Source organism: Bradyrhizobium sp. 1, assembly GCF_023073315.1.
Classification (GTDB): domain Bacteria; phylum Pseudomonadota; class Alphaproteobacteria; order Rhizobiales; family Xanthobacteraceae; genus Bradyrhizobium.
In genome coordinates this window covers 112,293-167,536 of the sequence record NZ_JADPJH010000034.1, presented here as the reverse complement: position 1 = coordinate 167,536, position 55,244 = coordinate 112,293, and the positions used below count along the sequence as shown (strand labels likewise).

Here is a 55,244-nt window from a genome sequence, read left to right as displayed (position 1 = left end):
AGCTCGTCTCGGCCGAGATGGTCAAGTCGATGAAGCCGGGTTCGGTACTGGTCGATCTCGCCGTCGAGCGCGGCGGCAACGTCGAGGGCGCAAGGCCGGGCGAGGTCGCCGAGGTCGATGGCATCAAGATCGTCGGCTACACCAATGTCGCCGGCCGCGTCGCGGCGTCGGCCTCCAGCCTCTACGCGCGCAATTTGTTCAACTTCATCGAAACGATGGTCGACAAGGCCAACAAATCGCTGGCGGTGAACTGGGACGATGAGCTCGTCAAGGCGACCGCGCTGACGAAAGACGGCGCCGTCATCCACCCGAACTTCCAGCCCAAGGTTTAAGGAGAGCCGCCATGGAGCATGTTGCACAGGTCGTCGATCCCTTCGTCTTCCGGCTGTCGATTTTCGTTCTCGCCGTTTTCGTCGGTTATTTCGTGGTGTGGTCGGTGACCCCTGCGCTGCATACGCCGCTGATGAGCGTGACCAACGCGATCTCCTCGGTGATCGTGGTCGGTGCGCTGCTCGCGGTCGGCGTCGGCATGGTTTCGAGCGGCTCTGGCTGGGCGCGGGGCTTCGGCTTCATCGCGCTCATCTTTGCCTGCGTGAACATCTTCGGCGGCTTCCTTGTCACCCAGCGCATGCTGGCGATGTACAAGAAGAAGTCGAAGTAAGCGGCCACCTCGGGCTGAAGGGATCAATGGGGACCTGAGATGAGCGCCAACCTCTCTGCATTTTTGTATCTCGTGGCGGGAGTGCTGTTCATCCTGTCGCTGCGCGGGCTGTCGAGCCCGGCTTCGTCGCGCCAGGGTAATTTGTTCGGCATGATCGGCATGGGGATCGCGGTCGCGACCACGCTCGCCAGTCATCCGCCGGCGGACGGCGTCGCCTGGATCCTCGTGATTCTCGGTATCGCCATCGGCGGCAGCATCGGCGCGGTGATCGCCCGCCGCGTGCCGATGACGTCGATGCCGGAGCTGGTCGCCGCCTTCCACTCGCTGGTCGGCATGGCCGCGGTGCTGGTCGCCGCCGGCGCGTTCTACGCGCCCGAGGCCTTCGACATCGGCACCCCCGGCAACATCCATCCGCAGAGCCTGGTCGAGATGTCGCTCGGCGTCGCCATCGGTGCGCTGACCTTCACCGGCTCGGTGATCGCGTTCCTGAAGCTGTCCGCGCGCATGAGCGGATCGCCGATCATCCTGCCGTTCCGTCACATCATCAATATCGTGCTTGCCGTTCTGCTCGTCGTCTTCATCGTCGGTCTCGTGATGTCGGGCAGCGCGCTGGACTTCTGGCTGATCGTCATCATCGCGCTGGCGCTCGGCGTGCTCATGATCATCCCGATCGGCGGCGCCGACATGCCGGTCGTGATCTCGATGCTGAATTCTTACTCCGGCTGGGCGGCCGCGGGCATCGGCTTCACGCTCGGCAATTCCGCGCTGATCATCACCGGCGCGCTGGTGGGCTCGTCCGGCGCGATCCTGTCCTACATCATGTGCCACGCGATGAACCGGTCCTTCATCTCGGTCATCCTCGGCGGCTTCGGCGGCGAGACCGCGGCGGCCGGCGGCGGCAGTGCCGAGCAGAAGCCCGTCAAGCTCGGCTCGGCCGACGATGCCGCCTTCATCATGAAGAACGCCCAGAAGGTCATCATCGTGCCCGGCTACGGCATGGCGGTGGCGCAAGCCCAGCATGCGCTGCGCGAAATGGGCGACATCCTGAAGAAGGAAGGCGTCGAGGTGAAGTACGCCATTCATCCGGTCGCGGGCCGCATGCCCGGCCACATGAACGTGCTGCTTGCCGAAGCCAACGTGCCCTATGACGAGGTGTTCGAGCTCGAGGACATCAACTCCGAGTTCGCGCAGGCCGACATCGCCTTCGTGATCGGCGCCAACGACGTCACCAATCCGGCCGCCGAAGACGACAAGACCTCGCCGATCTACGGCATGCCGGTGCTCCAGGTCTGGAAGGCCGGCACCGTGATGTTCATCAAGCGCTCGCTCGCTTCGGGCTATGCGGGCATCGACAATCCGCTGTTTTATCGCGACAACACCATGATGCTGCTCGGCGACGCCAAGAAGGTCACCGAGAGCATCGTCAAGGCGATGTAGCGCCGGAGAGCCGGCGATAGCGATGACATTCCTGAAATGGATCGCCATCGTCGTTGCCGCCGGCTATTGCGCGGGTCTCGTCCTGCTTTTCGTGAAGCAGCGTGCCATGCTGTTTCCGATCCCGACCACCGAGCGCACCGCGCCCGCCGCCGCGGGATTTCCGCAGGCTGAAGAGCACGTCCTCACCACATCCGACGGCGAGAAGGTCATCGTCTGGCACGTGGCGCCAAAGCCTGGGCGTTCTGTTGTCCTGTTCTTTCCGGGCAATGGCGACTTCCTTGCAGGGCGCGTCAGCCGCTTCAAAGGTATCACGGCCGACGGCACGGGCCTCGTCGCGCTGTCCTATCGCGGCTACGCCGGCTCGACCGGCGCGCCGAGCGAGCAGGGCCTGTTGCAGGACGCGGCAGCCGCCTACGCCTTTGCGACAGAACGCTACGACGCACAGCGCATCGTCGCCTGGGGATTCTCGCTCGGCACCGGCGTTGCTGTTGCGGTCGCATCCGAGCATCCGGTCGGAAAATTGATTCTGGAAGCTCCCTACACGTCGACGGTCGACGTTGCCGCTTCGCTCTTTCGCTTCATTCCGATTCGCCTCCTGATGCGCGACCAGTTTCACTCCGACGAGCGAATCGCCCGCGTCACGGTGCCGTTGCTGATCATGCACGGCACGAATGATCCGGCTATTCCCATCACGTTCGGCGAACGCCTGTTTGCTCTTGCGCACGAACCGAAGAAGCTGGTGCGGTTTCCCGGGGGAGGCCACGAAAATCTCGATGATTTCGGGGCTTTGGAGACCGCGCGAAACTTCATCAATGGGTCCTGAGGGCTGACGGGCGCGATCTTCTCGCGCATAATCGATCCCCCATTTGAAGGAATCGTCTGCATGAGCGCGCACGGACCGATGCCGAGGTCGTCCTGGATCTTCCCCGCTCTGGCGGTGCTGCTGTTCCTGATCGTCACCGCGACCGGCTACGGCTTTACACTGACGGCCGGCGGCGGCTTGTTTGCGATCGTCCTGCTGGTGATCCTGTTCGGGACTGTGTTCGCGGCCGTTCATCATTCCGAGGTGATCGCGGAGCGGATCGGCGAGCCCTACGGCACGCTGCTGCTGACGCTGGCGGTCACCATCATCGAGGTCGCGCTGATCACCACGATCATGCTGGGCGACAAGCCGGCGCCGGAACTCGCGCGCGACACCGTGTTCGCGGTCGTGATGATCGTCTGCAACGGCCTGGTCGGCCTCTGCGTCTTCATCGGCGGGCTTCGTTACCGCGAGCAGGGCTTTCAGGTCTCGGGCGCCAACGTCTATCTCAGCGGGCTGATCGCGCTGGCGACCATCACACTGATCATGCCCAATTACACGCTGACAACACCCGGCCCGGTCTATTCGACGATCCAGCTCGGCTTTGTCGATGTCGTCACGATCGTGCTGTATGGCGTGTTTCTCTATACCCAGACCGTCCTGCACAAGGATTACTTCGTCCACGAGAGGGCGGAGGGCGAGGGCGGGGAGGCACACCTGTCGGGCAAGATGCTGGTGCTCAGCATCGCGCTGCTGCTGATCTCGCTGCTGGCCGTCGTTCTCCTCGCCAAGAAGTTCTCGCTGGTCGTCGACGCCGTCGCCGACAGGATCGGTGCCCCGCCGGCGTTTGCCGGCCTCCTGGTCGCGCTTCTGATCCTGATGCCGGAAGGCGTCGCCGCGGTTGCGGCGGCCCGCAAGAACGATCTCCAGAAGAGCATCAATCTGGCGCTCGGGTCATCCCTCGCAACCATCGGCTTGACCATCCCGGCGGTCGGGCTCGCCACCTATGTGCTGGACCAGCCGCTGGTGCTGGGCTTGAACCCGGCGAACACCGCGTTGCTGTTCCTGACATTCTTGCTGAGCATGCTGACCTTCGGCACGGGCAGGACCAATGTCCTGTTCGGACTGGTCCATATGGTGGTATTTGCAGTCTACGTGTTCATGGTGTTCGTGCCCTGAAGCGACACGTCCCAGGGGAGTTCCGATGCTTGCCGCCAAGTCCGAGGTCCAGATCGACAACGAAGAGGTCCGGGTGACCGAATGGCGGCTACCGCCGGGCAGCGCGACCGGGCATCACACCCACGGGATGGACTACGTGATCGTTCCCGTCGTGGCCGGCGAGATGACCATCGTGGCGCCGAATGGGGAGCGTTCGAAGGCGCAGCTCGCGGCCGGAAAATCCTACTTTCGCAAGACCGGCGTCCAACATGACGTACTTAACGAAACCTCAACCGAGATCGTGTTCCTTGAGATCGAGCTGAAGCCGTAAGGCACCCGTAACCTTTGCCATCGATCCGTCGCAGTTGATCCCTTACAATGCCCCAAAGTTCCCGCATCTGATCGCGCGGGGAGTGGCCGAGAAATGCTGAAATACCTCGCTAAAATCTCGATGGATATCTTACCCTCGGTGCTCGCAACGATCATCGGGGCTTACATCGTTAACCACTACATCAACGCCAAGCCGGCGGCTGATACCCCTGCGGCCATCACTGCACCTGCCGAGGCCGGCAAGGATGGCAAGCCTGCCGACACCGCCAGCCTCCCCGCTCCCGGCGTCAAGGCCAAGGGCGTCTCAGAGAAGAACGTGACCGAGAAGGCGGCGGTCGAGAAGCCTGCCGACAAGTCCGAGACCAAAACTGCAGACACCAAGGCTGCGGACGTTGCTCCCTCCGACACCTCCCACGGCCGCTCCCCGGCGCGTGAGAAGGCGGCCGCGAAGTCTGCTCCGGCGGCCACCGCTCCAGTGGTGGAGGCCAATTCGGCGCCGGCTGCTGCATCCCCGATCGCGACCCCCGACGCCAACGATCTGGCGCGTGCCGCCATCGAGCGCCTGCGCAAATCGCCTGAGGGCAAATCTGCTGAGACCAAGGCGGCTGAAAAGGCTGCTGAGGCCAAAGCGGCCGAAAAGGCTGCTGAAGCAAAGGCAGCCGAAGCCAAATCCGCCGAGACCAAGCCGGCCGAGCGGACCCCCGAGCCCGCGATGCGCGAAGCCGCCCGCATCCCGGAGGCCCCGCGCGTCGTCACGACCGAGCCGTCCATGGTCCGTCCGCTGCCGCCGCCGATCACGGTGTCCACGCCCTCACCCGAGGCCTACGGCAATAGCGGTTCGTCGCCGCCCTACACGGCCTCGGTCGGCAACGACGACCCGAATCGGATCACGCCTCCGGCTGACATTCCCGTGCCGATGATCGCGCCGCCGCTCGATCTGCGTGCCGATGCTGGCGCAGCCATGCCGCGGCCGAAGAAAACCAATGTCGCCGACGAGATGCTGTCGGGCATGAAGTCGATGTTCCACTCCGTCCTGCCGAAGGGCTCCACCCCCGATTAAGGCGGTATCTACGCTGTCAGCCGCCGACGCGGGCGAGGCCGCTGCGGGCGGCATCGTCGCGTGGACGAAGAGCGACAGCCTTGTTGTAGGACGCGGCCGCCTTGGCCTTGTCGCCCAGCCGCTCATAGACCTGTCCCCGCGCGGTCCAGACCTGAGCACTGTGCGGATCGGCCTCGGAGGCTTCGTCGAGATCGGCCGCCGCTTCCTTGACCTTGCCGAGGGCGAGATAGCTGATGGCGCGGCCGAGCAGCGGCTCGGCCTTTTGTGGATTGAGTCCGTTGGCGGCGCTGAAATCGGCGACCGCGAAATCGTGCTCGTTGTTGCCTTGATAGATCAGGCCGCGACCATAGAGCGCCTGTGCATTGTAGGGATCGAGCGCAACGGCGCGATTGAACTCGTCCAGCGCTGAGGCCGTTTCACCTGACTTGGCGAGAGCCTGGGCCTTTGCGGTGTGGGCCTGGGCTTCGGCGACGCTGCCGGCGCTGACCGCGCTCTCCGGGGCTGCGGCCGCCTTGGGCGCTTCCTGCGGCTTGTCCTTCTCCGGCATCAACGATCCCAGGTCGAAGGAGCAGCCGCAGAGTGCAATCCCCATCAAAGCCAGGGCGAAAGGCTGTTGCCAGATCTGGCGCAGCCGCGCCAAGCCGCGCTCGGGGAAAGGGGAGGCCATCTACGGTTCGCTCGCGCTAGAGCATGATCCGGATCCGAAGGACCGCGTTGGCGAAAAGTGTGCAGCGGTTTTCTGAAAAGATCATGCTCAAACAACAAACTAAAGTGCGATGACGTCTCAACCCAATCTCATCGCGCTTTAGGCCGCATGGTAGTGCCCCGTCCCAGAAAGGCACCGCTCACAAAACAATAACGCGGGCCAGGGGCCCGCGTCATCGAAAACTCAGTTGTGCAGCTTTGGCAAAATCAGCGCGGTCCGCGCGGACCTGCACCTGCGCCCGCACCCGCACCCGGGCCGCCACGACCGCCGCGATCACCACCGGGACCAGCACCGAACACCGGCTTCGGCTTCATCGGCAGCAGGCCTTCACGCTGCAACTTCTTGCGGGCCAGCTTGCGCGCGCGGCGCACGGCTTCGGCCTTTTCGCGGGCCTTCTTCTCAGAGGGCTTCTCGTAGTGGCCGCGGAGCTTCATCTCGCGGAAAATACCCTCACGCTGCATCTTCTTCTTCAGCGCCTTGAGGGCTTGGTCGACATTGTTATCGCGAACGAGAACCTGCACGCGGCATCCTCTTCAGTGGATCGGATTTGAATTCTGGTAAGTCTAAGGGGATGGCTAAACGCCCGGCCCTTAACCTTGAGGGCGCGGATGTATCAGACAAAACCCGACATGTCCACCTGTGAGGCGGCTTTTCGGGCCAAGTTACGCCATTAAATGGGGCGAAAACTCGCCGGAGGCTCGCAATTTGGGTGGTTTGGCGCCAAAAGGCGGGCCGTTCTCCGGAAGTAGATTCGGAGATTCTGGAAATCAGGGGAGACACGACATGGACATGAAGAAATACGTCGCGGAGGCCATCGGCACGTTCTGGCTCACATTCGCAGGCTGCGGCAGCGCGGTGATCGCGGCCGGTTTCCCGCAAGTCGGGATCGGCCTGGTCGGCGTGTCCCTGGCCTTCGGATTGAGCGTGGTCACCATGGCCTATGCGATCGGTCACATCTCGGGCTGTCATCTCAATCCGGCCGTCACGGTCGGCCTTGCCGCCGGCGGGCGCTTTCCGGTCGGCCAGATCCTGCCTTACGTGATCGCGCAGGTCTGCGGCGCGATCGTCGCCGCCGAACTGCTCTACATCATCGCCAGCGGTGCCCCCGGCTTCGACATCACCAAGGGCTTCGCGTCGAACGGGTACGATGCGCATTCGCCGGGGCAGTACAGCCTTGTCGCCTGCTTCGTCACCGAGGTGGTGATGACCATGATGTTCCTGTTCGTCATCATGGGCGCCACCCACGGCCGTGCACCCGCTGGATTCGCACCGCTCGCGATCGGGCTCGCGCTGGTGATGATTCATCTCGTCAGCATCCCCGTCACCAACACGTCGGTGAACCCGGCGCGCAGCACCGGTCCCGCGCTGTTCGTCGGCGGCTGGGCCATGGCGCAGCTCTGGCTGTTCTGGGTCGCACCGCTGATCGGCGGCGCGCTGGGCGGGGTGGTCTATCGCTGGCTCAGCGAAGAGCCCTCAGGCGTCGTCGCTGGCGCAAAGACGGCCTGACCAAAAAACGGGATCGCAGCATTCGCTGCGGTCCCACTACTTGGCCTTGGTCGGCCTGACTTCAGTGACGTGGCCCATCTTGCGGCCGGGGCGTGGCGCGCCCTTGCCGTAGAGATGCACCGTGGCACCCGGGACGGTCAGCCATTTCTCGTAATCGTTGATCTCGTCGCCGATCAGATTGGTCATGGTGACGATTTCGCCGTGGCGCACCGGCTTGCCGAGCGGCCAGCCGGCGATGGCGCGGATGTGCTGCTCGAACTGCGAGACCGACGCGCCGTCGAGCGTCCAATGCCCGGAATTGTGCACGCGCGGGGCGATCTCGTTGACCAGTACTTTTGGTCCGCTGCCATTGGCGAGCACGAACATCTCCACCGCGAGCACGCCGACATAGTCGAGCGCGCTTGCGATCTTGCCGGCGATGCTGCGGGCTTCCTCGGCGAGCGCATCCGGAATTGGCGCGGGCGCGCGGGATATCTTCAGGATGTGGTCGCGATGCTCGTTCTCGGTGACGTCGAAGCATTCGACCTGGCCCGATGCCGAGCGCGCCGCGATTACGGAAATCTCGCGCTCGTACGGGATGAAGGCTTCCAGGATCGCCGATTTGGTGGCGAGGCTGGTCCAGACCTTGGCGATGTCGTCGCCCTCGCGGATGATGGCTTGGCCCTTGCCGTCATAGCCGAAGCGGCGGGTTTTCAGCACGGCCGGAAGGCCGATCCTGACGATGGCCTCGCGCAGCGAAGCGACCGAGGTGACGTCGGCATAGGCTGCGGTGCCGATGCCGATGCGGGTGACAAAATCCTTCTCGGCGAGCCGGTCCTGGGTGGTCTCGAGGATCTTGCGGTTGGGCAGCACGGGCCGGCGCGCGTCCAGCACCATTGCGGCTGCCGACGGCACGTTCTCGAATTCGTAGGTGATGACGTCGACGTCGCTCGCGAACAGTTCGAGCGCCTCGACGTCGGCATATTCGGCGCAGGTCGCGTTCAGCACGACGTCGAAGGCCGGCGAGTCCGGATCGGGCGAGAACACCTGGCAGCGCAGGCCGAGCCGCGCCGCAGCCATCGCCAGCATCCGCCCGAGTTGTCCGCCGCCGAGGATGCCGATGGTGTCGCCGGGCTTCAGCTTTACCTGCTTTGCGTCCGTCACGCCTTGTCCTCCGGGCGCTCGGCGACCGCATCGGTCTGTGCCTTGCGCCAGGCGGCGAGGCGATCGGACAAAGCGGGGTCGGACAAGGCCAGCACGGCGGCCGCCAGCAGCGCGGCGTTGATGGCGCCGGCCTTGCCGATGGCGAGGGTGCCGACCGGGATGCCCGCTGGCATCTGCACGATCGAATAGAGCGAATCGATGCCTTTCATCGTCCTGGATTCGACGGGAACGCCGAACACCGGCAGTTCCGTCAGCGCCGCCGCCATGCCCGGCAGATGCGCAGCGCCACCGGCGCCGGCAATGATGACCTTGAAGCCTGCCGCCTTGGCGCCCTTGGCGAAGGCAACCAGCCTGTCAGGGGTACGGTGGGCCGAAACGATGCGGGTGTCTGCGCTAACGCCCAAAGCTGCGAGCGTGTCGGCGGCGTGCCGCATCGTCTCCCAGTCAGACTGGCTTCCCATGATGATGGCGATCGGCGCGGTCATGACGTCAATTGTGCTCGGAAAACAGAAGGATAGGCCAGATTAACGGTTCCGGCCGGTGGCTCGCAAGGCGGTGGCAAGGAGAAGGGAATGGACTATCCTGTCTTGGTGAATCCCCGCAAGCCTTCATTGAGCAGGATGCCCATGAAGAAACCAAAAAGGGCGAGCGCTGCGAAGGCCAAAAAGGGCCGAAAAGCGGGCGTGAGCCGATCCAAAACCGCCCCGAAGCGCCCGGCCAAGAGACCGACTAAGAATCCGGTCAAGAATTCGGTCATGCCGACACCGCGCGGAGCGTCGACCGCCGACGACACCCAGGCGACCATCCGCGGTCTCCGGAGCAAGCTCAAGGCGGCGGAGCGACGGGTCGCGGAGCTGGAAGCTGCCGCCGACACCGATTTCCTGCTCGAGATCCCGAACCGTCGCGGCTTCGAGCGCGAGCTCACGCGCGCCGTCGCCTACATGAAGCGGTATCGCGCCAGCGGCGCGCTGATCGTGCTCGACGTCGACCGGCTGAAGCCGATCAACGATTCCTTCGGCCACGCCGCCGGCGACGAGGTGCTCAAGGCGATCGCGGCGACCCTGACGCGGCAGATCCGCGCCTCGGACGTGGTCGGCCGGCTTGGCGGCGACGAATTCGCGCTGCTGCTCTGGAATCTCAGCGAGACCGATGCCAAGGCGAAGGCGGCGGCCTTCGAGCAGGCGATCGACGAATTGTCCTTTGTCTTTCGCGGCCAGCACGTGACCGCGGGCGCCTCCGTCGGCGTCGCGCTGCTGGGAGCGCAGTCCGATTCAGGCCGTGCCATGGAGGAAGCCGATGCCGCCATGTATGTGCGCAAGGCCAGCCGGCGGCACGAGCCTCGGATCAGGCTTGTGAGTAACTGATCTTACAGCGTGGCGAGATCTTCCGGCACGTTGCCGAATTTGCGCAGCAGCGTGGCATCGCCGAATTCTCCTGTCATGGGGTCGCCGCTGCGGCTGAACGCGACCGCGCCGATGTTGCCTGCACCGTGCGACAAGATCTCGGCGCGCCGCAACGCGGCCGTCGAGCTCTGGCATTCCTCCGCGGCGCCCGCGACAGGCGATCCGTCAGCATCGATCAGGAAGGGCATTGCAACGTAATAGGTCACGTCCGACATGGCGTTGCGCTCCAATGGAGCATGATCCGGAAAAGTGTGAAGCGGTTTTCCGATAAGATCATGCTGAAAAAATCAAAGCGCGATCTCGTCGCGCTTTGAAACTCAGGCGGCGCTGCTCTTGCTCCGCATCTTGCCGCGCGAGGTCTCCGGAATGCAGCCGGCCGAAATTGCCGCCTGCAATTCTTCCAGCTCTGCTTCCAGATATTCGTTGGCCATGATCAGCGCCTTGATGGTGCTGCGCAGATTGCCGTCGCACATCGCGATCGCCTGATCGCAGGCCTGTTCATAATGGCTGTTGTCGAGAAGGGCGGTTGCCGACATCTGCGTTATCCTCAGTGTTTCTCGGGCGTTCCCAGGGGCGTTGGGCTGGCTAAATGTTCCTATTTTGTTCTTTTGGAGTCAAGCGGATTCACATGCGGCGGGGCTGCCGCAAAAGCTGCCCTGTGGATCAGGCGATGATGTCGGGCGTGATCTGGTCTTCGATGAACGCGATGCGGTCGCGCAACAACAGCTTGCGCTTCTTCAACCGCTGCAACCGCAATAGGTCGGGGGCAGGCGATTGATGCAGTGCATCGATCGCGGCATCGAGATCTCGGTGTTCCTGGTGCAACCGGGCGAGCTCGGTTTCGAGTTCGCGCGCATCTTCATTGGTCATGTCTGCGGTGGCCGAAAAACCGATAGGCGTGAGATTAAGGCTGTGGATGCCCTGTGGAAATTATCGTCCTTGCGCGGCGTGATCGCAAGCGATCTCGGGTAGCCGCCCATCGATCTCCCGCAAGATATTTCGACGATTCGCGGCAGTGCTGCGCAAGCGCATTGATATCATGGATTTTTCCAGCGTGGTTCCATTACTCACGCTTCGTTACATATGAATTTTCAAAAATGACACTGCGACGACGGATACCCATCGACAGAACGAATCGGTGATGTAGACTTCCTCGTCCGGATCGAATCCAAGGTTCATCCCTACCGAGGAGGTTTCGAATGACAATTCAGGCACATCTGGTTGAATTGGAACGGAAGCATAAAACTCTCGAAAACGAATTGCACGAAGCTCTCGTGCACCTTTCAACAGACGACCTGCAAATTGTTGAGTTGAAGCGCCGGAAGTTGATGGTCAAGGACCAGATCGAGCGTTTGAGGCACGGCGACACGCTCCACTAGTAATCCCTGTAACAGCGTCAAGTTGATCGCATCCTTTCACGCAGGGATGAGAGCGTTCGCGCTCATCCCTGCTGCAAGGTGCGGCATCGCGTGCGCGTGTTTGCGCGGCGTTGGTCCCCACTTCACTCGAAAACGCTCTAAATGCCTGCGAGCTCGGCGACGTGATCGGCGATTGCGAGCGAAGACGTCAGCCCCGGCGATTCAATGCCGAACAAATTGATCAGTCCTTCGACGCCGTGATCGCGCGGGCCCTGCATCAGGAAATCCTGCGTGGCCACCGCCGGTGGCACGATCTTCGGGCGGATGCCTGAATAGCTCGGCATCAACGCGCCATCGGGCAGCGTCGGCCAGTACCTGCGGATCGCCGGATAGAAGCGTTCGGCACGTGACGGGTCGACCTCGTAGTTGATCGTTTCGATCCACTCGACGTCGGGGCCGAAACGCGCCTGCCCCGCCATGTCCAGTGTCAGATGCACGCCGAGGCCGCCAGGCTCGGGCACCGGATAGATCAGGCGCGAGAACGGCGCCTTGGCGTTGCAGCTGAAGTAATTTCCCTTGGCGAGATAGGCCAGTGGAATCCGGTCCAGCGGCATGCCGTCGATGTGGCGCGCGACATTCGTCGCCCCGAGCCCCGCGGCGTTGACGAGGAGGCTGCATTGCAGCGCCATCGGCGCCTCGCCGCCGGCCTCGACTTCAATGATTCCGGCTGCCGCCTTGGCGCGGATCAGCGGGGTGTGAAACGCAAAGACCGCGCCGGCTGCCTCGGCCTCGCCGCGCAGCGAGAGCATGTAGGCGTGGCTGTCGATGATGCCGGTCGAGGGCGAGAGCAGCGCGGCGTCGCAGGCGAGCGCCGGCTCCAGCGCGCGTGCGGCCTCGCCCGTGAGCAGCTGCATGTCGAGCACGCCATTGGCCTCGGCATGCGCCTTGATCGATTGCAGCTTCTCGGTCTCTTTCGGATTGGTCGCGACGATCAGCTTGCCGCAATTCTTGTGGGGGATGCCGCGCTCGCCGCAGTAGCGGTAGAGCGCGTGCTTGCCGTCGACGCACATCCGCGCCATCCAGCTCCCGGCGCGGTAGTAGATGCCGGCATGGATCACCTCGCTGTTGCGCGAGGAGGTGATGGTGCCGATCGCCTCGGCCTCCTCCAGCACGATCACCTCGCGCCCGGCCTGCGCGAGCTTTCGAGCCACGGCGAGCCCGACCACGCCGGCTCCGATGACGATGCAATCGACCCTATCCATGGTTGTGCAGGCTGTCCGCTGGAAGCGCCGGTGGCATTGGGGGCGAGAACGAGGGCGCGGGGCCGTTTTCCGTTAAGGAAGCATTTATCATGTCAGGGCAATTGCCGTATTTGGCGTCACATTTTTCTGTTGCGCGTACAGGCGTTTACCCGATCCAAACCGGCGAGGCCAGACAATCCGACGTTGAAATCGCGGGTGGCTGATGGCTGAAAAGAACTGGCACGCGGGCAGCATGCTTCCGATTGCTGTGCAGGCCGCCGTGTGCCTGGCCGGCGCGGTCGCGCCTGCGCGTGCCTTTGCGCTGTCGGACAGTTTCGAGGCGCCGAGCTATCTCGGCAAGCTCGATCCGAACCTGATCTGGGAAACCCTGATCGGGGGCATTGTCGTTTGCGCGTTCCTGGCGTCCGTCGCGTTGTGGATCCATTCCGCGCTGCGCCGGGCCAAGCGGTCGCAACTGCGCCGCAACGCCTTCGTCTCCTCCGCCATGAACAATCTCAACCAGGGCGTGGTGATGACGGATGCGCAGCGGCGCGTCATCTTCTGCAATGACCGTTATCTCGATATCTACGGCCTGGCGCGCTCGGAGCTGTGGGCCGGCATGACCGGCTTCGACATCCTCGAGCTCAGGCGCGAGCGCGGGGTCATCGGCGGCGTCTCCGACGACGAGTTCTACGAGAAGGCGGCGAGCCCCAACGGCCTGATCACCGAACTGCCGGATGGCCGCGCCATCCTGGTGAAATATTTCGTATTGCCGAACGGCGGCTCGGTGGCAACCCATCTGGACGTCAGCGAGCAGCGCAAGCTGTCGCGGCAGCTCGCTTCCACCAAGCAGTTCCTGGAAACCGTGCTCGATAACGTGCCGGCCTGCGTTGCCGCCAAGAACATCGAGGACGGCCGCTACATCTTCGCCAACAGCGCCTATGAGCGCTTCTGGGGGTTCTCGCGCGACCAGGTCGTCGGCAAGAACGCGCGCGAGCTGTTCGGGCCGAATTCGGCGGCCGCCATCGAGGCGACCGATCGCGCGGCGCTGATCGCGCCCGCCGGCCAGTACCGCAACGAATTCGAGGTCGAGCGCGGCGCGACCCAGCGCATGGTGGCCTCGATCCGGATCGTGGTCCGCAACGAGAGCAACAAGCCTGAATTCCTGCTGGTGGTGTTCGAGGACATCACCGACCGCCGCTCGCTGTCGCAGGAGCTGGAGAGCACGAAGAAGTTTTTGGAGCTCGTGGTCGACAACATCCCGGTCGCGCTGATCGTGGAGCAGGTCAAGGACGGCCGCTATCTGCTCGCCAATCGCAGCGCGGAGACGATCCTCAACCGCCGGCGCGAGGATGCAACCGGCCTGACCGCGTCCGACATCTTCAATCCCAAGGAAGCCAAGCTGATCATCGCGCGCGACGAGGCCGCGATCAAGAAACGCGGGATGATCACCGAGGAGCATCCGATCTCCACCAAGGACGGCCTGCGGCTGTTCCTGACCCGCCGCGCCACCGTGCTGAGCGATTCCGGCGAGCCGCAATATCTGATCAAGACCCACGAAGACGTCACCGACCGCCGGCAGACCGAGTCGCGCATGGCGCACATGGCCTATCATGATGGCCTGACCGATCTGCCGAACCGCGCCGCCTTCTTGCAGGCGCTGACACAGATGATCGAGGCCTGCGAAGGCACCAGCGAGGAGTTCGCCGTCCTCTGCGTCGACCTCGACGGCCTCAAGGAGGTCAACGACGTCTTCGGTCATGCGCTCGGCGACAAGCTCCTGGTCGAGGTCGCCCAGCGGCTCCAGGATTCCGCGCGCGGCGGCGTGGTGGCGCGCCTGTCCGGCGACGAATTCGGCCTGATCATCGACGGCAAGCAGCCTGAGGCCGGTCTTTCACTGGCGCAGCAGATCGGTGATGCCGTCGCCGAGGAATTCCAGATCGATGGCCGGCCGGTCCGCGCCGGTGTCACCACCGGCATGTCGATCTTCCCGCACAATGGCACTGATGCCGCCTCGCTGCTCGCCAATGCCGGAGCGGCGCTGTTCCGCGCCAAGCAGAAGTCGCGCGGCACGATCAGCCTCTACGAGCCGGAGATGGACCGGCAGATCCGCGATCGCCGCGTGCTGCATCAGGACCTGTCGATGGCGATCAAGAACGGCGAGCTGTCGCTGGCGTTTCAGCCGCAGGGTGCCACGGGCCACAGCGTCGCCGAGAGCGAGATCATCGGTTTCGAGGCGCTTGCGCGCTGGCAGCATCCGGTGCGCGGCCAGGTCTCGCCGGCCGAATTCATCCCGATCGCGGAAGAGAGCGGCCTGATCGTCGAAATGGGCGAGTGGATTTTGCGGCAGGCCTGCCGCGAAGCCGCGTCCTGGCCGAAGCCGCTCCAGGTCGCGGTCAATCTGTCGCCGGCGCAGTTCATGCGCGGCGACGTCGTCGGACTGGTCCATTCGATCCTGATCGAGACGGGTCTGGCGCCCGGCCGCCTCGAGCTCGAGATCACCGAGGGCGTGCTGATCGAGGATTTTGATCGCGGCCTGGCATTGCTGCGCCGGCTGAAGTCGCTTGGCGTGCGCATCTCGATGGACGATTTCGGCAGCGGCTATTCCTCGCTGAGCTATCTCCAGGCGTTCCCGTTCGACAAGATCAAGATCGACCGCGCCTTCATCATCAATCTCGGCCGCAACCCGCAATCGGCGGCGATCGTGCGCGCGGTGATCGATCTTGGCCACGGTCTCGAAATGTCGATCGTTGCCGAGGGTGTCGAGACGGTCGAGCAGCTCGCCTTCCTCGCCAAGGAGGGCTGTGACGGCGTGCAGGGCTATCTGCTCGGCAAGCCGCTGCCGATCGGCAAATATGCCGGCCTCGTCGGCCGCGCCGAGGCCATGGAGCTTGCGCTCAAGACCGGCTAAAGCGTTTTGGAGCGAAGTGGGTACCGGTTCGCGTCAAGAAAACGCGTCAAAAAGAAGAGACGAGAGCCCCGTTCTGATTTCATCGGAACGGAAATGGCTCTAGTGAGGGAGGCGCGCTTTCCCTTGGCTTCCTCTCGACGGCTTCATGGCGGATTACGACCTTGCGATCATCGGCGGCGGCCTGAACGGCGTCGGCCTCGCCCGCGATGCGGCCGGCCGGGGCTTAAGGGTCATCCTGCTGGAGCAGGGCGATCTCGGCGGCGCGGCCTCGTCGGCGACGCCGCGGCTGATCCATGGCGATCTGTCGGTGCTGGAGCGCCGCGGTTTTTGGCGGGTGCGCCGGGCGCTGGCCGAGCGGCGGACCTGGCTTGCCATCGCGCCGCATCTGGTGCGGCCGATGCGTTTCGTGATCCCCGCCCATTCCGAGGAGCGCCCGCCATGGCTGCTGCGCGCAGGCCTCTATGTCTATGACAGCCTGACGAACCGCAGCGGACTGCCTGCCGCGACCACGCTCGACATCACGCATCATCCGGTCGGCAACGCGCTGAAGCGTCCGTTCGGCACCGCGTTCGAATATTCGGATTGCGTGGTCGATGATTCCCGCCTGGTGGTGCTCACGGCGCTGGATGCCGCCGAACGCGGTGCTGTGATCCGGACCGGGGCGCGCTGCGTCCGTGCCGACAGAACCGATACCTGGCGCCTCGCGGTGGTCGATCGTGGCCTTCGCCGGACGATCACGGCGAGGGCGCTCGCCAACGCCTCCGGCGGCTGGACGTCGATGGTCGCCGACACAGTGCTGCGGCAGCCGCAGCCCGCGATGGCGGCGACCCAGATGAGCCAGATCATCGTGCCCAGGTTGTTCGATTCCGAGAATGTCTACGTCTTCCAGAACAATGATGGACGGCTGATCTTCGCCCGGCCGTTCGAGCGTGACTTCACGCTGATCGGCACGGTCACGCATGCTTTCACCGGCGATCCCGCGATCGTGGCGATGCCGTGCGCCGACGTCAGCTATCTCTGCGACGCAGCCAGCCGCTATTTCCGTGAGCGCGTCGCCCCGACCGACGTGGTGCGCACGGTCTCAGGCGTCAACCTGACACTGGCGTCCGCACGGCGACGCGACGGCACCACGCTGTTCCATGCACGCCGACGCAAGGCGCCGCTGATCACGATGTTCGGTGGTGACGTCACCACCTCGCGCCTGCGCGCGGAGCGGGCGGTGACGCGGCTCACGCCATTCTATCCGATGTCGCCGCCCTGGACCGCCGGCGCCGCGTTGCCCGGCGGAGACTTCGCCTGGGACCGTTTCGATCACGAGGTCGACCTTGCGCGCGACCGCTGGCGGTTTCTGTCGGAGCCGGAGGCCCAGCGCCTGGTCGGGGCCTACGGCTCCCGGCTATCGACGGTGCTCGGCGAGGCGAAGACGCGCGAAGAGCTAGGCCCGTCCTTCGGTCCCGAGCTGACCGGTGCCGAGGTGCGCTATCTCATGGCCCGCGAATGGGCGCGTTTTCCGGAGGACGTCCTTTGGCGGCGCTCGAAGCTGGATCTTACGATGCCCGTTGCGGACCGCGTCGCGCTCGCGGCGTTCATGGCGGGTGTGAAAGATCCGCCCCGAAGCGGTTGAGCTAGGGACGCTGGGCCGCTAGCGTGCGGCGGAATCGGGGTTGGCAGGGACCATGACGGACGATTTGCCCAGGACAGACGCTGCAGCCGATGCGGTCGGCGCGGATGCGTATCCGGCGGCGGGTCAGCCGTTGCTGCGCATCGAGGGCGTGGCCAAGACGTTCGGGACGTTTCGGGCCGTGGACGGCGTGTCGCTCGACATCAAGGCCGGCGAGTTCTTTGCGCTGCTCGGGCCCAGCGGCTGCGGCAAGACCACGCTGCTGCGCATGCTCGCCGGCTTCGAGGCGCCCGACGAGGGACGCATCCTGCTCGGCGGCAAGGACATCGCGCAGGCGCTGCCGCATGAACGCCCGATCAACATGATGTTCCAGAATTACGCGCTGTTTCCGCATCTCTCCGTGCGCGACAACATTGCCTTCGGCCTGAAGCGCGCGCGTCTGGCGCGCGCCGACATCGCCACGCGCGTGGCCGAGATGGTCGCGCTGGTGAAGCTCGAGGGGCTGGAGAAGCGCAAGCCGGATCAGCTCTCAGGCGGCCAGCGCCAGCGCGTCGCACTGGCGCGCGCACTGGCACGCCGTCCGCAACTGCTGCTGCTCGACGAGCCGCTCGCGGCGCTGGACAAGAAGTTACGCGAAAACACGCAAGGCGAGCTGATGGAGCTGCAGCGCCGGCTCGGCATGACCTTCATCATCGTCACCCACGACCAGGAGGAGGCCATGACGATGGCGAGCCGGATCGGCGTGATGAAGGCCGGCAAGCTCGCGCAGGTCGCCAGCCCCCGCGAACTCTACGAGGCGCCGCGCTCGCGCTGGATCGCGGAGTTCGTCGGCGATATCAATCTGTTCGAGGCCGAATCCAAATTGCGCGATGGTCATCGTCTGGTCATCGGCACAAGCGGTGCCGGGGCCTTGGTCGTGGCGGAGCCGCGCGAGCCGGTTGGCGCGGGAAAATTGTCGGTCGCGATCCGTCCCGAGAAGGTCAAGCTGTCGCGCCGCGGCCCGGTGAGCGAGGCCGGTCATGAAACGGCGATCAACCGGCTCGACGGCGTCATCGCCGACATCTGCTATCTCGGCGGTACCACCACCTACAAGGTGAAGCTCGATACCGGCGGGATGGTGCAGGCCTCCGTCGCCAACAGTGCGCGCCTCGACGTCGACGCCTACAGCCTGAACCAGCACGTCGTCGCCTGGTTCACGCCCGATGATTGCGTGGTGCTGACGTCATGAGCGGGCGCCGCATCTTCGCGCGGCCGGCGCGCTTCGCCGCGATCGCGCCTTACGTCTGGATGGTGCTGTTCTTCCTGGTGCCGTTCGGCTTCGTGCTCAAGATCAGCCTGTCACAGACCGCGATCGCGCAGCCGCCTTACGAGCCGCTGTTCGATCCGACGGCGGGATGGGAAGCGCTGAAGGCGGCGTTCGCCGCGCTGTCGATCGATAATTTCAAGCTGCTCGCCTCCGACGACCTCTATGTCTTCGCGTATGTGCGCAGCCTCACCGTCGCGGCGACGGCGACCGCGCTGCTGCTCCTGATCGGCTATCCCATTGCTTACGGTATGGCGCGGCTGCCAAGACGCTGGCAGGCGGTGGCGATGGTGTTGGTGATCGTGCCGTTCTGGACCTCGTTCCTGATCCGCATCTATGCCTGGATCAACATCCTCCAGCACGACGGGCTGCTGAACCAAATATTGCTGGCGCTGCATCTGGTCAGCCGGCCCGTGGTGTGGCTCTCCACCGACACCGCAATGTATATCGGCATCGTCTATTCCTATCTGCCGTTCATGATCCTGCCGCTCTACGCCACGCTCGCCAAGATGGAGCCGGTGCTGGAGGAGGCGGCCTCCGATCTCGGCGCCCCGCCCTGGCAGGTGTTCTGGCTCGTCACTTTTCCGCTGTCACTGCCCGGCGTTGGCGCCGGCGTGCTCCTGTGCTTCATCCCCATCGTCGGTGAGTTCGTGATTCCGGACCTGCTGGCCGGTTCCAACTCGCTGATGATCGGCCAGACCCTGTGGCTCGAATTCTTCACCAACAAGGACTGGCCGGTCGCCTCCGCCGCGGCGATCGTGCTGCTGGTGGTGCTGCTGGTGCCGCTGCTGCTATACGAACGGCTCCAGAAGCGGCAACTGGAACAGGGACGCTGAGGCGATGCGCAAGCTCTCCCGCCTGTCCCGCTTCAACATCGCTTCGCTCGCGATGGGGCTGGCATTCCTTTATCTGCCGATCATCATCCTCGTCATCTATTCCTTCAACGCCTCGCGGCTCGTGACAGTCTGGGGCGGCTGGTCGCTGCGCTGGTATCACGAGTTCTTCAATGATCGCGCCATGATCGAGGCCGCCTGGATGAGTTTACGCGTAGCGGTCTCCTCCGCAACCATCGCCACACTGCTCGGCACGCTCACCGCGGTGGCGCTGTCGCGCGGCGAGGCATTTCGCGGCCGCACGCTGTTCTCCGGCATGCTCTATGCGCCGCTCGTCATGCCGGAAGTGATCACCGGCCTGTCGCTGCTGTTGCTGTTCGTGGCGCTGAATGCCGAGCGTGGCTTCTGGACGGTGACGATCGCGCATACCACGCTGACAATGTGCTTTGTCGCGGTGGTCGTGCAGTCCCGCCTCGGCTCGCTCGATCGCTCGCTGGAGGAGGCGGCGATGGACCTCGGCTGCAACCCGCTGCGCGCGTTCCTCGCTGTGACGCTGCCGCTGATTGCGCCCGCGATCGTCGCCGGCTGGATGCTGGCCTTCACGCTCTCGCTCGACGATCTCGTGATCGCGAGTTTCACGACCGGTCCGGGCTCGGCGACCTTGCCGATCCGGATCTATTCGGAAGTGAGGCTCGGCGTGAAGCCCGAGATCAACGCGATCTGCACGCTGGTGATCGGCCTGATCGCGGTGATCATCGTGATTGCCTCGCTCGCCTCGAAATTGTCGAGCTCGCAAGGCGAGAGCGCGGCGCCGCTGTAGCTGCTTGCCCGGTAAGCCATGCACGCGCAGCGCGCGACATCGCGGCGTCAGCAGGAAGATCGAGCGCCCATGGTGCTTGGGCACCGCCAACATCTAGGTTAACAATTCATATAGCTTATCTCGTTATCTTCGCCTCGCTTGAGGAAGAGGACGATGACGCGGCTTTATATTGGTGTGGCCAGCACGGTCCTGGCTTTATTCTGTTTCGCTGTTCGGCCGTCTGCTGCTGCGACGCAGATGGTTTCGCTGCTGTACAACGGTTCGCCGCAGTCGCCGCAGCAGATCGGCTCCGACGAATTTCGCCGCAAGCTCGCCGAGCTCGCACAGGGCCGCATCATTCTCGATGCACGCGCCGGCAATTCGCTGGGCAGCGAGACGGCAATCCTTGCGGCAATGCGCAGTGGCGTGGTCGACATGGCGACGCTGTCCGGATCGGTGGTCAGCTCCGCCGTGCCGGAGTTCGGCGTGTTCGACGTGCCGTTCCTGTTCCGTGATGCCGCGCAGGCCAAGGCGGTGGCAGAGGGGCCGGTCGGCGCGCTGTTCGCCAAGCATTTCGCCGACAAGGGACTTGTGCTGCTCGCGATCGGCAAGCAGGGCTTTCGCAACGTCACCAATTCGAAACGGCCGATTCATTCTCCGGCGGATCTCCGCGGCCTGAAGATTCGCGTGCTGCCGAACGACGTCTATCAGATGACCTTCAAGGCGCTGGGTGCCGAGGTCGTGCCGATGGAGTTCACGCTGGTCTATTCCGCGCTGAAGGATGGCCGCATCGACGGGCAGGAGAACCCGGTGATGACGATTGCCACCAGCCATCTCGAGGAAGTGCAGAAATATGCCAGTCTGACCGGGCATTTCTTCGCGCCGATCGCCTTCGTCGCCAATCGCGACGTGTTCCAGGCCCTGAAGCCGGCCGACCAGGCCGCGATCATCGCCGCGGCCAAGGCCGGTGCGGAGGCGACCTGGCAGAGCGGCGTCGCGGAAGAGACAAAGAAGATCGAGGAGCTGCGCAAGGCCGGCATGGAGATCATCGAGAAGGTTGATCGCCAACCCTTCATCGATGCCGTGAAGCCCCTGGAGCCTGAATTCGAGAAGCGCTTCGGCAAGGATCTGCTCGCGCGGATCCGGGCTACGCCGTAATCGCGGGAAACATCATGAACCTGTCATTGATCCTGTCGCGCATCGGCATCCGCCCGCGCATCTTCGGCGGCTTCGCGCTGGTCCTGGGTTTCCTCTGCGTGTTGGCGCTGCTTGCCGTCATGCGGTTGTCCGAGATCGGCGGCACCGTCGGAGAGCTCGTCACCAGCGCCGACGGCGATGCCGGCATGGCGAGGGTCCATGCCGCGCTGCTCTCCTCGAACGTCACCGTCGAAAAATTCATCCGGACGCGCAATCTCGGCGACCGCGATAGCGCCATGAAGGCGATCGACGGTTTTGGCCAGACCTTTGACCAGGTCGATCAGCAATTCGCCCGCCTGCCGGCGATCGGCGCCGGCCGGAGCGCTCTGGTGGATGCGCTTGGCACCTATCGAAAATCCTTCACGGCGGTTGCCGCCGCAGTCGATCGTTTGCGCAACGCAAGCACTAAGAGCGAGGGACTTGGCGCCTCGGCAGGCCTCGACGTCGGCGCGATCAATGTCGCGCTTGCGAACCAGCCTGACCGTCTGATCCAGCCGCTGCGTTTGGCCGGAACGGTGGACGCGATGCGCGTCTCGATGCTGCGTTTCACCATCACCCAGGCCCAGGTCGACGCCGACGATGCCGGGATGACGATCGGCTACGTGCTGGCCGCGGTGGCCGACAGCGAGGCGGAGATCGCCGATGTCGAAGCGCCGCGACTGAAGAACCTGATTGCGGCCCTGAAAAAGGTGCTTGCGGATCAATCGGCGACGCTGACCGAGCTGTCTGCCGCGATGGGCGAGCTGCGCAAGGCGCAAGCCGATCTCGTCAAATCCAGCAGCGCGATCGACGCCAAGGCGGCCGAGATCAGCCGGGCCCTCGGCGCGACGCGCACCGAGCAGAGCCGGCTGACGGCTGGGTCGGTCGATCAGACCCGCAATCTCGTGTTCACGGTGGCCGCGTTCGCGCTCGTTCTTGGCGCCTTGCTGGCCTGGCTGATCGGACGCAGCGTGTCGCGCCCGATCGGTCAGATGACCTTGCGGATGCAGAGCCTTGCGGCTGGCGAGCTCGACGAGGCGATCCCGGGCGGCGAGCGCGGCGACGAAATTGGCCGTATTGCCGGAGCGGTCGAGGTATTCCGCCGGAATGCGCAGACCGTCCGACGCATGGAGCAGGAGTCTGCCGCGCAGCGTGCCGCGGCGGAGACCGAACGTGCATCGATGATGGCTCAGCTGGCCGACCGCTTCGATCGCGGCATGGAGGGCGTCATAGGTGGCGTCTCGAGCCGTGCCGAGGAGATGGGCCAGAGCGCTGGCAGTCTCGCCCGTGTCGCCGAGCGTGGTCGCTCGCTGGCCGAGCAGGTCGCCGCGACATCGGCCCAGGCGTCCTCGAACGTGCAGACCGTCGCGGCCGCGACGCATCAGCTCGCCGCCTCGATCAAGGAGATTTCGAGCCAGGTCGCGCGCTCCGTATCGGTGTCGGATCGGGCCAAGGAAGAGGCCTCGCGTACCGAGACGTTGATGCGCGCGCTGTCGGATTCGGCGGAGCGGATCGGCACCGTGGTCCAGCTGATCCAGGCGATCGCGAGCCAGACCAATCTGCTGGCGCTCAATGCCACGATCGAATCGGCGCGGGCCGGCGATGCAGGCAAGGGCTTTGCCGTGGTCGCCAACGAGGTGAAGAGTCTTGCGACCCAGACCGCGCGCGCCACCGAGGAGATCGCAGGGCTCGTCGCCGAGATCCAGGGCTCGACCGGGCAGTCCGTCGCTGCGATCGGCCAGATCGGCAGGACCATCGCCGAGATGACGGAGATCGCAACGACGATTGCCTCAGCCGTCGAGGAGCAGGGTGCGGCAACCAGCGAGATCGCGCGCAATGTCGAGCAGGCCGCCAACGGCACCGCGGCGGTGACCGACCAGGTCGGCGACGTCCGCACAGTGGCCGGCGAGACCGATGCCGGCGCCGAAGCCGCACTCACGGCCGCGTCAGCGTTGCAGGATCAGGCACGCGCGCTCAAGACAGCTGTCGCAGAGTTTCTGCAGACTGTGCGCAAGGCGGCCTGAGGACCTTTGCGCGCTGCCGCCCTTCGTCGCGCGCATCGTGGCGATCTGATTTCGGATCACCGCGGCCGCGTCGTCCGTTGCGATGCCTTCGTGCCTGTCGACCGGACCCGCGTTGCGGAGGCCGAGGCGGGTCCGGCGCGCCGCGCGCGGACAGCGCCCTGCACGGCGGCGCCGAGCTGCCGCAGCGCAAGGCTGTCGAGCGGAAACTCGAGCAGGATGTGGATCAGGCTTAGCGCCAGCAGGAAGGTGAAGCCGAACGCATAGTCATAGAAATAGAGCGCCGTGGAGGCGGCGCTGGCGGCGGCCATCGCCGCCAGCCGAGCCTTCGGTACTGCGGTCCAGCGGATCACGTCGGCTTTGATGAACCAGTTGAGGTAGTGATACGTGTAGACGAAGGCGAGCAGGCTCGTCAGCCTGGTGTCGAGCACCAAGCCGGGCACGCCGAACAGCCGGCCCAGCGCCGGGCCGACATTGCCGAAATAGTCCTGCCCGACCCGGGCAAAGCTCGCGATCCGGATTTCCGCGGCTGGCGGCAGCAGCAGGATCGTGGCGATCGCGACGAGATAGAAGACCACCAGCGCAACCTGTACCCGGCTGCCGGACCGGTGCGCGCCGAGCACCATGAAGATCAGCGTGAACAGCGAGACATGGATCAGCGTCGGAATCAGGATGCCGATCACGGCGAGCGAGGAGCCGCTCGAATACATGATGGCCGACAGTGCGATCGCCGCCATGAACAGCAGCATGCTCTCGATTGCCGAAGTGGTCGCCGCCAGCATGGCGCAGACGATCAGCGCGCCCCACATCGCGAAGCCGAACCACGAGGCGTTGTCGATCAGCGCAGCGACCACGGCAACGATTGCCAGGATCACGGCAATCCCGCGGTGAGGCAGATAGTAGCTGCGATCGTGCAGCCAGGAAATCTCGGTGAAGTAATGCGCCGGTCCCAGCACGACATAGGCCAGCAGCAACAGTTCGAACGGCACCAGATAGGCTGCCGCGAGAGCCAGCAGCATCAAGCCGAGATGGATTGCGTCGTTGCTGCGCATGATGCCGGGCCCCGCCTTGGGGCACGGAGGTTAGAGCAATCGTGGACAATCTTCAATTGTCCACGGTATCGCTCAAACGCCTTGCTTGCAGCGCCTCGGTGCTTCCTGTTGCGTCAGGACTTCACCGCACCCGCCGTGAGCCCGCCCACCATGTAGCGGCGGAAGGCGTAGTAGATCGCGGCCGGCGGTAGCGCGTAGATGAAGCCGGTGGTCATCAACAGCTCCCAGGGCGAGTCGTCGGCGGCGAGGAAGTTGCCGAGCGCGACAGGCAGCGTGATCTCGCGGTCGTTCGAGAGCAGCAGGAACGCGTAGAGATATTCGTTCCAGGCCAGCAGCACCGCGTAGGTGCCGATCGCGACCAGCGAGGGCATCATCAGCGGCAGATAGACCAGGCGGAAGATCTGCAGCGTCGTCGCGCCGTCCATCACGGCGGCCTCATCCAGCTCGACCGGGAGCTTGTCGGAGGCCTGCTTCAGCACCCAGATCGCGTAGGGGCTGGCGATCGTCACCATGGCGAGGATCAGCGACCAGTGATTGTTGAGCAGCCCGTAATTGCCCATGGTGCGGTACATCGGCACGGCGAGGAACGCCGCGGGGATGAAATATGTGAAGAGCGCCAGGTTCATCACGATGCGCCCGCCGGGCACCTTCAGACGCGAGATCGAGAACGCTGCGGCGGTGGCGATGACCAGCGTCAATACGCCGACGGCCGCCGCGATCACCAGCGAATTCCAGAACTGGATGTAGAAGTCGCGCAGGAAGTAATGCTGCTGCTTGAACACGATCTCGAAGTTGTGCAGCGTCGGATGGTCCGGCCACAGCTTGCCCGAGAACGCGTCCTCCTTCGGCGAGATCGCGAACAGGAACATGTGATAGATCGGAATCATCGTCCAAAGGAAGACGGGAATGCCGATCAGCAGCAGCCGCGCTTCCGTCGCGACATCACGTAAGGTGGGAAGCTTCATCGCGACAGCCGTTTCATCATGAAGTACATGAGCGGCACGACGAACGGCATTGCGCAGACGATGGAAGCCATCGCGAGCGAGAGCTGGTCGAGCCGGAGATAGCGAATGCCGAGCGTCGCCAACACGTGCGTGAGGTCGGCCGGGCCGCCGCCGGTGAGCAGATAGACGCTGTTGAAGTCGCCGAGCGTCCAGATCATCGAGAGCAGCGTGCAGGTGATGTAGAGCGTCTGCAGCGATGGCCAGGTGATGTAACGGAATTTCTGCCACCAGCTCGCGCCGTCGACCTCGGCGGCCTCGAACAGATCTTGCGCGATCGCCAGCCGGCCAGTCATCAGGATCAACGTCCAGAATGGCAGCGACTTCCAGATGTGCACGCCGATCGCCATGGTCAGCGCCACCGTCGGATCGTTCAGCCAGTTCGGGCCGTCATCACCGGTGAGGGAGAAGATGAGGTGGTTGATCACGCCCCATTCGGGATTGAACATGAAGCGCACCGACAGGATGGTCGGGATCGACGGCACCGCCCAGGGCAGGATGAAGACCACCGAGAGCCATTTGATCCAGGTGCGCTGCTGGGCGAAGAAACCCGAGAGGAACAGCGCGATCAGCATCTTGATGTTGATGCCGATGACCAGGAAGATCAGCGTGTTGACCGCGGCACGCGCGAAGATCGGGTCGTTGTACAGCGCGACATAGTTCGCCGGGGCCCGCGCCAGCCACAGCCCGTAGCAGACGGGATAGACGACGAAGGCGAGGAAAACCAGCAGATAGGGCGCGATGAGCGCGATGCCCCAGACCTGCGCCGGGGTCAGCCGCGACGACAGGGGCGGGGCGGGGATCGACTGATCGCCAGAGAGCGTAATCGCCATTCTTTGGGACTCTTTGAAAGGACTTCCGGCCGCGCGAGGCGGCCGGTCTTAGCGTGTCGCCTCTCCCCGCGCCAGCGAGGAGAGGAAGAAAGAGAATTTAGCCTGCAACCTGCTTGATGCGGGCGATCAGCTCGTCGACGGCCTTGTCGACCGGGACCTTCTCGCTGACGACCCGGTTCATCGCCTTGGCCCAGACGTTCTCGTTGTTGAGGATCGTGAACTTCCAGTTCTTGGTGAAGTCGAAGGCTGCGGTGCCACCGGTGAACTGCGCGTGGACGGCCTTGCGGTGCTTGTCGGCCTGCCAGAACGGGCTGTCCTGGCTCGCCTTCGTCACCGGGAACCAGCGGCCGAGCGCGCCCTCGATATAGGGGCGGACATTCTCTTCCTGGAGCAGGAAAGCAATGAACTGCTTGGCTTCGGCCTTGTTCTTGGCTGCGGTGAACACCAGCCCGGTCTTGACGTCGGAGCGGTAGCGGATGGTCGAACCATCCGGCGCCTTCGGGAAGGACGCCGTGACGATGTCCTGCTCATAGGCCTTCTTGCCGGCGTCGCGCTGCTCTTGCGTGAGCGCCTGGTTCTGCGAGTCTTCGAACCACTTCGCCGCGATCGAGATCGTGAAGTTGTGAGTCATCACGATGGTCTTGTTGTGGAAGGCGACGTTGTTGTCCGGGTCCTTCCAGGTCGTGGAGGACGGCGGGGTGCAGCCTTTGATGTAGGTATCGGTGTAGTCCTTCAGCGCGCCGATCAGGTTCTCGCGCACCTTGGGATCGTCGACTGTGAGCTTGCCGTCGTCGTCGACCAGCTTGACGTGATAGGCGTCCATGAAGGTGTAGAACGACTGGAAGGCGTCGGTGGATTCCACGCCCATCGGCTGGCCGACACCGTAGATGCGCTGACCGGTGGCCTTGCGGATTCCCGGCTGCACCTTGTCGCACCAGAACGTCCAGTAGCCCGCCCAGTCGGTCGGGATGTCGGCGAGCTTGAAGCCGGCCTTCTCCAGCATGTCGTTCCAGATCTCGACATGCATGCTCTGCTGCTTCAGCGGGAAGCCGTAATAGGCCTTCTTCTTGGTGACGTCGTTATAGAGGATCGAGGCGTCCAGCGTGTTCTGCACGAACCGGCCCTTGATCGGCTCCATGATGTCCGAGAGGTCTTCGAGCTTGCCCTCATAGGCCCACTTGCCCTGCGCCTGCACGTCATAGGAATCGGAATAGGCGACATCGGGCACGGTGCCGGCGTCGAGCGCTGCGACCGTCTTCGGAATCATGTCCTGGATCGCGTACTGCGACAATTCGACCTTGATGCCGGTCTTGGCCTCGAACTTCTTGATCGTGTCGAGCAATGCGTCGTCTTCGGAGCGGTAGAAGCCCTTGCCCCACCAGACCGTAATCGTCTTCTGCTGCGCAAATGCGGGTGCAGCGGCTGCAAACAGCCCTGCCGCAGCGACCGCCAGTGTGACTGCGCCAATAACCTTGGATTTCACGTTTTTCTCCCTCAAGCCGCCGGTGTTTTAACCGGTCGGATAAAACACTAGCGCATGGCAGTCAGCCGATCTAGCGGCATCTTGTCAGACCTAGGTCGTGGGGGTGTCGGGCTGTGGAGGATGCTTAACGCGGGCATCGATGCAATCGCCGCATCAATTCAGCCGGATCAATTCGCGCTCGATTTGACGGCGCTGGACGAATCGCAGCCCTCAATCGAACTTCGTCTCAATTAGACTTGGCGTTCTGTTTGGCATTGTCGGCGGTGGACGGGTCTGCCGGCGCGGGACGCTTTCCGGTGCCGGTGATGCGCTCGATCGCGGAGCGCACAGCGTCGCCCCCCTTGCGGTCCTTCAGCATGTCGAGCAGGGGCGCGGAGGCCGGCGAGCGGCGGATCAGGCTTTCCGGATCGGGGAAGATCAGCGGATCATCCCAGGGGCCCTGCACCACGAAGGGCAATTCGAAGCCCGACGCAGTGTTGAGGCTCGCCACGCCCTTCATGTCGTATTCGCGCGTCGGCACTGAGGCGGTCCCGGTCATCGTGATCTTCGCCGCCGGGCCTTCGACGCGGATGTCCTCGGCTGTCGCGACGCCGTCGGAGAATTTCACCGCGATGGTGAGGTTGTCGTAAGGGGTCGAGCCGTTGCGGAAATTGCCGCCGCCCGACAGCGGTCGCCGCTCCAGCCGCTTCAGCAACTGCTCGGCATTGAAGCCCGCGATCGCGCCGTCATGCCCGGTGACGGTGGCGCTGCCGTCGAGCGACTGCACGAGGCCGAACGGACTCGAGCCGGAGGCGAGCAGCGAGACGTTGATGTTGCCGCGGCCGGACAGCTTGCTGAGGCCGAACAGTTCGGAGGCGCAGGCCTGGAGGTCGACATCGGTGAACTGGAATTGCGCCTTGATGTCGGCGACGGTGTCGGAGCGCGCGATGCCGAACGAGCCCTTGGCGATGCCGCCATAGACCTGGGCTTCGCCGACCGAGAGCGCCAGCGTTCCGTTGCGCAAATTGGCGCCGATTGCGGTGCGGCCGAGCTTCGTCGGCCCGACCGTCAGCTTTGCTGCCGACAGGCGCATGTCGAGGTCGGTGGTCGAGAGGCCGTTGAGATCGAACAGCTGCCTGTTCCAGTCGCGCGCGCCGCTCGCGAGCAGGCGGAAGGTCGAGATATAGGGCGTGAAATCGAGCACGTCGGCGGCAAGCGTTGCCTGCAGCGTCTGCCGGCCGTTATTGGCGTAGGTCATGACGCCCTCGGCGGTATTGCCGTCGAGCTCGACATTGACGTTGGTGAGCGCGATCGAGGCGCCGACCACGTTGGCGCGCGCCTTCAGCGCGAAGCGGCCGAAGCCGCCGCTGCCGGGTTGCGGCTGGCCGGTCCAGCGCAGCGCGTTGCGCAAGGACGGGCTGTCGATCGTGAGCGTGCCTTCCATCATCGGACTGGTGCGGTTGGCGACGCTGCCGTCGAAGGCGAGCTTGAGCGGCGCGCTGACGATCCGGGCCTTCAGGCCGGAACGGTCGCCGGAAAGGGCGGCGACGAAATCGGCAAAGCTGATCGAGCCGTCGACGCGCTCGCCGCGCCAGTCGAACTGCCCGGTCGCGGCGAAGGAGCGCGAGATCGAGGGCCAAGCCAGCGACAGGTCGATATCGTCGAACTGCTCGGTGGCGTGGGTGGCGGCGTCCTCGTAATTGAGCACGCCGTCCTGGATCCTGATCTCGGAGAACGACACCTGGCTGTCGGCACCGGGCTTCATCGTGCGCGCGATGGTCTGGATGAAGGGCGTCCAGTTGCTCTCGCCGTCCGGCTTCAGGCTGACATGGATGCGCGGCCGCAGCAGCGTCAGGTCGGCGATCTCGAACCGTTGCAGCAGCAGCGGCAGCAGCCGCAGATTGGCGGTGAGCACGTCGACATGGAGCGCGGGGTCGCTGGTGCCGCCGCCCTTCAGGCCGACGTCATGGAATGAGATGTAGCTCGCCGGCAGCAACGAAATGTCGATGTTGCCTGCGACGCCGAGCTCGAGCCCCGTGACATCGCGGATCTGGGCTTCGACCGCCTTGCGCAGCGCGTCGCGATTGATCAGCCACGAGGTCGCGATCAGGGCGATCAGCACGACGCCGAGCAGCGCCGCGATCGGCGTCCCGAGGCGCTTTATTCCTTGGGCCATGGTCAATGGCATGTCCTGATCGGGTTGGTCGTTGGAGCCAGAAGGGCGGGCCGAGAAACCTGCGCGCCCCTCGCGCTCAGATCCTGTCCAAGTCCTGTTATGTTAAGTGCCGCAACTTGATGGGTTTTCTTGTCGCTTTCAAGGCCGCGGGCGGTTCTGCCCACCTTGTGGGCAGCTTCTACCACCGCCCCGCGCAGCGGAGAACCCCGTATCATTGACGGCTTCGGACCATTTCGCCTAATAATCGCCGCCAATAAGGCGCGACGCCTGCAAGCCGAAGGTTCAGTCGAGGTTTTTTGCATGAACAAGGTCTATCCCGACGCCAAGTCGGCGCTCGACGGCACTCTGAAAGACAACATGATGATCATGTCGGGCGGCTTCGGCCTCTGCGGCATCGCCGAGGCGCTGTCCGACGCGATCCGCGAGTCCGGCGTCAAGGGGCTGACGGTTGTCTCCAACAATGCCGGCGTCGATGGCATCGGCCTCAGCCGCCTGCTCGAAACCCGGCAGATCAAGAAGATGATCTCGTCCTATGTCGGCGAGAACAAGCTGTTCGCCCAGCAATTCCTCGCCGGTGAGCTGGAACTCGAATTCAACCCGCAGGGCACGCTGGCCGAGCGCATTCGTGCCGGCGGCGCCGGTATCCCGGCCTTCTACACCAAGACCGGCGTCGGCACGCTGATCGCCGAAGGCAAGGAAGTGAAGGAGTTCGACGGCGAGAAGTATTTGATGGAGCGCGGCCTGTTCGCCGACCTCGCCATCGTGCACGCCTGGAAGGGCGACACTGCCGGCAACCTGATCTACCGCAAGACCGCGCGCAACTTTAACCCGATGATGGCGACCGCCGCCAGGATCACGGTCGCCGAGGTCGAGCATCTGGTTCCCGCCGGTGAACTCAATCCCGACCATATCCACACGCCCGGCATTTTCGTGAAGCGCATCGTCGAGGTCGGCACGGCCAAGAAGCGCATCGAATTCCGCAACACCCGCCCGCGCACGGCAGCTTGAGATCAGGAGAGCGATATGGCCTGGACCCGTGAACAGATGGCTGCGCGCGCCGCGAAGGAATTGCGCGACGGCTATTACGTCAATCTCGGCATCGGCATCCCGACGCTGGTCTCGAACTACATCCCCGACGGGGTCGACGTCAGCCTTCAGAGCGAGAACGGCATGCTCGGCATGGGCCCGTTCCCCTATGAGGGCGAGGAAGACGCCGACCTCATCAACGCCGGCAAGCAGACCGTGAGCGAGCTGCCGACGACCTCGTATTTCTCGAGCGCGGATTCCTTCGGCATGATCCGCGGCGGCCACATGGACCTGTCGATCCTCGGCGCCATGCAGGTGGCCCAGAACGGCGATCTCGCCAACTGGATGATCCCCGGCAAGATGGTCAAGGGCATGGGCGGCGCGATGGACCTCGTCGCCGGTGTCAAGCGCGTCGTCGTGGTGATGGAGCACTCGGCCAAGGACGGCTCCAAGCTGCTGAAGCAGTGCAATCTGCCGCTGACCGGCGAGCGCGTGGTCGACATGGTCGTCACGGATCTCGCGGTCTTCACCATCGACAAGCACGGCGACGGCGGCATGGCGCTGATCGAGCTCGCCGACGGCGTCTCGCTCGACGAGGTCAAAGCCAAGACAGAAGCCGAATTCCGCGTGGCGCTGAAGAACACGTAAGGCGGTCGCGAACGATCGTGAAATGGCCGGGCTTTGCCCGGCCATTTTCGTTTGTGGTGTGCGGAACGCGCGTGCCTCAATCTCGTCATTGCGAGGAGCTCTTGCGACGAGGCAATCCAGGCCGCCTCCGGGGAGGGACTCGACGGAGTATGAGGCGCGGCCACGGCTCCTCCAATTCGCGTGTCAGGCCCCGGATTTGAGCGAGCGCAAGGTGACCCGTCCGAAAACGGGTAATCCAATGCCATCCGGGATTTGCCGCGGCCCCGCGCGGAATCGATTTACGATTGGATAATACATGAGGACTGATCTCGCAGCGAGCTACGGCGAGGAGCGACTGCCGCGCTACACGAGCTATCCGACCGCACCGCACTTCTCGCCGGCGATCGGCGCCGACACCTATGCAAGCTGGTTGTCCGAGCTGCCCCCGGGAGCCAGCGCGTCGCTTTATCTGCATGTGCCGTTCTGCCGCGAGATGTGCTGGTATTGCGGTTGCCATACCCAGATCGTCCGCCGCGATGAGCTCGTCGCGGCCTATCAGCAGACGCTCCGCAGCGAGATTACCGAGGTCGCCGAGACCATCGGTCGCCGCATCAAGGTCGAGCACATCCATTTCGGCGGCGGCACGCCGACGATCATGGCGCCGGAGGCCTTTGCCGAATTGATGGCGGCGATGCGCCACGCATTCTTCGTGCTGCCGTCGGCCGAGATCGCGGTCGAGATCGACCCGAGGACGCTGACATCGGAGATGGTCGAGGCCATGCGGCTCTCGGGCGTCAACCGCGCCAGCCTCGGCGTGCAGAGTTTCGATCCGGTCGTGCAGCGCGCGATCAACCGCGTGCAGAGTTTTGAGCAGACGGCGTCCGTCGTCGGCATGCTCCAGCGCGCCGGCGTCAACGGCATCAACTTCGATCTCATCTATGGGCTGCCGCACCAGACCGTCGCGTCCTGCATGGACACCGTGCGGCGCTCGCTCGAGCTTGGGCCTGACCGCTTCTCGGTGTTCGGCTATGCGCATGTGCCCGCTTTCAAGAAGCACCAGCGCATGATCGACGAGAAGCGCCTGCCCGATGGCCTTGCCCGGCACGATCAGGCTTGCGCGATCGCCAATGCGCTGAAGGAGGCCGGCTATGTGCAGATCGGGCTCGACCATTTCGCGCGTCCCGACGATGCCATGGCCGTGGCCTTCGAGGACCGGACGCTGCGCCGTAACTTCCAGGGCTACACCACCGACAAAGGCGAGGTGCTGCTCGGATTCGGCGCCAGCGCGATCGGACATCTGCCGCAGGGTTACGTCCAGAACGAGGTGCAGATCGGCGGCTATGCGCAGAGCATCGCCGAAGGCCACCTCGCCACCGCGAAGGGCTATGGGCTCACCGACGACGACCGGCTGCGCGCCGACATCATCGAGCGCATCATGTGCGAGTTCAGCGCCGATCTCGGCGACATCTGCGCGCGTCATGGTGCAGAAGCCGAGACGATGTTGCAATCGGCCTCGCGCCTGAAGCCGCTGATCTCGGACGGCGTCGTGAAGCTGGACGGCGACCGGCTCGCGGTCGCAAACCACTCGCGGTTTTTGGTCCGCAGCGTTGCGGCCGCATTCGATGCGCATCTGGATCCGGGCAAGCAGTTGCACAGCAGGGCGGTGTAGCCTCGTCATTCCGGGGCGCGCCACTTGGCGCGAGCCCGGAATGACACCTCAGCTTGCGCTCCAACAAAGAAACTCGCCCCCGCTCCGCTATCGTCAGTTCGGAACGGAGTTGTCTATGCCCTTCCGATCCGACGATCTGGTCGATGACATCATGCGAACGGCACCGCACGCGATCCGCGTGTTTCTCGCCTTCAGGATGGCCTGTGTCGGCTGTCCGATCGCGACCTTCCATACCGTGGACGACGCCTGCCGCGAGCACGGCATCGACCGCGACAAATTCCTCGCCGCGCTGTGCGACTGCGTGCCGGCGTGAGGCGGGTTGGAGTTCGCGCGGGTCGCGCGCGAATTCCGGGGTGAGGGCGGGCTTTTGCCGTAAGCGGAAGCGCCCTCGCCCTTATCTTACGCCGCGCCGCTGTCCGGGGTTCGCTCCGCCAGCACGACGATCCCATGCGGATCGCGCAGGATGATGCGCTGGCGGCCGCTCTCGACGAGGCCCTGGCTTTCCCAACCGCTCAGGATGCGGCTCACGGTGTGCAGCGTGGTGCCGGTCATCTGCGCGATGTCCTGGCGGCTGATTGGAAAGTCGATCTCGATGCCGCGGTCGAGCTTCTTGCCGGATTGTTTTGCAAGCCGCAGCAGCGCATGCGCGACGCGCTGCTCGACCTGCTGCGTCGACATTTCCAGGATGCGGGTGTGGCTTTCCTGAAGCCGCGTACCGACGGCCTGGAGCGTGTTGGCGGCAATCGCCGGAAACCGTTCGATCAGACGCGGCCAGGCCGAAATTGGCCAGATCAGCACCACGCTGTCGTCGACCGCCATCGCGGTCGCCGGATAATGCGCGGCTCCGATTGCCATCGCCAGGCCAAATGTTTCGCCGGGCGCGACATAGCGCACCACGATCTGCTCGCCGGTCGGCGTGGTCTTGGCCGCACGGACATGGCCGTGCAGCAGCAGGAAGAAGGATTGCGCGTCCGCGCCCTGCTCGAAAATGGCGGTGTTTTTGGGATAACGCGCCGAGCGGGCCTCGCGCAGGATCTCGTCCAGGGCCTCCGGCCCGACCCCGGCAAACAGCGGCAAATGCGCGACCAGCGATGTGTCGACCTTGGCCATTCTGTCTCCTCGGCGCTCGGGAGTGTGATGGCACCTGCAATCGTCCTTTAGTTTGCGATAGCGCAAAACGGGCAGGCCGAACGGCAGTATTTTTCCAGGCAACGGTTCCGAATTCACAGGAGTTGCCCCATGGCTGGCGCCCGATCCCGCAATTTTGAGGGCTGGCCGCTGTTTGCGAACAGCTTTCGGCCCTTTTTCCTGCTTGCCGCGATTCAGGCGGGCCTGTCGATCCTGGCCTGGCTGCCGATGTTCTATGGCGAATTGTCAGTGACGTCGGCCTTCGCGCCGCGCGACTGGCACGTCCATGAGATGCTCTATGGCTTCCTGCCGGCTGTCATCACCGGGTTCTTGTTCACGGCAATCCCGAACTGGACCGGGCGGCTGCCGATCCAGGGCATGTCGCTGGGGGCGCTGCTGGTGGTCTGGCTCGCCGGGCGTGCCGCCGTGCCCCTGTCTGCCGAGATCGGCTGGGCGTTTGCGCTGGTCGTCGATGCCGCATTCCTGGCGCTGGTCGTCGCTGCCGCAATGCGCGAGATCATCGCGGGCGGTAACTGGCGCAATCTGCCGGTGGTGGTCCTGGTTCTCGTGCTCCTCGCCGGCAATGTCGGCTTCCATCTCGAAGCGCATTACGCGGGCGCGGCCGATCTCAGCATTCGCGTCGGCATCGGCGTGGTCGTGCTGATGATCTCGCTGATCGGCGGCCGCATCATTCCGAGCTTTACTCGCAACTGGCTGGTCAAGTTCAATCCCGGCCGCCTGCCGGTGCCGTTCGGGCGCTTCGACGGCGCGATGATCGGATTGAGCGCGCTGGCGCTGATCGCATGGGTCGTGGCGCCGCTGAACACGATCACCGGCGTGGTGATGGCGCTCGTCGGAGCCCTGCATCTGGTCCGGCTAGCGCGATGGGCCGGTGACCGCACTACGCGTGAGCGGCTGCTGCTGATCCTTCACGTTGGCTACACCTTCGTGCCATCAGGCTTCCTGCTGAACGCCTTGGCCGGCTTCGGCGTGCTGCCGCCGAGCGCCGGCATTCACGCCTGGATGACGGGGGCTGCCGGGACCATGACGCTCGCGGTGATGACGCGCGCGAGCCTCGGCCACACCGGACAGGCGCTGACGGCTTCTCCCGCGACCCAGGGCATCTATGTCGCGATCGTCGTCGCGGCGCTGGCGCGGGTCGCGGCCGTGGTGATCCCTGCGTATAGCGACACGCTGCTGCATATTGCGGCCTGCGGCTGGGTCGTTGCGTTTCTCGGCTTTGCGGTCGCATTCGGCCCACTGCTCGCCGGCAGCTCCCGGCGCGCGCTCGCCATCATGGGCGTGCCGGCTCCGGCACGCTAAAATTTTTCCGGCGTAACAAACGCCGTCATCGATCCGAACCTGTCATTCGAGGTGCGCCTGCTGTCAGCCTGGCGTGGAAACGCGATTGAGGGATAGATCGAAAATGATCGGCGAAGTCGTTGTGATTGGCGGCCTGAAGTTGCGAGATGGCGTCTCGCTCGAGGAGTATGATCGACTGGGTGAGCGGATGTACAACATCGTCATCGGCCTTCCGGGCTTTCTGTCGGTCAAGTCATTCAAGGCCGACGATGGCGAGGAGCTGACCGTGTTTCGCTTCGCCTCGGAGGAGGCCCTCGAAGCCTGGCGGACTCATCCGGAGCACGTCGAGACCATGAAACGGGGGCATGCCGAATTCTATGCGAGCGGCTTCCTGCAAATCTGCAAGGTCATCCGCGAAGTCGGCCCCTTTGAGCACGCCTGATTGACGGATCGACCTTAAGCCGCACTGGCCGACGGCACGCCGCGCGCCCTCGCCAGCGGTCGCACGCCCTTGCGCCACGCGCTGATGGTGCAGCCGAACCGGCCCCTGAACCAGCGGGCCATCGCGCTTTGCGCGGAGAAGCCGAGCTGCGCGGCGATATCGGCCAGCGGCCGGTCGGGATCGTCGATCAGCTGGATCACGAGATCGGCGCGCTGAGCGTCGAGGATGGCCGAGAAGCTGGTGCCGGCCTCGGCCAAATGCCGGTGGATGGTGCGGCGGGTGCAGGCGAGGTGCTCGGCGACGCGCTCGACCGTGCAGTCGCCGGTGGGGAGCAGGCTGCGCACGACCTCGTCGACCTTCCCCTCCCAGCTTGCGGGGCGGGTCTCGATCGCCTCGATCCGCTTGCGCAGATAGCTCGCTATCAGCGGATGCGCGCTCGGGATCCGGCGCTCCATGTCGTGCGCCGACAGCATGATCGCATCGGTCTCGGCGTTGAACGTCACGCGGCAGCCGAAGAAGTCGCGATAGCGCTTGCGGTCGTGCGGAGGCGGATAATGCAGATGCACCTCCAGCGGCCGCCAATCGCTGCCGAACAGCGACTGGATGATGCGGTGAATGCTGCCGAGCGCCATGTCGATCGACTGCCGCGGCGCGGTCGGCTGCCGGCCGCGCAGATGCAGCGTGATGGTCACCGTCTGCTTGTTGCTGATAACGTCGAGCTTCATGCCGTCGTGATGGATATGAATGAAGCGCGAGAATGCGTCGATGGCTTCGCCGACGGTTGCCTGTTCGCGCACGATCAGGCCGACCGCGCCGAAATTGGTCAACCCGCCGCGCTCGGCGAGCCGCAAGCCGAAATCTTCGGCACCGGATGCCTCTGCCGATAATTCAAGCAGGCGACGCAGGCCTGAGACCGCAATGGGGGTGTCGGGCTTGTCGAGCACGGCCAGCGGCAGCCTGACCTTGCGCATCATCTGTCTGGGGTCGAGCCCGACCGACCGGGCGACCTCCGGGTAACAGCTCAAGCCTGCGCTGCGAATGAGGTCGGTCATGCGACCTGTTCCCGTCAACCACTCCGGCAGATGTCCCGAAATGTAAAGTTTCTGTCCCGATCCGTCAAATCTGGGAACAGGGTGGAACATACATATGGAAGACCGAAGCACAGCCGTGAATGCCGTGCTCATTGACGGCGGGGCGCGATGGAGCCCCCAGCCGTCTCCTTTCATTTGACCAAGACATTGCTGGATCGGGATTATGCCGGGGAACATGCTTTCCAAGGGTGAGGTATTCGTCATTGAGACGGACGCAACCTCCCGCGAACAATTGTCCGCCGCGCTCCAACAAAGCGCCTATGACGTGATCTGCTTCGCCGACGGCGCTTCGCTGCTGTCTGAGGCCAAGGCGCGGATGCCGGCCTGCGTGCTGCTGGAGATGCCGCCGGATCGCTCCGCTCTCGACGTGCTCAAGCGGTTGCGCGAGGAGAATTGCATGGCGCCGGTCCTGGTGACATCGGCCAACGGCAGCATCGCCATGGCGGTCGACGCGATCAAGAGCGGCGCGACCGACTTCATCGAAAAGCCGTTCCGCACCCACGACATCGTCGACCGGATCGATGCCGCCATCGACGAGGTCGCGCAGCCCGGCACGAGCCGGCAGCGCTGGCTGCCCGGCTGCGAACCCCTGACGGGGCGCGAAGGCGACGTGCTCGAGCATCTTGCCGCTGGCCTCACCAACAAGGAGATCGCCCGGCGCATGCATCTGAGCGCGCGGACGGTCGAGGGCTACCGTGCCAGCGTCCTGAAGAAGGCCGGCGCCAAGAACGTGACCGACCTGCTCCGCCGCATCTTCGGCCAGGGTTCGCCCGCGCAGGTTTAGGAACTCCGCCGCGGGACGACGACACGTTCCGCGGCCTTGGTGCCGCCGCCGCCGCGCCCCACGGAAACCCCAATCGAACCAGTTCCTCTGCTGCCGCGTCCAACCATGTTGGCGAGGCATTTGATCGCTCGCGTCCGGCTGGCGGCGCGGCGATACGGCAGGAGGGACTTTATGCGCATCACCGCAAGATGTTTGACAACGACGAGCCTGGTTCTGGTGACCATGGCGGCGGCATCGCCGTCATGGGCCGCCGATCTCGATACCAATTCGGCCATCGACACCGTCACGGTTTATCCCGACGGTGCCACCGTCACCCGCATCATCACGGTTGACCTGCCGTCCGGCGATACGACGCTGGTCGCCAAGGACTTCCCGCTCGCGCTCGATACATCCTCCCTCCGGGTCGAGGGAGAAGCGGGTACAAAACTCACCATCGGCACGATCGATGCGCGACCGCCGCGCGCGGCACCGGTCAATCTGCCCGAGTTGGAAAAGCGCATCGAGGCCCTGAGCGATCAGCGCGCCGACCTCCAGGGCGCAATCGACTCGGCCAATGCGCGACGCAAGTTTGCCGAGCACTTTGCCGAAGCCTCTCCGGTCGGCATCGGCGAGAAGGGCGAGGCGCGGCCGATCGCCGAATGGCGCGCGGCCTTTGCTGCGGTCGGCGAGGAAATCGCGAGCGCAGATACCGCCATCCGTGACGCCACGCGCAAGCTGCGCGCGATCGATCGGCAGATCGCGCAGCTCGAAGTCGAGCGCAAGGCTACGCCTCCGGCCAAGCTTGAGGTTCGCATGGACGTTGCCGCGGCAAACGCAACGAAGGCCACGCTGCGCGTTACCTACAATGTGCGCAATGCGCGCTGGCTGCCGCTCTATGACGCCCGCCTCGACACTGGCGCCAAGGACCGCAAGCCGCAACTCGAATTGGTTCGCCGCGCCGAGATCACGCAGTCGACCGGCGAGGACTGGTCGAACGTGGCGCTTGGCGTCTCCACGGTGCGTATCGGCCGCGGTGGTAGCGCCCCGGAGCTGGGTTCGCTGGTGGCGCAATATCCTCAGCCACCGAGGCCAATGGCACTCGGCGCGGCCTCCGATCTGGCAAGACCCGCGCCGGTGGCGCGTCAGGAACAATCGCGGGCGATGGGCAAGCTTGCGGAGTCACCCGAGCCGCGCCAGCGCGCCGACGAGCAGCAGGCGGTCGCCGAGATCGGCGACTTCCAGGCCACTTTCAAGATTCCAGGCCGCGTCAGTCTCGGCGCCGCCGAGGGCGCCAAGAGCCTGCGCATCGCCGCGATGAACGTGCCCGCCGACCTCATGGTCCGCGCGGCGCCCGTGATGGATCCGACCGCCTTCCTCGAAGCCAGCTTCAAGCAGACCGACGATACGACCCTGCTGCCGGGCAAGGTCGCGATCTACCGCGACGGCGTCTTTGTCGGCCGCGGCAAGCTTTCGGCCTCCGCCAAGGACGATATCGTGCGGCTCGGCTTCGGCGCCGACGACAAGGTGAGAATCGAGCGCTCTGTGCTCAAGCGCAACGAAGGCTCGGCCGGCCTGATCGTCACCACGTCAAAGACCGACGAGCGTTCGTTCAAGACGACGATCCGCAACGGTCACGATTTCCCGATCAAGGTTGCGATCGAGGATCAGCTACCGGTCAGCGAGAGCGAGGAGATCTCGGTCGAGATGCTGCCCGCGACAACGCCGCCGACCGCAAGCAACATCCGCGACAAGCGCGGCGTGCTGGAATGGTCGTTCGAGGCCAAGCCCGGTGAGGTCAAGGAGATCAACTTCGCTTGGCGCATCCGCTGGCCGAAGGACAAGAGCATGGTGGTCGTGCCGGCGGGGTAGGTTGCTAGCCACGAAGGACGTGCGCTCCCTCCCCCGCAAGCGGGGGAGGGAGCGGACCGTCATCGTGGCAACGTCGGTGCCGCCCGCATCGACTGCGGCAGCACGTACGGCATGCCGTCGTCAGTCTGGTGGACCACGGCGTCGATCTCGAAGATGTCGCGGATGATATCGCGCGTCACGATGTCCGCACGCGGGCCGTCGGCGACGAGCTTGCCGCCGTTCAGCACCACCAGCCGGTCGGCGAAGCGGATCGCGAGGTTGAGGTCGTGCAGGATCGCGATGACGGCGGTGCCGCCGGCCGCGCGACGGCGCGCGGCCTCGACGAGGTCGATCTGGTGGCGCAGATCGAGGCTCGAAGTCGGCTCGTCCAGCAGCAGAAGCCCCGGTCCATGTTCGGCTTCGCCGCAGGCGAGCTGCACCAGCACGCGGGCGAAATGGGTGCGCTGCTGCTCGCCGCCGGACAATGTCGGCAATTGCCGTTCGCGGAAATGCGCAAGGCCGACTTCGTCGAGCGCGGCGTCGACGAGCTGGCCGGTGTCGCGCGCGTTGCGTTCGCCCGCGCCCATCAGCACGATCTCCTCGACGGTGAACGGGAAGGTGACGTTGATGTGCTGGGACAGCATCGCACGGCGCGCGGCCAGCTCGCGCGGCGTGTAGCTCTTGATGTCGCGCTGCTTCAGCCGCACCTCACCTTCGCTCGGGCGCAGGTCGCCGGACAAGAGCCGCAGCAAGGTCGACTTGCCCGCGCCGTTCGGACCGATGATGGCGACCATCTCGCCGGCTTCAACCGTCAGGCCGACCCCATCGAGCAGCGTCGCGCGACCGGCGCGTTTGCCCAGGGCTCGCGCCTCGATTACCGCGCTCATAGCGAGCCGAGCCCGCGCTGTCGCAGCAGGATGCCGAGGAATACCGGCGCGCCGACCGCAGCGGTCAAAATGCCGATCGGCATTTCTGCGGGCGCAACGATGGTGCGCGCCAGCGTGTCGGCGCCGACCATGAGGATCGCGCCTGATAGCACCGAGGCCGGCAGCAGCAGCCGATGCGCAGGTCCAATGACAAGGCGCAAGAGATGCGGCACGACAATGCCGACGAAGCCGATGACGCCGCTGATCGACACTGCGACGCCGGTCATGGCGGACACCATGACGATCGATATCCGCTTGAGGCGCTCGACATCGACACCGCCGTGAAACGCATCGGCCTCGCCAAGCACCAGCAGGTCGAGGCCGCGCGCAATGTACGCACAGGCGCCAAGCCCGATGACGAGGATCGGCGCGAGCACGGCCACCTTGGTCCAGGTCGCGCCGCTCATCGAGCCTAGCAGCCAGAACGTGATGTCGCGGAGCTGGCGATCGTCGGCGATGAACACCAGAAGCCCGATGCCGGCATTGGTGATGGCGGTGATGGCGACGCCCGCGAGCAGGAAGATCGCGATCGAGGTGCGCCCGGCGCGGCTGGAAATGCCGTAGAGGAGGGCGGTCGTGGCGAGCGATCCCGCGAACGCCGCAAGTGGCAGCAGTTCGGTCTGGAGAAAGCGCAGTGTCTCGCCGAGCTGCGAATCCGTGAAGACGATCGCGCTTGCAGCCGCGAGTGCGCCGCCGCTGGAGACACCGACGAGGGCGGGATCGGCGAGCGGGTTGCGAAACAGGCCCTGCATGATCGCGCCAGCCGCGGCGAGGAGGCCGCCCACCATCGCGGTCGCCGCGATTCGGGGGATACGAATCGACCACAGCACGAGCTGGTCGCGCGCCGTCATGGCATCGGCGGTGGTGTTGCCGGTGAATCCGAGCGCGGCCGGCAAGCGTGAGAGGGGAATTCCGGCTGCGCCGACCGTCAGCGCAACGATGGCGGTGACAACCAGCGCTACGAGCAGAGAGGGAATCGCAATCGACGTGAACCGCCGTCCCGCGCCTGCTCGTCGCGGGCTCCGCGCGTTGGTCCCGACCGCCACATTCATTGCCGGCAATTCGTTGCCGACAGAGCCGATTTGAACGCGCCGCCGTCGGCCAATGCCGGATACAGCTTGACGGAGAGATCGCGCGCCGCCGATGCCGTGCGCGGGCCGAAGCCGAGCAAATAGAGCCCGTCCATCGTGATAAAACTCTTGTTGGCCGCGACCGGCGTCAGCGCAAAGCCGGGATGGGTGTAGACCGCATCGGCCTGGAGAGATTCCTTGCCGCGCTCGATCGACAGCACGACATCGGGTTTTGCGGCCACGATCGCCTCGTCGCCGATGATCTTGTAGCCGTCGTAATCATCGACGGCGTTGGCGGCGCCGGCGAGCTGGATGATCTCGTCGGCCGCGGTCTTGTGGCCGGCGACCATCGCGCGGCCGTTCTGGAGCGACATCACGAACATCACGCGCACCGGCTTCGTCACTTTGGCGCGCAGCGCGCGGAGCTGGGCGAGGTCGGTGCCGACCGCGGTGCTGAGGCACTCGGCACGCGCATCGACGCCCATGGCGTGGCCGACCAGTTTTATTTTCTCGATCAGACCGTCCTCGGTGAAGGTCTCCGGCACCAGCACCAGCGGCACCTTCGCCGTCTCCAGCACGTCCATGGTCTCGCGCGGGCCCGATCCCTGGATCGCCAGGATCAGCGTCGGATTGAGGCCGAGCACGCCTTCGGCGGAAATCTGGCGCATGTAGCCGACATTGGGTTTGTCGTGCAGCGCCGCCGTCGGATAGAGGCTCGTGGTGTCGACGCCGACGAGGCGGCTCTCCAGTCCGAGCGCATACAGGATCTCGGTGATGGCGCCGCCGATCGAGACCGTGCGGGCGAAGTCGGCAACAGTGACGTCGCGATTGCGCGCGTCATGCACGGTGATATCGGCGGCGTGCGCGTTCGACGCAAGCGCGATCGTGCCGGTGAGCAGGAGCTGTGTGAGGGTGCGACAAAATGACATGACAGGTTGCTTGGCAGGTTGCTCGGCAGGTTACTTGGTCAGGATCAGCTTGTTCTGCGAGGTGAGGCGAAGGCGATAGCTGTCCTCGCCATGCGCGATGATGATCTCGCGCTCGGCCGCAAACAGCTCGCGGCTGTCGATCCGGCTCCCGCGCATGGTGAGCGTTCTCGTTGTTGCAGAAGGGCTTTGTGTCGGCCCCGCGGCATCGCCGTGGTTGTCTCCGGATGCTGCTGACATTGTTGGTGTGATGCGCTTTCGAAATTTCAGATGTCCTGCTTTTACAGGCGGCATCGGGCGCATTCCAACGGCGGCAATTTACAATCGATGTAAACTGCAACCTGATGACATTGACCGCCCGAGTGTTGCCACGTAACCAATTATGGCAATGCGGGCCGGCGAGCCTGCACCACAAATAGCCAGCCAGTCGCTCGCCTCGTGCGGCGCACGCCAGCCAAATTAAGATAGATGATTGGGTTGGGGTTATGGCTGACGGGGCTAGGTGTTCGCGCGCCTTGATTTTGGGCGCGTCGGTGGTTTCAATCGCGGCATTGGCGACGGAAAGCAGTTTTGCGCAGACGGCTCAGCCACAGGCTGAAGGTGCGTCGTCCGAACGGCCGAAACAAGCCAGGCGCAAGCCGGCCAAGCCGCAAATTGCGCAGCAGGCGACGCCCGACTCCATGAACGCCCGCGCCCAGGCCGGCACGGCGACCGTTCAAACCCTCGACACCATCACGGTCGCTGCAACGAAGACCAAGGAGCGCGCGATCGACTCGCTCGCGCCCGTCAGCTCGATTTCACTCGACCAGATCCAGGGTCTTCAGCCGAACCGGCTGTCGGGCATCTTCTATGCCGTGCCCGGCGTGTCGTTCCAGGAACGCGGCGACGATCCTGCGACCGTCATCAACGTCCGCGGCTTGCAGGATTTCGGCCGCGTTGCGGTCGTCGTCGACGGTGCGCGGCAGAATTACCAGCGCACCGGCCACAACGCCAACGGCTCCTTCTTCCTCGATCCCGAATTGATCGGCGGCGTCGACGTCGTGCGGGGACCGACCGCGAACATCTACGGCTCCGGCGCGATCGGCGGCTTGGTCTCGTTCCGCACCAAGGACATCAACGACGTGCTGCGTCCGGGCGAGCGCTGGGGCGTCGATCTCTCCGGCTCCTACGGCTCCAACAACAATCGTGGCCTCGGCTCGGTCTTCGGCGGCGTGCGCGCCACGCCCGATGTCGATATCTTCGGCGGCGCGGTCTACCGCACGCAGAGCAACTACAAGGACGGCAACGGCACCGAGATCGGCAACACCAACAACCAGGTCGAGGCCGGGCTGTTGAAGCTCACGGTGCGCCCCGCTCTTGGTCACGAGGTCAAGTTCGGCGCCACCTTCCAGGATTATCAATACACGATCGGCCAGATGAACACCGGCCCGGTGGCGACCGCCGCCCAGCGCGCGCTCTATCAGGGCTCGTCGGTCTATGGCTCCGACGCCAAGAACTACACCGGCACGTTGACCTGGAACTATTCGCTGCCGAGCGACAATCTGTTCGACTCGCACGTGTCCGTCTACGGCAACCGTACCGACAATGACCAGACCAAGACCTATCACTATTCGACCGGCGGCGCGGCCTATTGCGGCGCCGGCAATTTCGGCAACAACATCTCCGGCTGCGTCGGCGACAAGCGCAGCTATTCGCTCGACACGTTTGGCATCGACGCCAACAACACCACGCGCTTTAACGTCGGCGACTGGCGTAATGCCGTCACATACGGCTTCGATGCGTTCCAGGACGACGTGATCACGACCGATAGCCGCGGCAACTCCAACATCACCACGCCGAGCGGCATCCGCACCGTGTCGGGCGGTTTCATCCAGTTGAAGCAGAATTACGGCACCTGGTTCGAGGCAGTCAGCGCGATCCGCTACGATCGCTACAATCTGCAATCGGGAGCCACGAACACCGGCGGTGACCGCTTCTCGCCGAAGATCACCCTCGGCGTGACGCCGGTTGCCGGCTTCCAGCCCTATGTCAGCTACGCCGAAGGCTATCGTGCACCCTCGATCACCGAGACCGTGATCTCCGGCGCGCATGCGACCGGCGGCGGGCCGGCCTTCTTCGTCTGCCCCGACGGCACCAGCGGCCTGTTCTGCTTCCTGCCCAACCCGAACCTTCGTCCCGAGGTCGGCAAGAACAAGGAAGTCGGCTTCAACCTGAAATACGACAACATCTTCTCGGCCTCCGACTCGTTCCGCGGCAAGATCAATCTGTTCCGCAACGACGTCTCCGACTACATCGACCTCGTCGCCTCGACGCCGATCCCGACCGGGTTCGGTTCGTTCAGCCAGTTCTACCAGTACCAGAACATCGCCAATGCCCGCATCGAGGGCTTTGAGGCGGAGACGATGTACGACGCCGGCGGCTGGTTCATCGGTGTTGCCGGACACTATATCCAGGGCAAGAACGTCCAGACCAATATCGGGCTCGCGACCATCACCCCGCGCAAGGTCGTCACGACCGGTGGTGTCCGCCTGCTCGATCGCAGCCTGATCCTGTCGGCGCAATGGGCATCGTATGGTGCGAACAACGACGTCCCTGCCGGCTATGTCCCTTCGACCGGTTACGAGCTGGTCAACCTCTACATGACTTACGCCGCCACCAAGGACATCGTGTTCTCGGCGTCGATCGACAACCTCTTGAACCAGTACTACCGGCCTTATGCCATTCCCGGCAGCTCGACCGACGGCACCACGCAGAACGACGTGCTGTGGACGAGCGCAGGGGCCGGCAGGGTCTACAAGGCCGGCCTGAAGATTCACTTTGGAGGTGCGTAGCCGTAGGCGTCGCAACACCAGCAATCCTGCCGGGCCGCGCTGATGCTCCAGCGCGGCCTCGGCGCGTTCTCGTTTTAATCAGAAGGAGAGACTTTTATGTTCATCGCCATGAATCGTTTCCAGGTGAAGAAGGGCGCAGAGACCGCGTTCGAAACCGTCTGGGCTACCCGTGAATCCTATCTCGGCAGCATGCCGGGCTTCGTCGAGTTTCATCTGCTGAAGGGCCCGGAGGCCGAGGACCACACGCTCTATTCGTCGCACACCCTTTGGGCCGACAAGGCGGCGTTCGAGGCCTGGACGCGCTCGGACCAATTCCGTCGTGCCCATGCCCGCGCCGACAATCCGACCGGCGAAAGCCTCTATCTCGGCCACCCCAAGTTCGAGGGCTTCGAGGTGATCCAGAGCGAACGCAAGGCTGCGGCGGCCTGAGGCGGCGTCGATAAGGAGCTGGACATGCTGAGTACCGATCTCGCCGATCTCAAGGCGTATATGGCCGAAAATCCCGGCGCGGTGATCGAGGACGTTGCGCGCGAGCGCAAGGTCAGCCCACGCGCGGTGATCGCGGTGCTGCCATCGTCGATGGTGCGGATTGGAGGCGGCGAGCATTTCGCCGCCGCCATGCAGGACATCGGGCAATGGGGTGAGGTCACGCTGATCGTCCACACCGATGATGCGATCTTCGAGTTCACAGGTCCCATTCCCGCGGGCGAGATCGGCCGCGGCTATTTCAACCTGATGCAGCCGAAGGGATTGCACGGCCATCTCCGTCACGAGCGCTGTGCGGCCGTCGCTTTCGTCGAGCGTCCGTTCATGGGCAAAAGCTCGGCGTTCGTCGCCTTCATCAATGCAGACGGCGGCATCATGTTCAAGGTGTTCGTCGGCCGCGACGAGACCCGGGCGCTGCGCAGCGATCAGCTTGCCCGGTTCCAGCAGCTTGCGTCGCGGATCGCGGCCTCGCCCATGGCGTAGCTTCTTTATTATCTGTCGGGAGATCAGGATGCAGGGCGTTTCAAAGCTTCGGCGAATGATCGTAACAATCGCGCTGGCGCTCGTGCCGGCGCCGGCCTTTGCGATCGACGAGGCGCTGTTGCCGCGCAATCTGTCGCCCTGGGGCATGTTCCTCGGTGCCGATATCGTCGTGAAGACGGTGATGGTGGGGCTCGCCTTCGCCTCGCTGGTGACATGGACGGTGTGGCTCGCCAAGTCCATCGAGTTGCGCCGCAAGGGCACGCTTGCCATGCAGCGGACGCGCGCGCTCGAAGGCAACATCAAGCTGACGGAGGCGGCGGAGCGGGCCGGCGACGCACATGATTCCGTCGCGCAGCTCATCCAGTCTTGCACCAAGGAAGCCGAGCTCTCCGGCGGCGTGCTCGACGACGGCCTTCAGGAGCGCGTGGCGCTGCGACTGGAACGGGTCGAGGCGGCGATGTCCAGGCAGATCGCGCGCGGCACCGGCGTGCTCGCGACCATCGGCGCCACCGCACCCTTCGTCGGCCTGTTCGGCACGGTCTGGGGCATCATGAACGCCTTCATCGGCATCTCCGAGAGCCACACCACCAGCCTTGCGGTGGTCGCACCCGGTATCGCGGAGGCACTGCTTGCAACCGCGCTCGGTCTCGTTGCTGCGATCCCGGCGGTGGTGATCTACAACCATCTGGTCCGCGGCATCGCCAATTACCGCGCGCTGCTCGGCGACGCCTCGGCACAGCTGATGCTGCTGGTCAGCCGGCAGCGCGACAACAGAGAGTTCCGCCTGGCGCGGGCGGCGGAGTAGGCCATGGGCGCGAAGTTCGCAGGCACCGGATCGCCCCGCAAGCGCGGCGACCTTGATGATCTCGACGTCACCCACGAGATCAACGTCACGCCGTTCATCGACGTGATGCTGGTGCTGCTGATCATCTTCATGGTGGCCGCCCCGCTCGCCACCGTCGATATCGGCGTCGAGTTGCCCGCGACCGCCGCCGAGCCGGCGCCGCGGCCGGACAAGCCGACTTTCGTGACGGTGAAGCCCGATCTCACGATTGCCGTCGGCGAGGACACCATGGCCCGCGAGGGCCTCGCCACCGCGCTCGATGCCGCCACAAAGGGCCGCAAGGACGAGCGGATTTATCTGCGCGCCGACAAGGCGGTGAGCTACGGCGATCTGATGGAGGTGATGAACATTTTGCGCAATGCCGGCTATCTCAAGGTCGCGCTCGTCGGCCTCGATGGACGCAACTGATGGCCGCGGCGAACGCCTTTGCCCTGCACGAGCCGCTTCGAGAGCGCGAAACGGCGCGCTGGGGTGGATCGGCGGCGGTGATCGTGGCCTTGCATATCACAGCCGCGCTGCTGGCGATGAGTTGGCTGAGGTCGCAGCCCGAGCAGGGCGTGACCCTGCCGGCGATCATGATCGATATGTCGCCGGCGACGTCGGCGCCGCAGCCAACGCAAGACGACGTTGCGCCGGGGCCGTTGATGCAGGAGGCCGACGCTTCGCCGCCGGAGCCGGTGCAGCGACAAGCCGTCGAGGAAACTATCGCGCCGACGCCGCCACAGGACAAGCCTGACGTCGTGGCGCCGCCTGAGCAGAAGTTGGAGCCAGCACCGGCCAAGCCCGAACCTGCCAAGATCGTGCCGGTCGCAAAGCCTGCGCTGGAGAAGCCGAAGGTAGTCCGCCGCGAGGCGAAGAAGCCATCGGACGCGACGCCTGCGCCGCGCACCAGCGCGCCGCCGCGGGCCGAGCGCGAGGCGCCGATGGCATCCGCCATGAGCGCGGGCGCGGTGGCTTCAGCGATCGCGTCCTACAATCAGCGCGTCCGCGCGCATCTGATGCGCTTCCATTCATATCCATCCGGCGGCGGCGGCGCGCGCGGCGTCGCCAAGCTGAGCTTCACCGTCAGCCGCAGCGGGCAGGTGACATCAAGCCGTCTCGGCGGCTCGTCGGGCGTTGCCGCCTTCGACGCGCAGGCCATGTCGATGATCCGCCAGGCCTCGCCGTTTCCGCCGATCCCGGACGAGATCAGGAACGGCTCGATGAGCTTCTCGATCCCGGTTGAGTTTACGGTGAGGTAGATCTTTCTTCACCTCGCCCCGCTTGCGGGGAGAGGTCCGATTGCATCGAAGATGCGATCCGGGTGAGGGGGACTCTCCGCGAGTCCGTCTGTCACCGTCTTCGCGGAAGCAGCCCCTCACCCCAACCCTCTCAGCGCGAGCGAAGCTCGTCGCGGCCCCGCAAGAACGGGGAGAGGGAGACGAGAGAGCCTCGCCCTTACTTCGCCTTCAGAAAATCCGCGACGTCGAGCAGCATGAACTCGTTGTCGTCGGCCTTGTTGGGATCGCGGCTGGACGAGAACGGCAGATTGTTGTCGTTGCCGACGATGATGTGGGTGTCGTCGACGCGATCGACGTTCTCGATGGTGAAGAACGGGAAGGTGTAGACGCCGTCATTGAGGGCTTTCCGCGCTTTCTTGTCGGGGTCCTGGATCTTCAACAGGTCGATGTAGCCGATCTTGCGGACGGGCTTGCCGACATTGGCGTCAGTGAGTTCGATCTTGTAGACACGCTTGAACTTGGCGACATCAGGGAAGCAGTTCTCGCCGCGGGTGCCTTGCGGACAGGCCTTGTCGGCTGTGCCTTCGCCGTTGTCGCGCTCGATGATGAGGCCGGCGCTCGGATCGATCATGTTGAAATCGCCGATGGCGTTGCCGTTCTGCTCGAACACATACTGCCAGTAGCGGCCGGTGAATTTTTCCGCCGCGACGTCGAATTCGAGGATGCGGGAGGCTTCCTTGCCGTCGACCCTCTCCCAGTCCTTCTTGTCGGCATCCCACAGCGGCCCCTCGAGCAGGCCGTAGAGGAATTTTCCGTCCTTGGACGACGCAAAACCCTCATAGCCCTTGGAACGGCGGAGGTTGACGTTGGTGTAGGTTGCGCCCGGGGCGCCCGGCGTCGCAACGGCCCAATGATCCGGCGAGCGCACCGGCTTGCCGTCGGCAACGGTCTCGAACACACCGAGGATTTTTCCAGTCTTGTCGGCCTTCAGGATGTAGGGGCCGAACTCGTCGCCGATCCAGAAGGTGTCGCCGATGATCTGGAAACCTTCGGTGTCGAAGTCGGAGCCGCTGAGGTAGCGCTTCTGCGTATCCTCGTGCACGATGCGGAACGGCACCTTCTTGTCGGGATCGTGCAGGAAGATGGTCTCCTGCCGCTCGATCTTGCCGCCGGCCCAATCCATCTTGTAGCGGTTCAGGTACAGCATCGAATCCGGCGAGTTGGCGCGCGCGCCCATGCCGTTGTCGGTGATCACCCAATAGCTGCCGTCGGGCATGTGCTTGATGCCGGAATGGCCCTGCAGCGGCTGGCCCTTGAACGGCAGTGACACGCCGGTCGCACGCTCATAGGATTTGCCCATCACGGTGCCGAGCGCATCGACGCGCTTGCCGGTGGTGTATTTGCCCGAGGTCTTGAGATCGGCGGGGGCGTCAGCCGGCGCGTCGATGAACGTCGCGGCCGGCATCACCACGTGGCCGGCGAGCTTGGCCGGGAATTCGCCTTCGCTCTGCGCAAGCGCCGTGCTCGCGGTGAGAATGATTGTTGCGACGGTGCTGAGAAAAGTCGCGCGCATGTGCGTCTCCTGTTATCGGAGGCCGTCTTATGCGGACCGCATATTGCAGTTTTGTGAAATCGGGCCAAACGCCGCAGTGCGGCTATTCCTTGCCGCCTCACACGCCCTCATAGACCAGTCTGGTGAAAAAGCCGGGGTCGATGACGAACTGGCCAAACTTCGCGTCGAACGCGGCGGTGGGCTTGGCGGCAACCGTCTCGTCGCGCGTCTTTCCCTGTTTCTTGAGGTTGCCGACATTGTCCCGGATCGCGACCAGCATGTCGCGGAAGCCCTGGAGCTCCGCCTTGTTGCTGACGGGCTTGCCGTGACCGGGAATGATGATGGTGTCGTCCTTGGCCATCGCCAGATTGGCGTCGGACGCGGCGATCATGCCGTCGATGCTGCCGCCCGTCGAATAGTCGATGAACGGATAGATGCCGTTCCAGAACGTGTCGCCGACATGAAGGACGTTGGCTTCGGTGAACATCACCGAGATGTCGCTGTCAGTATGCGCCGGTCCGTAATATTTCAGCGCGATCGATGCGCCGTTGACCTTCAGATGATGATCCCCAGCGAACACCTGGCTCGGAACAGCGCTGGGCGGCAAGGCGAGGAAATTGTAATCCCAGTCTTCGACCCGCTGAACGACGGAAAGATGTTTGCGGGTGTTTTCGTGGGCGAGGATCTTTGCGCCCGCCGCGTGCAGCCACTCATTGCCGTCGGCGTGGTCGAAGTGCCAGTGCGTATTGATGAGATGCGCGACCGGCTCGTTGCCGAGCTCGGCCAGCGCCTTGCTGATCCGTTGACGCGAGACGCCGATGCCGGCATCGACCAGAAGCTTGCCGTCAGGTCCGGTGAGGACGGCAATGTTGCCGCCGGACCCTTCCAGCACGCTGACATTGTTGCGCAGCTTGTAGGTCGTGATGGGAGAAATTGCCGCGCTGTCCTTGATCAGGCTGACGAGGCCGCGCGCCTCGGCGTATGCCTGCCTGGGAGTAAGCCAACCCGTTGTGGCAGCGAAAGCGCCGCCGACGCAACACAGGCAAAAGCCCCGTCGAGACAATGAGGGGAGGCTTGGCGATGCCATGCGATTCTCGCTTTCTGAAGCGGGTATCGATGGCACAAACAGTCGCCCCGCCGTTGGTGCGGCAAGGTGGGACCAAAGACGCACGGGGTCTATCAGGATAGCACGATCCACCGTGATCGCACGGAAGCTGCTATTCCTTCACCGCGCCGGTCAGCGAGGACACGTAATAATCCACGAACAGCGAGTAGAAGATCGCGACCGGCAGCGAGCCGAGCAGCGAGCCCGCCATCAGTGCACCCCATTGATAGACGTCGCCGGTGACGAGTTCGGTCAGGATTGCGACCGGCACGGTCTTGTTGGCGCCGCTCTGGATGAAGGCGAGCGCGTAGATGAACTCGTTCCAGGACAGCGTGAAGGAGAAAATGCCGGCCGAGATCAGGCCGGGCACTGCGAGCGGCAGCGTGATCCGGCGCAAAATCTGCAGGCGCGTGGCGCCGTCGACCAGCGCGCATTCCTCGAGCTCGTAGGGGATCGACTTGAAATAGCCGATCAGAAGCCAGGTGCAGAACGGCACCAGGAAGGTCGGATAGACCAGGATCAGGGCCAGCGGCGAATCGAACAGGCCGAACTGCACCACGACGGTCGCCAGCGGAATGAACAGGATCGACGGCGGCACGAGATAGGCCATGTAGATGCCGAGGCCCACGTAGGGACTGCCGCGGAAACGCAGGCGCTCGATGGCGTAGGCCGCGAGCGTGCTCGCGATCAGCGACAGCGTGGTCGAGCCGATCGCGACCAGCATCGTCGTCCATAGCCAGCGCGGATAGGCGGTGTCGAACAAGAGATGCTTGATATGCGCCAGCGTCGGCGAGGTGATCCAGAACGGGTTGTGATCCTTGAAATTCATCAGCTCCGCGTTCGGCTTGAATGACGTGATTGCCATCCAGTAGAACGGGAACAGCAGGATCAGCACGAAGCAGCCGAGCGGCAAATAGATCATCATCAGCCGCCGCAGCCCGGAATCCCAGGCCATGGTGTCTGGCGGTGTGGTGGCGACGGCGGAGGCTTGCGCGACGGTATCAGTCATTGCTCTCTCCCTGCTGCCATTTGCGGCGTGCCAGGCCGAAATAGGAGAACAGCGTCGCGAACACCAGGAACGGGATCATCGACACCGCAATCGCCGCACCTTCGCCGAGCTCGCCGCCGGCGATGCCGCGCTGGAACGCCAGCGTGGCCAGCAGATGGGTCGAGTTGCCGGGCCCGCCGCGGGTGATGGCGTAGACGAGCTGGAAGTCGGTGAAGGTGAAGATGATCGAGAAGGTCATGACGATGGCGAGGATCGGCATCATCATCGGGAAGGTGATGTAGCGGAAGCGCTGCCAGGCGCTGGCACCGTCGAGCATCGCGGCCTCGTAGAGCGAGGGCGAGATGGTCTGCAGGCCCGCCAGCAGCGAGATCGCGACGAAGGGAATGCCGCGCCAGATGTTGGCGGCGATCAGCGAGAAGCGCGCCGGCCAGGGCATACCGAGGAAATCGATGTTGGTCGTGCGCCAGTGCAGCACGTCGACCAGGAGATAGGAGATGATCGAGAATTGCGGATCGAAGATCCACCAGAAGGCGAGCGCCGAGAGCACAGTCGGCACGATCCATGGCAGCAGGATGATCGCACGTAGCAGGCTTTTGAACGGAAAATGGTTGTTGAGCAGCAGCGCCAGCCAGAAGCCGAGCGCGAACTTCCCGAAGGTCGCGATCCCCGTGTAGACCACGCTGTAGAACACGGCGTTCCACCACAGGGGATCGGTGAGCAGATACTGGAAGTTCTCGAAGCCGACGAAGACGCCCTTTCTTCCGATCGTGGTGTCGGTGAATGCGAGCCAGATGCCGAGGCCGAGCGGATAGGTCAGGAACACTGCGAGCAGCCCGATCGCCGGCGTAAGGCACATCACGATCAGGAACGGCTTGTAGTCGAACAGGCGTACGATCCAGCCCGGCTGCCGCTGTGCCGGTGCGAGAGGGGGAAGTGTGGTCACGGACATCAGTTTGTTGTCCTGTCTGTGTAAGTCTCACTCCACCGTTATTGCGAGGAGCGCAGCGACGAAGCAATCCAGACTGCAACTGCGGAGACAGACTGGATTGCTTCGCTTCGCCCGCAGTGACGGCGCCTCTGTCTTACTTCTGCCTGCGGAAATACCGCTTGCAGCGCTGCTCGGCTTCGGCGGCCGCGGCTTCCGGCGTGGCGGCGCCGGTCGCGACGGATGCGAACATCTGGATCAGCACATAGTCGGCGCTGACAGCACCCGTCGCGGTCGAGATCGGGCCAGCGTAGCCGTCATAGTAGATGGTGTTCATGGTGTCCTTGAAGATCTTGATCTTGGGATCTTCGCTCCAGACCTTGGTCTCCGCATAGGCGGCGAGCGGCTGGGCCCAGTAGCCGGAATTGGCGTTGAGCCACGGCTCGTACTGGTCTTTCTCCAGCATGTATTGCAGAAAGGCCTTTGCGGCGTTGGGGTACTGGCTGTGCTTGAACACCATGGCGTTCAGCGTCAGGCCCGCCATCGGAGAGACCTTGGCCTGTCCCTTCGGCAGCAGCTGATGTTCGCTGTCCTCGGCGATCGCCTTGGTCGCTGGGTCGTTCTTCAGCGAGAAATACAGCGAGACGCCGTTGGCGGTCAGCGCGATCTCCTGCGCGGCGTAGGCCCGGTTGTTGCTGACGTCGTTCCATGACGTCGTCCCGGCGATGAAGGTCGGATAGAGCTGCTTGACCCAGTTCAGTGCGGCGATCGTCTCCTTGCTGTTGATGACGACGTGGCCCTCGTCGTCGAGCAGCGCGGCGTTGTGCGACCACAGCGCCCAGTTCGCAAAACCGTTGCCGTCGCCCTTGGCGTTGCCGAGCGCGAAGCCCGCCGGCTTGCCCGCCTTCTGGAGCTTCTGGCAGAGGTCGAGGATACCGGCATGGTCTTCCGGCACCTTGTCGAAACCGACCGATTGCAGGATCGATTTGCGGTAGATCAGGGGGCCCGCGGTGGCGCCGAACGGCAGTCCGATCCACGCGTCGCTCTTGTTCTTCTTGCCGTAGCGCTGTGCCAGCGGCAGCCAACCGCCGTAGCGCTTGCCGACATAGTCGGCGACGTCGGTCAGCTCGATCAGCTTGTCGATATAGATGTGCGGCGCATCGGAGAAGCCGATGATGATATCGGGGCCGGCCCCGGAATTGGCGGTCACCGCGGTCTGCTGGTTGATGTCCTCCCAGCCGACGAAGTCGACCTTGACCTCGACGCCGGTTTCCTTGGTGAATTTGGCCGCATTGGCGCGGAACACGTCCTCGTCGGCCTGGACGAAGCGCACCGGCCGCAGCATGCGCAGCGTCGCGCCCTTCTCGATTTCGCGCTTGGGCGCCGGGACGTCGGCGGCCTTGATGTTTGATGTTTGCGCTGCAGCACCAGTGGCTGCGAACGTTGCAGCGGACAGGCCCAGCGCCAAGGCATCACGACGTGTGATGTCGTTCCTCATCAGTTCCTCCCTATGATGTCTCCCTTCCCGGCGTTGATCGCCGGTGAAGGGTCGTTCCGGCCTTTTGCCGGTCTTCCGGCGCGGTTTGCGCCGGCCGTCTAGCTGTTCGGTCCGCGATCCATGCTGACGGGCTGCCAGCGGCGGAGCGCGGTGTCTTGCAGCACCGACGGATTCACACAGCTTACCGGCCACATGCCCTGAAGCACCAGTGACAATTCGTAGCCTACGCGCCGCTTGCGCGCTTCGTCGAACCGTGCCGAGGCCGAGGCGACATGGGCGGTCAGGGTCACGTTCTCCATGCGCAGGATGGGATTGTTGTGCGAGGGCGGCTCCTTCTCCAGCACGTCGAGGGCGGCGTGCGCGATCCAGCCCTCCTGCAGCGCCTTGATCAGGCTCTCCTCATCCACCGTGGCGCCGCGGCCGGTATTGATGAACACCGCGCTCTTTTTCATCTGCCGAAAGTGCTTCTCGGTCAGCATG

Annotated in this window: 57 protein-coding genes (2 of these 57 cut by a window edge); 31 read left to right on the top strand and 26 right to left on the bottom strand. The window is 64.3% G+C overall.

Annotated elements, in window-relative coordinates; translation table 11 throughout:
• The 7 genes from IVB29_RS30765 to IVB29_RS30735 form a co-directional block, all read left to right on the top strand.
• Window positions 1-332, top strand: the 3' end of a protein-coding gene (locus IVB29_RS30765; RefSeq protein WP_247507167.1) for a Re/Si-specific NAD(P)(+) transhydrogenase subunit alpha. It extends 796 nt beyond the left edge of the window; 332 of the gene's 1,128 nt are visible here — the last part of the coding sequence; its start codon lies beyond the left edge, outside the window; the stop codon is at window positions 330-332.
• Window positions 333-343: 11 nt separating this feature from the next.
• Window positions 344-661, top strand: coding sequence for a proton-translocating transhydrogenase family protein (locus IVB29_RS30760; protein ID WP_247507166.1), 318 nt, complete (start codon window positions 344-346; stop codon window positions 659-661).
• A gap of 39 nt (window positions 662-700) precedes the next feature.
• A complete protein-coding gene (locus tag IVB29_RS30755; protein WP_247507165.1) occupies window positions 701-2,098 on the top strand; it encodes an NAD(P)(+) transhydrogenase (Re/Si-specific) subunit beta in 1,398 nt (465 codons plus the stop codon).
• 22 nt (window positions 2,099-2,120) lie between these two features.
• Window positions 2,121-2,921 carry an alpha/beta hydrolase gene (locus tag IVB29_RS30750; RefSeq protein ID WP_247507164.1) on the top strand — a complete coding sequence of 267 codons (801 nt, stop codon included), beginning with the start codon at window positions 2,121-2,123 and terminating at the stop codon, window positions 2,919-2,921.
• A gap of 60 nt (window positions 2,922-2,981) precedes the next feature.
• A complete protein-coding gene (locus IVB29_RS30745) occupies window positions 2,982-4,079 on the top strand; it encodes an ionic transporter y4hA (RefSeq protein WP_247507163.1) in 1,098 nt (365 codons plus the stop codon).
• A gap of 25 nt (window positions 4,080-4,104) precedes the next feature.
• Window positions 4,105-4,389, top strand: a complete 285-nt coding sequence (locus IVB29_RS30740) for a cupin domain-containing protein (protein ID WP_247507162.1) — start codon at window positions 4,105-4,107, stop codon at window positions 4,387-4,389.
• Between the two features lie 93 nt (window positions 4,390-4,482).
• Window positions 4,483-5,448 (top strand): hypothetical protein, encoded by a 966-nt coding sequence (locus IVB29_RS30735; protein WP_247507161.1) that lies wholly within the window; start codon window positions 4,483-4,485, stop codon window positions 5,446-5,448.
• A 16-nt stretch (window positions 5,449-5,464) separates the two neighbouring features.
• On the opposite strand, the gene IVB29_RS30730 is transcribed toward IVB29_RS30735, so the two are convergent.
• Window positions 5,465-6,115, bottom strand: coding sequence for a tetratricopeptide repeat protein (locus tag IVB29_RS30730; RefSeq protein ID WP_247507160.1), 651 nt, complete (start codon window positions 6,113-6,115; stop codon window positions 5,465-5,467).
• 245 nt (window positions 6,116-6,360) lie between these two features.
• Complete coding sequence (gene rpsU, locus IVB29_RS30725) at window positions 6,361-6,675, bottom strand: 30S ribosomal protein S21 (protein WP_092034617.1); 315 nt, start codon at window positions 6,673-6,675, stop codon at window positions 6,361-6,363.
• A 262-nt stretch (window positions 6,676-6,937) separates the two neighbouring features.
• On the opposite strand from rpsU, the gene aqpZ reads away from it, so the two are divergent.
• Complete coding sequence (gene aqpZ / locus IVB29_RS30720) at window positions 6,938-7,660, top strand: aquaporin Z (protein WP_247507159.1); 723 nt, start codon at window positions 6,938-6,940, stop codon at window positions 7,658-7,660.
• A gap of 36 nt (window positions 7,661-7,696) precedes the next feature.
• Here aqpZ and IVB29_RS30715 read toward each other — a convergent pair whose 3' ends face one another.
• The 3 genes from IVB29_RS30715 to IVB29_RS38605 form a co-directional block, all read right to left on the bottom strand.
• The gene (locus IVB29_RS30715) at window positions 7,697-8,803 is read right to left on the bottom strand and encodes a 5-(carboxyamino)imidazole ribonucleotide synthase (RefSeq protein ID WP_247507158.1); all 1,107 of its coding nucleotides are present in this window, start codon (window positions 8,801-8,803) and stop codon (window positions 7,697-7,699) included.
• On the bottom strand, window positions 8,800-9,288 hold the full coding sequence (purE, locus tag IVB29_RS30710; RefSeq protein ID WP_247507157.1) for a 5-(carboxyamino)imidazole ribonucleotide mutase: 489 nt from the start codon (window positions 9,286-9,288) through the stop codon (window positions 8,800-8,802). Before purE ends, IVB29_RS30715 begins: the two co-directional genes overlap by 4 nt.
• A 92-nt stretch (window positions 9,289-9,380) precedes the next feature.
• Entirely contained in the window at window positions 9,381-9,560 is a 180-nt protein-coding gene (locus IVB29_RS38605) for a hypothetical protein (RefSeq protein ID WP_247507702.1), read from the bottom strand.
• Here IVB29_RS38605 and IVB29_RS30700 point away from each other — a divergent pair.
• Complete coding sequence (locus IVB29_RS30700) at window positions 9,487-10,167, top strand: GGDEF domain-containing protein (protein ID WP_247507156.1); 681 nt, start codon at window positions 9,487-9,489, stop codon at window positions 10,165-10,167. The two genes, IVB29_RS38605 and IVB29_RS30700, sit on opposite strands and share 74 nt — an antisense overlap.
• Before the next feature lie 2 nt (window positions 10,168-10,169).
• Here IVB29_RS30700 and IVB29_RS30695 read toward each other — a convergent pair whose 3' ends face one another.
• The 3 genes from IVB29_RS30695 to IVB29_RS30685 all read right to left on the bottom strand — a co-directional run bounded on the left by IVB29_RS30695 (window position 10,170) and on the right by IVB29_RS30685 (window position 11,076).
• A complete protein-coding gene (locus IVB29_RS30695) occupies window positions 10,170-10,421 on the bottom strand; it encodes a hypothetical protein (protein WP_092034622.1) in 252 nt (83 codons plus the stop codon).
• A 102-nt stretch (window positions 10,422-10,523) separates the two neighbouring features.
• Complete coding sequence (locus IVB29_RS30690) at window positions 10,524-10,742, bottom strand: hypothetical protein (RefSeq protein ID WP_247507155.1); 219 nt, start codon at window positions 10,740-10,742, stop codon at window positions 10,524-10,526.
• A gap of 127 nt (window positions 10,743-10,869) precedes the next feature.
• Window positions 10,870-11,076: a DUF465 domain-containing protein gene (locus IVB29_RS30685; protein WP_247507154.1), complete on the bottom strand. Its 207-nt coding sequence runs from the start codon at window positions 11,074-11,076 to the stop codon at window positions 10,870-10,872.
• A gap of 329 nt (window positions 11,077-11,405) precedes the next feature.
• On the opposite strand from IVB29_RS30685, the gene IVB29_RS30680 reads away from it, so the two are divergent.
• Entirely contained in the window at window positions 11,406-11,585 is a 180-nt protein-coding gene (locus tag IVB29_RS30680; protein ID WP_007596254.1) for a DUF465 domain-containing protein, read from the top strand.
• 137 nt (window positions 11,586-11,722) lie between these two features.
• Here the strand turns inward: IVB29_RS30680 and IVB29_RS30675 are convergent, their stop codons facing one another.
• Window positions 11,723-12,826, bottom strand: coding sequence for an NAD(P)/FAD-dependent oxidoreductase (locus IVB29_RS30675; protein WP_247507153.1), 1,104 nt, complete (start codon window positions 12,824-12,826; stop codon window positions 11,723-11,725).
• Window positions 12,827-13,028: 202 nt separating this feature from the next.
• Here IVB29_RS30675 and IVB29_RS30670 point away from each other — a divergent pair, with 202 nt between their 5' ends.
• From IVB29_RS30670 to IVB29_RS30640, 7 genes are all read left to right on the top strand, one after another.
• On the top strand, window positions 13,029-15,716 hold the full coding sequence (locus IVB29_RS30670) for an EAL domain-containing protein (protein ID WP_247507152.1): 2,688 nt from the start codon (window positions 13,029-13,031) through the stop codon (window positions 15,714-15,716).
• Between the two features lie 145 nt (window positions 15,717-15,861).
• Window positions 15,862-17,340, top strand: a complete 1,479-nt coding sequence (locus tag IVB29_RS30665) for a glycerol-3-phosphate dehydrogenase (protein ID WP_247507151.1) — start codon at window positions 15,862-15,864, stop codon at window positions 17,338-17,340.
• A 52-nt stretch (window positions 17,341-17,392) separates the two neighbouring features.
• Window positions 17,393-18,565, top strand: coding sequence for an ABC transporter ATP-binding protein (locus IVB29_RS30660; RefSeq protein ID WP_247507150.1), 1,173 nt, complete (start codon window positions 17,393-17,395; stop codon window positions 18,563-18,565).
• Window positions 18,562-19,476, top strand: coding sequence for an ABC transporter permease (locus IVB29_RS30655; protein ID WP_247507149.1), 915 nt, complete (start codon window positions 18,562-18,564; stop codon window positions 19,474-19,476). Before IVB29_RS30660 ends, IVB29_RS30655 begins: the two co-directional genes overlap by 4 nt.
• Window positions 19,477-19,480: 4 nt before the next feature.
• Complete coding sequence (locus IVB29_RS30650) at window positions 19,481-20,293, top strand: ABC transporter permease subunit (protein WP_247507148.1); 813 nt, start codon at window positions 19,481-19,483, stop codon at window positions 20,291-20,293.
• 237 nt (window positions 20,294-20,530) lie between these two features.
• The gene (locus tag IVB29_RS30645) at window positions 20,531-21,430 is read left to right on the top strand and encodes a TRAP transporter substrate-binding protein (protein ID WP_247507147.1); all 900 of its coding nucleotides are present in this window, start codon (window positions 20,531-20,533) and stop codon (window positions 21,428-21,430) included.
• Between the two features lie 14 nt (window positions 21,431-21,444).
• Window positions 21,445-23,472, top strand: a complete 2,028-nt coding sequence (locus tag IVB29_RS30640; RefSeq protein WP_247507146.1) for a HAMP domain-containing methyl-accepting chemotaxis protein — start codon at window positions 21,445-21,447, stop codon at window positions 23,470-23,472.
• A gap of 56 nt (window positions 23,473-23,528) precedes the next feature.
• Here the strand turns inward: IVB29_RS30640 and IVB29_RS30635 are convergent, their stop codons facing one another.
• From IVB29_RS30635 to IVB29_RS30615, 5 genes are all read right to left on the bottom strand, one after another.
• Complete coding sequence (locus IVB29_RS30635; protein WP_247507145.1) at window positions 23,529-24,521, bottom strand: hypothetical protein; 993 nt, start codon at window positions 24,519-24,521, stop codon at window positions 23,529-23,531.
• A 113-nt stretch (window positions 24,522-24,634) separates the two neighbouring features.
• Complete coding sequence (locus IVB29_RS30630) at window positions 24,635-25,486, bottom strand: carbohydrate ABC transporter permease (protein WP_247507144.1); 852 nt, start codon at window positions 25,484-25,486, stop codon at window positions 24,635-24,637.
• The gene (locus IVB29_RS30625) at window positions 25,483-26,355 is read right to left on the bottom strand and encodes a sugar ABC transporter permease (RefSeq protein ID WP_247507143.1); all 873 of its coding nucleotides are present in this window, start codon (window positions 26,353-26,355) and stop codon (window positions 25,483-25,485) included. The genes IVB29_RS30630 and IVB29_RS30625 overlap by 4 nt, the downstream gene beginning before the upstream one ends.
• A 97-nt stretch (window positions 26,356-26,452) precedes the next feature.
• Window positions 26,453-27,838, bottom strand: coding sequence for an ABC transporter substrate-binding protein (locus tag IVB29_RS30620; RefSeq protein ID WP_247507142.1), 1,386 nt, complete (start codon window positions 27,836-27,838; stop codon window positions 26,453-26,455).
• A 226-nt stretch (window positions 27,839-28,064) separates the two neighbouring features.
• Window positions 28,065-29,993: an AsmA family protein gene (locus tag IVB29_RS30615; protein WP_247507141.1), complete on the bottom strand. Its 1,929-nt coding sequence runs from the start codon at window positions 29,991-29,993 to the stop codon at window positions 28,065-28,067.
• 300 nt (window positions 29,994-30,293) lie between these two features.
• Here IVB29_RS30615 and IVB29_RS30610 point away from each other — a divergent pair, with 300 nt between their 5' ends.
• The 4 genes from IVB29_RS30610 (at window position 30,294) to IVB29_RS30595 (ending at window position 33,628) form a co-directional block, all read left to right on the top strand.
• Window positions 30,294-31,001, top strand: coding sequence for a CoA transferase subunit A (locus tag IVB29_RS30610; protein WP_247507140.1), 708 nt, complete (start codon window positions 30,294-30,296; stop codon window positions 30,999-31,001).
• A 15-nt stretch (window positions 31,002-31,016) separates the two neighbouring features.
• On the top strand, window positions 31,017-31,667 hold the full coding sequence (locus IVB29_RS30605; RefSeq protein ID WP_247507139.1) for a CoA transferase subunit B: 651 nt from the start codon (window positions 31,017-31,019) through the stop codon (window positions 31,665-31,667).
• Between the two features lie 295 nt (window positions 31,668-31,962).
• A complete protein-coding gene (gene hemN / locus IVB29_RS30600; RefSeq protein ID WP_247507138.1) occupies window positions 31,963-33,315 on the top strand; it encodes an oxygen-independent coproporphyrinogen III oxidase in 1,353 nt (450 codons plus the stop codon).
• Window positions 33,316-33,430: 115 nt separating this feature from the next.
• Window positions 33,431-33,628, top strand: a complete 198-nt coding sequence (locus tag IVB29_RS30595) for a DUF1858 domain-containing protein (protein ID WP_247507137.1) — start codon at window positions 33,431-33,433, stop codon at window positions 33,626-33,628.
• Between the two features lie 86 nt (window positions 33,629-33,714).
• Here the strand turns inward: IVB29_RS30595 and IVB29_RS30590 are convergent, their stop codons facing one another.
• The gene (locus IVB29_RS30590) at window positions 33,715-34,425 is read right to left on the bottom strand and encodes a Crp/Fnr family transcriptional regulator (protein WP_247507136.1); all 711 of its coding nucleotides are present in this window, start codon (window positions 34,423-34,425) and stop codon (window positions 33,715-33,717) included.
• A gap of 129 nt (window positions 34,426-34,554) precedes the next feature.
• Between IVB29_RS30590 and IVB29_RS30585 the strand changes: the two genes are divergently transcribed.
• A complete protein-coding gene (locus IVB29_RS30585) occupies window positions 34,555-35,766 on the top strand; it encodes an NnrS family protein (RefSeq protein ID WP_247507135.1) in 1,212 nt (403 codons plus the stop codon).
• 103 nt (window positions 35,767-35,869) lie between these two features.
• Window positions 35,870-36,187, top strand: coding sequence for an antibiotic biosynthesis monooxygenase (locus tag IVB29_RS30580; protein ID WP_247507134.1), 318 nt, complete (start codon window positions 35,870-35,872; stop codon window positions 36,185-36,187).
• 14 nt (window positions 36,188-36,201) lie between these two features.
• On the opposite strand, the gene IVB29_RS30575 is transcribed toward IVB29_RS30580, so the two are convergent.
• On the bottom strand, window positions 36,202-37,239 hold the full coding sequence (locus tag IVB29_RS30575; protein ID WP_247507133.1) for an AraC family transcriptional regulator: 1,038 nt from the start codon (window positions 37,237-37,239) through the stop codon (window positions 36,202-36,204).
• Between the two features lie 202 nt (window positions 37,240-37,441).
• Between IVB29_RS30575 and IVB29_RS30570 the strand changes: the two genes are divergently transcribed.
• Together IVB29_RS30570 and IVB29_RS30565 are read left to right on the top strand one after the other, a co-directional pair.
• A complete protein-coding gene (locus tag IVB29_RS30570) occupies window positions 37,442-38,062 on the top strand; it encodes a response regulator (RefSeq protein ID WP_247507132.1) in 621 nt (206 codons plus the stop codon).
• A 171-nt stretch (window positions 38,063-38,233) separates the two neighbouring features.
• Window positions 38,234-39,910, top strand: a complete 1,677-nt coding sequence (locus IVB29_RS30565; RefSeq protein WP_247507131.1) for a mucoidy inhibitor MuiA family protein — start codon at window positions 38,234-38,236, stop codon at window positions 39,908-39,910.
• Between the two features lie 59 nt (window positions 39,911-39,969).
• Here the strand turns inward: IVB29_RS30565 and IVB29_RS30560 are convergent, their stop codons facing one another.
• Genes IVB29_RS30560 through IVB29_RS30545 form a run of 4 tightly spaced genes read right to left on the bottom strand, consistent with a single transcriptional unit; the run spans window position 39,970 to window position 43,051 of the window.
• Window positions 39,970-40,776 carry a heme ABC transporter ATP-binding protein gene (locus IVB29_RS30560; protein WP_247507130.1) on the bottom strand — a complete coding sequence of 269 codons (807 nt, stop codon included), beginning with the start codon at window positions 40,774-40,776 and terminating at the stop codon, window positions 39,970-39,972.
• Window positions 40,773-41,867: an iron ABC transporter permease gene (locus IVB29_RS30555; protein ID WP_247507129.1), complete on the bottom strand. Its 1,095-nt coding sequence runs from the start codon at window positions 41,865-41,867 to the stop codon at window positions 40,773-40,775. Before IVB29_RS30555 ends, IVB29_RS30560 begins: the two co-directional genes overlap by 4 nt.
• Window positions 41,864-42,814, bottom strand: coding sequence for a hemin ABC transporter substrate-binding protein (locus IVB29_RS30550; protein WP_247507128.1), 951 nt, complete (start codon window positions 42,812-42,814; stop codon window positions 41,864-41,866). The genes IVB29_RS30555 and IVB29_RS30550 overlap by 4 nt, the downstream gene beginning before the upstream one ends.
• A gap of 30 nt (window positions 42,815-42,844) precedes the next feature.
• Entirely contained in the window at window positions 42,845-43,051 is a 207-nt protein-coding gene (locus IVB29_RS30545; RefSeq protein WP_092034653.1) for a hemin uptake protein HemP, read from the bottom strand.
• Window positions 43,052-43,296: 245 nt separating this feature from the next.
• Between IVB29_RS30545 and IVB29_RS30540 the strand changes: the two genes are divergently transcribed.
• The 6 genes from IVB29_RS30540 (at window position 43,297) to IVB29_RS30515 (ending at window position 48,696) form a co-directional block, all read left to right on the top strand.
• The gene (locus IVB29_RS30540; protein WP_247507127.1) at window positions 43,297-45,642 is read left to right on the top strand and encodes a TonB-dependent hemoglobin/transferrin/lactoferrin family receptor; all 2,346 of its coding nucleotides are present in this window, start codon (window positions 43,297-43,299) and stop codon (window positions 45,640-45,642) included.
• Between the two features lie 96 nt (window positions 45,643-45,738).
• Window positions 45,739-46,071, top strand: a complete 333-nt coding sequence (locus IVB29_RS30535) for an antibiotic biosynthesis monooxygenase (protein WP_247507126.1) — start codon at window positions 45,739-45,741, stop codon at window positions 46,069-46,071.
• Between the two features lie 24 nt (window positions 46,072-46,095).
• The gene (gene hutX, locus IVB29_RS30530; RefSeq protein WP_247507125.1) at window positions 46,096-46,611 is read left to right on the top strand and encodes a heme utilization cystosolic carrier protein HutX; all 516 of its coding nucleotides are present in this window, start codon (window positions 46,096-46,098) and stop codon (window positions 46,609-46,611) included.
• Window positions 46,612-46,639: 28 nt separating this feature from the next.
• Window positions 46,640-47,416, top strand: coding sequence for a tonB-system energizer ExbB (gene exbB / locus IVB29_RS30525; protein ID WP_247507124.1), 777 nt, complete (start codon window positions 46,640-46,642; stop codon window positions 47,414-47,416).
• Window positions 47,417-47,419: 3 nt separating this feature from the next.
• A complete protein-coding gene (exbD, locus tag IVB29_RS30520; protein ID WP_247507123.1) occupies window positions 47,420-47,863 on the top strand; it encodes a TonB system transport protein ExbD in 444 nt (147 codons plus the stop codon).
• Window positions 47,863-48,696, top strand: a complete 834-nt coding sequence (locus tag IVB29_RS30515) for an energy transducer TonB (RefSeq protein WP_247507122.1) — start codon at window positions 47,863-47,865, stop codon at window positions 48,694-48,696. Before exbD ends, IVB29_RS30515 begins: the two co-directional genes overlap by 1 nt.
• A 196-nt stretch (window positions 48,697-48,892) precedes the next feature.
• On the opposite strand, the gene IVB29_RS30510 is transcribed toward IVB29_RS30515, so the two are convergent.
• From IVB29_RS30510 to IVB29_RS30485, 6 genes are all read right to left on the bottom strand, one after another.
• On the bottom strand, window positions 48,893-50,248 hold the full coding sequence (locus tag IVB29_RS30510) for an esterase-like activity of phytase family protein (RefSeq protein WP_247507121.1): 1,356 nt from the start codon (window positions 50,246-50,248) through the stop codon (window positions 48,893-48,895).
• Between the two features lie 97 nt (window positions 50,249-50,345).
• Window positions 50,346-51,314, bottom strand: a complete 969-nt coding sequence (locus IVB29_RS30505; RefSeq protein ID WP_247507120.1) for an MBL fold metallo-hydrolase — start codon at window positions 51,312-51,314, stop codon at window positions 50,346-50,348.
• A gap of 130 nt (window positions 51,315-51,444) precedes the next feature.
• Entirely contained in the window at window positions 51,445-52,341 is an 897-nt protein-coding gene (locus IVB29_RS30500) for a carbohydrate ABC transporter permease (protein WP_247507119.1), read from the bottom strand.
• On the bottom strand, window positions 52,334-53,290 hold the full coding sequence (locus IVB29_RS30495) for a sugar ABC transporter permease (protein WP_247507118.1): 957 nt from the start codon (window positions 53,288-53,290) through the stop codon (window positions 52,334-52,336). Before IVB29_RS30495 ends, IVB29_RS30500 begins: the two co-directional genes overlap by 8 nt.
• A gap of 133 nt (window positions 53,291-53,423) precedes the next feature.
• The gene (locus IVB29_RS30490) at window positions 53,424-54,764 is read right to left on the bottom strand and encodes an extracellular solute-binding protein (protein ID WP_247507117.1); all 1,341 of its coding nucleotides are present in this window, start codon (window positions 54,762-54,764) and stop codon (window positions 53,424-53,426) included.
• A 98-nt stretch (window positions 54,765-54,862) separates the two neighbouring features.
• Window positions 54,863-55,244: the 3' portion of a C-terminal binding protein gene (locus tag IVB29_RS30485; RefSeq protein WP_247507116.1), read on the bottom strand. The gene runs 662 nt beyond the window's last position; 382 of the gene's 1,044 nt are visible here — the last part of the coding sequence; its start codon lies off the right edge, out of view; its stop codon occupies window positions 54,863-54,865.

Bases quoted from the DNA above. Each gene is read 5' to 3' on its own strand.
- IVB29_RS30760 (WP_247507166.1), top strand. From the start codon at position 344: ATGGAGCATGTTGCACAGGTCGTCGATCCCTTCGTCTTCCGGCTGTCG.
- IVB29_RS30755 (WP_247507165.1), top strand. From the start codon at position 701: ATGAGCGCCAACCTCTCTGCATTTTTGTATCTCGTGGCGGGAGTGCTG.
- IVB29_RS30750 (WP_247507164.1), top strand. From the start codon at position 2,121: ATGACATTCCTGAAATGGATCGCCATCGTCGTTGCCGCCGGCTATTGC.
- IVB29_RS30745 (WP_247507163.1), top strand. From the start codon at position 2,982: ATGAGCGCGCACGGACCGATGCCGAGGTCGTCCTGGATCTTCCCCGCT.
- IVB29_RS30740 (WP_247507162.1), top strand. From the start codon at position 4,105: ATGCTTGCCGCCAAGTCCGAGGTCCAGATCGACAACGAAGAGGTCCGG.
- IVB29_RS30735 (WP_247507161.1), top strand. From the start codon at position 4,483: ATGCTGAAATACCTCGCTAAAATCTCGATGGATATCTTACCCTCGGTG.
- IVB29_RS30730 (WP_247507160.1), bottom strand. From the start codon at position 6,115: ATGGCCTCCCCTTTCCCCGAGCGCGGCTTGGCGCGGCTGCGCCAGATC.
- aqpZ (WP_247507159.1), top strand. From the start codon at position 6,938: ATGGACATGAAGAAATACGTCGCGGAGGCCATCGGCACGTTCTGGCTC.
- purE (WP_247507157.1), bottom strand. From the start codon at position 9,288: ATGACCGCGCCGATCGCCATCATCATGGGAAGCCAGTCTGACTGGGAG.
- IVB29_RS38605 (WP_247507702.1), bottom strand. From the start codon at position 9,560: ATGACCGAATTCTTGACCGGATTCTTAGTCGGTCTCTTGGCCGGGCGC.
- IVB29_RS30695 (WP_092034622.1), bottom strand. From the start codon at position 10,421: ATGTCGGACGTGACCTATTACGTTGCAATGCCCTTCCTGATCGATGCT.
- IVB29_RS30690 (WP_247507155.1), bottom strand. From the start codon at position 10,742: ATGTCGGCAACCGCCCTTCTCGACAACAGCCATTATGAACAGGCCTGC.
- IVB29_RS30685 (WP_247507154.1), bottom strand. From the start codon at position 11,076: ATGACCAATGAAGATGCGCGCGAACTCGAAACCGAGCTCGCCCGGTTG.
- IVB29_RS30680 (WP_007596254.1), top strand. From the start codon at position 11,406: ATGACAATTCAGGCACATCTGGTTGAATTGGAACGGAAGCATAAAACT.
- IVB29_RS30675 (WP_247507153.1), bottom strand. From the start codon at position 12,826: ATGGATAGGGTCGATTGCATCGTCATCGGAGCCGGCGTGGTCGGGCTC.
- IVB29_RS30670 (WP_247507152.1), top strand. From the start codon at position 13,029: ATGGCTGAAAAGAACTGGCACGCGGGCAGCATGCTTCCGATTGCTGTG.
- IVB29_RS30665 (WP_247507151.1), top strand. From the start codon at position 15,862: ATGGCGGATTACGACCTTGCGATCATCGGCGGCGGCCTGAACGGCGTC.
- IVB29_RS30660 (WP_247507150.1), top strand. From the start codon at position 17,393: ATGACGGACGATTTGCCCAGGACAGACGCTGCAGCCGATGCGGTCGGC.
- IVB29_RS30655 (WP_247507149.1), top strand. From the start codon at position 18,562: ATGAGCGGGCGCCGCATCTTCGCGCGGCCGGCGCGCTTCGCCGCGATC.
- IVB29_RS30650 (WP_247507148.1), top strand. From the start codon at position 19,481: ATGCGCAAGCTCTCCCGCCTGTCCCGCTTCAACATCGCTTCGCTCGCG.
- IVB29_RS30645 (WP_247507147.1), top strand. From the start codon at position 20,531: ATGGTTTCGCTGCTGTACAACGGTTCGCCGCAGTCGCCGCAGCAGATC.
- IVB29_RS30640 (WP_247507146.1), top strand. From the start codon at position 21,445: ATGAACCTGTCATTGATCCTGTCGCGCATCGGCATCCGCCCGCGCATC.
- IVB29_RS30635 (WP_247507145.1), bottom strand. From the start codon at position 24,521: ATGCGCAGCAACGACGCAATCCATCTCGGCTTGATGCTGCTGGCTCTC.
- IVB29_RS30630 (WP_247507144.1), bottom strand. From the start codon at position 25,486: ATGAAGCTTCCCACCTTACGTGATGTCGCGACGGAAGCGCGGCTGCTG.
- IVB29_RS30625 (WP_247507143.1), bottom strand. From the start codon at position 26,355: ATGGCGATTACGCTCTCTGGCGATCAGTCGATCCCCGCCCCGCCCCTG.
- IVB29_RS30615 (WP_247507141.1), bottom strand. From the start codon at position 29,993: ATGGCCCAAGGAATAAAGCGCCTCGGGACGCCGATCGCGGCGCTGCTC.
- IVB29_RS30610 (WP_247507140.1), top strand. From the start codon at position 30,294: ATGAACAAGGTCTATCCCGACGCCAAGTCGGCGCTCGACGGCACTCTG.
- IVB29_RS30605 (WP_247507139.1), top strand. From the start codon at position 31,017: ATGGCCTGGACCCGTGAACAGATGGCTGCGCGCGCCGCGAAGGAATTG.
- hemN (WP_247507138.1), top strand. From the start codon at position 31,963: ATGAGGACTGATCTCGCAGCGAGCTACGGCGAGGAGCGACTGCCGCGC.
- IVB29_RS30595 (WP_247507137.1), top strand. From the start codon at position 33,431: ATGCCCTTCCGATCCGACGATCTGGTCGATGACATCATGCGAACGGCA.
- IVB29_RS30590 (WP_247507136.1), bottom strand. From the start codon at position 34,425: ATGGCCAAGGTCGACACATCGCTGGTCGCGCATTTGCCGCTGTTTGCC.
- IVB29_RS30585 (WP_247507135.1), top strand. From the start codon at position 34,555: ATGGCTGGCGCCCGATCCCGCAATTTTGAGGGCTGGCCGCTGTTTGCG.
- IVB29_RS30580 (WP_247507134.1), top strand. From the start codon at position 35,870: ATGATCGGCGAAGTCGTTGTGATTGGCGGCCTGAAGTTGCGAGATGGC.
- IVB29_RS30575 (WP_247507133.1), bottom strand. From the start codon at position 37,239: ATGACCGACCTCATTCGCAGCGCAGGCTTGAGCTGTTACCCGGAGGTC.
- IVB29_RS30570 (WP_247507132.1), top strand. From the start codon at position 37,442: ATGCCGGGGAACATGCTTTCCAAGGGTGAGGTATTCGTCATTGAGACG.
- IVB29_RS30565 (WP_247507131.1), top strand. From the start codon at position 38,234: ATGCGCATCACCGCAAGATGTTTGACAACGACGAGCCTGGTTCTGGTG.
- IVB29_RS30560 (WP_247507130.1), bottom strand. From the start codon at position 40,776: ATGAGCGCGGTAATCGAGGCGCGAGCCCTGGGCAAACGCGCCGGTCGC.
- IVB29_RS30555 (WP_247507129.1), bottom strand. From the start codon at position 41,867: ATGAATGTGGCGGTCGGGACCAACGCGCGGAGCCCGCGACGAGCAGGC.
- IVB29_RS30550 (WP_247507128.1), bottom strand. From the start codon at position 42,814: ATGTCATTTTGTCGCACCCTCACACAGCTCCTGCTCACCGGCACGATC.
- IVB29_RS30545 (WP_092034653.1), bottom strand. From the start codon at position 43,051: ATGTCAGCAGCATCCGGAGACAACCACGGCGATGCCGCGGGGCCGACA.
- IVB29_RS30540 (WP_247507127.1), top strand. From the start codon at position 43,297: ATGGCTGACGGGGCTAGGTGTTCGCGCGCCTTGATTTTGGGCGCGTCG.
- IVB29_RS30535 (WP_247507126.1), top strand. From the start codon at position 45,739: ATGTTCATCGCCATGAATCGTTTCCAGGTGAAGAAGGGCGCAGAGACC.
- hutX (WP_247507125.1), top strand. From the start codon at position 46,096: ATGCTGAGTACCGATCTCGCCGATCTCAAGGCGTATATGGCCGAAAAT.
- exbB (WP_247507124.1), top strand. From the start codon at position 46,640: ATGCAGGGCGTTTCAAAGCTTCGGCGAATGATCGTAACAATCGCGCTG.
- exbD (WP_247507123.1), top strand. From the start codon at position 47,420: ATGGGCGCGAAGTTCGCAGGCACCGGATCGCCCCGCAAGCGCGGCGAC.
- IVB29_RS30515 (WP_247507122.1), top strand. From the start codon at position 47,863: ATGGCCGCGGCGAACGCCTTTGCCCTGCACGAGCCGCTTCGAGAGCGC.
- IVB29_RS30510 (WP_247507121.1), bottom strand. From the start codon at position 50,248: ATGCGCGCGACTTTTCTCAGCACCGTCGCAACAATCATTCTCACCGCG.
- IVB29_RS30505 (WP_247507120.1), bottom strand. From the start codon at position 51,314: ATGGCATCGCCAAGCCTCCCCTCATTGTCTCGACGGGGCTTTTGCCTG.
- IVB29_RS30500 (WP_247507119.1), bottom strand. From the start codon at position 52,341: ATGACTGATACCGTCGCGCAAGCCTCCGCCGTCGCCACCACACCGCCA.
- IVB29_RS30495 (WP_247507118.1), bottom strand. From the start codon at position 53,290: ATGTCCGTGACCACACTTCCCCCTCTCGCACCGGCACAGCGGCAGCCG.
- IVB29_RS30490 (WP_247507117.1), bottom strand. From the start codon at position 54,764: ATGAGGAACGACATCACACGTCGTGATGCCTTGGCGCTGGGCCTGTCC.